The sequence below is a fragment of the Sporacetigenium sp. TC11 genome (genome assembly GCF_058146105.1).
This window is the reverse complement of sequence record NZ_JBYVNY010000003.1, coordinates 140,238-197,908: the sequence shown is the minus strand read 5'-3', so window position 1 is coordinate 197,908 and position 57,671 is coordinate 140,238. Positions and strand designations below refer to the sequence as shown.

Sequence of the window (57,671 nt, the reverse complement as noted above, 5' to 3'; positions counted from 1 at the left end):
TCAACCTTTATTTTCTCAGTTATATCATCACTGCTTATTTCAAAATACAAATTTTGAGAACAATCATCTAAAACTAAAACAGGTAAACTTATTATGAATTCTGTACCTAAGCCTACTTCGCTTACAACATCTATAGTTCCATTATGAAGTTCCACTAAATTCTTTACTATGGCAAGACCTATTCCACTACCTTCTGCATTTCTAGATAATGTTTTGTCTGCTTGTTCAAATTCATCAAATATTACATCTAATTTATCCTTAGGAATACCCATTCCTGTATCTCTTACTGATATTACAACTTCATTTTCTTTGTCATACATATTCACATATATACTTCCACCATTAGGTGTAAACTTAAAACAATTTGATAGTAAATTTAAAATTACTCTTTCTATTTCATTTTTATCTATCGCCATTATCTTTTCTTCAGTTTCAGTATCAAATATAAGATTTATATCTTTCTTTTTTGCATAATCTTCTATAGCCATAAATAAATCTTCTACAACACTGACAATATTACAATTATCCAAGTTTAGCTTATAAAAGCCACCTTCCATTTTGGTTAAATCTATTATATTATTAATAATTCTTTGAAGTCTGTAAGCATTTTCCTTAACTAAATCTATATGTTTTTTAATATTGTCGTTATAATCCTCTAACTTATTACTTTTATAAAATGCCTCTAATAGTTGATTAGAACTATATATAACATTTAGAGGTGTTTTTAGTTCATGAGACATATTTGCAAAAAATTCCGTTTTTACCTTATCTGTTTTTGCTCTTTGAATTAACTCTTTTTCTGCTTTTTCAGATATTATCTTGTGAGTTAAATCTCTAATCATAATCATAATAAACTTGCTATTGTCTATTTCAAAAGGAAGTGCATTTAGTTCCACTTGTACTTCTTTTTTATCTGATGTTATAATCTTATGCTCTAATAAAAATACAGATTTATTTTTTGTAAATACTTCAAGTAATCTCTGATAAAATATTTCTTCATCTTCAAAATTAATTTTTAAAAATTCGCTTATATCCTTGTTGTTTATATCTATATGTGAATCTAATTTTAACATCTGTAACATTGATTTATTTGCATAATTTACTTTAAAACTATTGTCTAATAAGCATATTCCATCAGGTAGTATATCTATAAAAGTTTTATAGGACTTTTCGCTTTCTTCTAATTTTATTTGAGCTAATTTACGATTTGTTATGTCCCTTATAACAGCTATCGTTCTTTTATTATTTTCAAAAATAAAACTTGAAAAGCTTATTTGAACGTATATCCTTTTATTATCTATAACAAACCAATGTTCATTTTCTATATCCTCTTTTGTAATTTTAAAATTTATATTATAAATCTCATCTTTAAATATATTCTTACAAGCCTTATTTGCATAAATAACCTTATTGTCGTCTAAAACTGCTATCCCATCTCCTATACTTTCTAAGAAATTTTCATAACGTTCATTTGCTTCTAATATTTCATTTTCAAATTCTTGTTTTTTAGTTTCATCTATAAGTATACATACAAGACCTTCTGATTTTGAATTTATAACCAGTGGCGCAAATATTGTTTTATATACTTTTTTATTATTAAAGTATGTTATATCCACTTTTATTTTCCCTTTTTCTAATACGTTATCGATATTTTCAATGAAATTTTGATAATTAGTCATATGATTTCTCATATTATCCCATGCGTACTTTCCTTTTGCATTTTCATCTGAACTAAATATTTCTTTAAATCTTCTATTTTTATATATAATATTTTTATTTTTATCTAAAGCTAAAACACCATTTACAGCAGCTTCTAGTGTCAACTGCAATCTAGCTTCTTTTAAAGTTAATGATTCCTTTAGGTGTTGTATTTTTATATTTTCATCTAGTAATTTCCCATTATTATCTTTTAGTTTATCGGTCTTAGATGTAAGCTCATTGTTTATTATACTTAATTTTTCATATGGCTTTTTTAGATTCAAACATACGATAAATCTATACATATAATAAATTGCTACTATTCTAAGTAAATCGCTAGTAATAATTATTGTAGAGGCTAGCTCTGCTCTAGGAATAAACAGTTCTATTCTAGATATAGCTATTATAAATATAGCATATTTCAAATTCTTATATTCATCACTGTCAAAATAATACTTGTGTTTTTTTAATCGAATATAAGCAACAAAATCTAGTGTTAACATAATTATATTTACTGTCATAAATAAGTTAATATCAAGTTTAGATTTATACTCTATGTTTAAAATTATATTATTTATAAATACAGCTACTAAACTAATTAACACAATAATTATAAGAATATCTTTAATCCAATTTCTTTTATTATTTTTTATATATATAAAACTAAAAATTAATCCTATAGATGGTAAAGCTCTTGAAATTATAAGCAATGGCATAGATACTTGTGCATGTAAATTATTTATAAGTTCCATAGATGATAATATATAAAGTCCTTCTATAAATCCTGCAACTGCAAATATAGTACCTAAAAATATAGAAAAGTTTTCTTTATTAAAGTTATGAGTATTAAAAACTATAACCCCTATGGCTAGTGCTAGAGTTATATAAGCGCATTGAGAAAAAAAATATATATAATAATCCAATGTTGTTCCTCCTGTTACATAAATTCGCATTATACTGTATATTATACTATATTTCATCAACATATTTTAAGTTTTTCAAATAAAAAAGAGTTCTAATAAAGAACTCTTTTATTTTCAACTCTTTTAGTTATTTTATTTTTATCAAAATCTTCTAATATGATCATAGAATATTTTCTACTTGATCCTGATATATCCCTAAACTCTGCTAAAGTCATTTCTCCATTTTCTTTTATGTAATTTATGACCATGTCTTTAGCTTTGTCGTAGTACTGTTTTGATATGACAGTATCCTCATCTAATTTAATTACACTATCTCCTATTAAAACATCTAATACATCTTTGTATTTGATATCACCTTTAGTTATATCAAGTACCGATGGAGGGGTAAATCCCGATTGTATAAGTTTTGATTCTAATTCTTTTTTTATTTTTTGTTGAAGATCTGTAAAAACCATTTCAAAATTATATATTGAGACTATATTTTCTTTTAATTTTATTATATTATCACTTTCAAACATTCCTAAAAGAATATCAAAATCTTTAGATTTAAATTTATTTTCTATTTTAGATCTTACTTCTTCTTTTAAAATACCTTTTCTTAAAGGATATTTATCGTGATAGTCTTGAAGTAAATTAACTGTATTTTTCTTTAAATTTTCATAATGGGTCTTGTGCATGTACATATTGCTTATAAGTATAAGTGTTTGAGTATTACATAACTTTTGTAGTGATGTTTTAATATCTTGTTCATTTTCACCAGTATATGTCATTATATCTTTTAGGTTTGGATAGTTTCTAGAATTTTTTTGTACATACTCTTCTATTATTTCACTTAGTTCTCCTTTTTCCTTCATTTGAAGAGAACTTATTGTGTTTTCATCAAATCTTTTATGCTTTCTTGGATTAGGATCTAATATTAATCCTCCACCTATAGTTTCAAGTGGTGAATAATATCTAACTACAAACATATCCCCTTTTTTTGCAACTATACCTTCTTCTAGCCTTAGCTGTACATATCCAGTTTCTCCTGGATCTAGAGCTTCCTTATCTAAGGGAACTGCCCTACACAATATTTCCCTCGTTCCATGATAAACCCTTAATCTATCCCAATGTTCTAATTTTCTTTTTGAGTGTTTTACTAGAGTAAGCTTAACATCAAGCATCATAGATTCTTGCATAGAATTTTGAGCTGCTAATATATCTCCTCTATCAATTTCTTCTACCTTTACATTAGATATATTTATAGCTGTTCTTTGTCCAGCGAAAGCCGTTTTTACACTTTTCCCGTGAACTTGTATACTTCTTATTTTTGTTTTAATATTTTTAGGATATATAACTAAATCATCATCAATATCTATTTTTCCTTCTATTAAAGTCCCCGTTATAACTGTTCCAAATCCTTTAACTGAAAATATCCTATCTATATTAAGTCTAGCTGGTGCACTTTCATTTTTTCCTTCTATTGATTCACTTAATTTTTCTACTTCATTTATTAAAGTATCTATGCCATTTTTACTTACTGAATCAACTTCTATTATCTTTGCATTTTCTAAAAATGTAGACTTTACTCTTTCTTTTATATCTTCTTTTACAAGTTCTTTGAAATCATCATCTACTAAATCTGACTTTGTCAAAACAATTATTCCATTTTTTATATTTAAGAAGCTAAGTATATCCATATGTTCAACTGTTTGAGGCATAACCCCTTCATCTGCGGCTATAACTAATAAAACTATATCTATTCCAGATGCTCCAGCAAGCATATTTTTTATAAACTTTTCATGTCCTGGAACATCAACAATTCCAGCTCTTTTTCCACTTGGCAAATCAAAATATGTAAATCCTAGATTTATTGATATACCCCTTCTTTTTTCTTCTTCTAATGTATCTGTTTCTCTTCCTGTTAACGCTTTTACAAGGGTTGTTTTGCCATGATCTATATGTCCAGCCGTTCCTATTATTATATTTTTCATAAATTCCTCCTATTACAAAGCTTTTCTTAATTCCTTTGCTATATCTTCAAATTCATCTTCAAATATAGTTCTAACATCTAAAACATATTTGTTATCATATACTCTAGCTATTATATGGCTATCACTAAGCCTTAATTTTTTCTCTAAAGTAGATACATTTATATTTTTAGGAGTTATAGATATGACTTTAGTTTTTATAGTTTCAAGTGGCATTGAACCCCCTCCAACTTGAGATAAGCCATCTTCAATATTTATATTTATATCTAAATTAAAATCAACTATCATATTATATAATTTATTTGCTTTAGTTTCTAATTCTTCAATTTTGTAAGTTAACATTCTAAGTGATGGAATTTCTTTTATAGCTCTACTTTCATCTAAATACATTCTAAGTGTAGCCTCTAGTGCAGCTATTGTAATTTTATCTACCCTTAAGGCTCTTGTTAACTGATTTTTTTTCATTTTTTCTATATATTCTTTTTTCCCTACTATTATACCCGCTTGAGGCCCTCCAAGGATTTTGTCTCCACTAAATGTAACTACATCAGCACCTTGGTTTAGGGAATCTAAAACTGTAGGTTCATAACTTAGTCCGTATTTAGACAAGTCTATAAAAACTCCGCTTCCTAAATCTTCAATTACTGGTATATTATGTTTTTTACCTAAAGCTGATAATTCCTCAACAGAAACACTATCTGTAAACCCTAATATTCTATAGTTACTCGTATGAACTTTCATAAGGGCTTTAGTATCTTCAGTTATGGCATCTTCATAATCGTATAAATGGGTTTTATTAGTAGCTCCAACATCTACTAGTTTTGCACCACTTAATTCCATTATACTAGGTATTCTAAAGGAACCACCTACTTCAACTAGTTCTCCACGTGAAACTATAACTTCGCTATCTTTAGCCATAGTACTTAAAACTAATAATACTGCTGCTGCATTATTATTTACAACTAATACATCTTCAGCCTTTGTTAGCTTTTTTATTATATTTTTTAGGTGAGAATACCTAGATCCTCTTTCTCCATTTTCTAAATCATACTCTAAGTTAGAATATCTAGAAGCAGCAGTCCATATATCTTCTTTTATACTTTCGCTTAATAATGATCTTCCTAGGTTTGTATGTATAACTATTCCAGTTCCATTTATAACTTTCTTTAAAGATAATGCATAATTTAATTTTATTTTATCTAATATGTTATTTATTATAAAATCATAATCTATTTTAAAGTCTTCTATATCTTCTTTTAAATTTACTATTTGTTTTCTATTATTATCTATTTCATCTCTTGTACTATCAGTAACAAGTATTCTAGGATGATCTTCTAATGCAGCTTTTATTCTTTTGTCATTTAATACCTCATCTACTGATGGAAGTTGAGAAAATAAATTTCTTTTGTTCAATTATATCTCTCCTTTAGTTAAATAAATTAATAACAATTTGATTATATCATATTTTACTTTCATATAAAAAGAATCCTATAAATAGGATTCATAGTTATTTTACCTTTATATACTTATCTTCCTTATTTTTTACTTCACCAATTATTTTAGCTTCTATAGATCCATTTTTAATCATATCTTTTACTAATGCATCTGCATATTCACTTGGAACTGACACAAGAAGTCCTCCAGATGTTTGTGGGTCATATAATACGTCTTCAAGTGCTTCATCTATACCTTCAGAATTTACATCCTTTGATATATAATTTCTATTTTTATACATACCAGCTGGTATTATACCCATTTTTGCAAAATCTATAGCTCCATCTATTATAGGTATATCCTTAGAATTTAACTCTATAGACACATTAGATGCTTTAGCCATTTCAAGTACATGTCCTAAAAGACCAAATCCAGTTATGTCTGTAACAGAATTAACATCTATATTATTAAATGACATAGCTGCATATTTATTTAAGTGAACCATAATCTCTATAACTTTGTCAGAAGTGTTTTTATCTACCATATTTGCTTTCATAGCAGTATTTAATATTCCTACCCCTACTGGCTTAGTTATTACAATTTTATCTCCTACTTTAGCTGTTGCATTTGATAGTACTTTATTAGGATGTACTATACCCGATACCGATAACCCGTACTTTGGCTCTTTATCGTCTACAGTATGTCCTCCAACTAATAGTGCACCACTCTCTGCAACTTTGTCATAACCACCTTTTAGTATTTCTCCTAGTACATTCATATCATGGCAAGATGGAAAACAAACTATATTCATAGCAACTAGGGGTACTCCACCCATTGCATATACATCTGATAATGAATTTGCAGCTGATATTTGTCCAAATATATAAGGGTCATCTACCATTGGAGTAAAAAAATCAAGTGTTTGTATCAATGCAGTATCGTCGTTTAATTTATATACTGCTGCATCATCAGAAGTTTCAAGTCCAACAAGTAATTTGTCTGATGTTGTTTTAGGCAGTTTAGATAATACAGATGCCAGAACCTCTGGCCCTATTTTAGCAGCTCAACCACCTGCCATAGTCATATCTGTTAATTTTTTTATATTTTCCATATGATGCCTCCTTTTTATGTTATTACATAATAATAATACCATATTATTTTTAAGTTAAACCATATTTATTGAGTCGTTATACTATCTTTTATATCCTCAAATTTATTATCTCCAATACCCTTTACGTTTTTTATATCTTCTATACTTGAGAATTTTCCATTTTCATTTCTATAATCTATTATCTTTTTGGCTGTAACCTCACCTACACCGGGAAGAGAATCTAATTCAGCTTCACTTGCAGTGTTTATATTTACTTTGCTATTTGATGTGTTATTAGTAACTTCTAAAGAGCTATTATTGTTGTTATTCATATTTTGATTAGTATTTGTATCGCCTACATTAATTTCTTCTCCTATTTTAGGTATTATGTAGTGGTTTCCATCTTCTATTTTTAATGCTAGATTTACTCTATTTAAATCAGCATTAGATGTTAATCCTCCTAATTTATCTACAGCGTCTATAAGTCTGTCGTTATTGCTTATACTTATTACACCAGGAGATTTTACTTCTCCACTTATATATACCTTTATATCTTTATTTTCATTACTTTTCATATCAATATTATCATTGCTATTATTTTCTGCAATTCTATTTTCATCTTTTTCACTTTCCTTAGGACTGACTACATAAACATCTTTACCTAAGTCCAAACTAGAATTATATATTATTCCACATATTGTAAGTACTGATAATATAGTAAATATAATTATGCTTTTAAACTTTTTATCCATTAATTATCCCTCCTTTATTTTCATTATTGACTCAATTGTGATATACTAAAATATGAATTTCAAAAAATCGGAGGTTTTTAATATGAGGAAAAATATATCTTTATTAATAACATCAATTCTTATATTTACATCATTATTCATAAACCCTAATATAGCTTATGCTGCTGGGCCTGAAATAAAAGGAAAATATGCAGTTCTTATGGATTATGAAAGTGGTGAAATTTTATATGAGAAAAATGCCTATGAAAAAATGTATCCAGCATCTACAACAAAAGGTTGGACAGGTTACCTTGTTCTAAAAAATGTTGATGATCTAAATTCTAAGGTTACAATAGACTACGACCTTGGATACATAGACGGCTCTGCAATGTATATAAAAACAGGGGAAACTTATACTGTAAGACAATTACTAGAAGGTCTTTTGGTACATTCATCTAATGATGCAGCTGTAGTATTAGCAAATTATGTGAGCGGATCTGTAGAAGAGTTTGCCAAATTAATGAACGAAGAAGCAAAAAACATAGGAGCTAAAGGAACACACTTTAATAATCCACATGGTTTGCCAGATACAAATCACTATACTACTGCCTATGATATGGCATTAATGTCAAGAGCAGCTATGACTAATGACACGTTTAGGGATATAGTTGATAATAGAGTTGTTCACTTTGAACCAACTAATCTGAATCCTTATGCTAGAACTTTTGTAAGTACTAATAAATTCATAAGTGGTGGTCGTCAAATACAATACAAAGGTAAGTATGTAGATATAAAGTATGACATAGTAGAAGGTCTAAAAACTGGATTTACAAATGCAGCAGGAAAATGTTTATTAACTAGTGCATACAAAGACGACCTTAGACTTATAACTACTGTATTTAACTCTGTAGGCGATGATGTTTATGTAGATTCTAGAACATTAATAGATTATGGTTATGAAAATTACGAATCTAAAACAATAGTAGATGAAAATAAACTTATAGGTTCTAAAAAAATATGGTATTCAAAAGAAAAGAACTTAGAATATGTTACAGCTAATCCTTATAAAACCATTGTACAAAAAGGTGGAGAAGCTACAGGATACACTACTAAAGCTAAGTTAGATAAAATTAAACTACCAATTAAAAAAGGACAAAAAGTAGGTATACTAGAAGTTTATAAAGACGACAAACTAGTATCTAAAGTAGATTTAGTTGCAAAAAATGATGTAAATTATATATTTTCAAATATTTCTGGTGATATTAAAAGCATAATAAATTTTAAAACATTAATTACATTCTTAGGTGTTATATTTATAGCCCTTATAGTAGTTTTTGCAGGTATGTCTTTAATTAAAAAGAGAAATAGTAGAAGACGTAAAAGTATGTTTAGTAAAAAAAGAAGATAATATATAAAATTCGCTTTGCTCATGTCGCCAACGACCTTGAAAATATGGGACCTTGCTCAAAATAAAAAAACTGGCTTCTAGGCCAGTTTTTTATTATCCAAATATTCTCTTTGTTATACTACATCCAGTACAAGTAGCAGCACAACCACCTAATGCAGTTTCTCTTAACTCCATAGGTAATGATTTTCCAACTTTGTACATTGCTTCTACGTTTTCATCAAATGGTATTATGTTAGGTACACCTGCTAAAGATATTTCAGCAGATAATAATGCATTTGCAACACCTATAGCATTTCTTCCTTGGCATGGAGCTTCAACAAGACCTGCTATTGGATCACAAACTAATCCTAAAACATTTTGTAAGCAGTGAGATGCAGCATGAAGAGCCTCTTCAGGAGTTCCACCCATCATTTCAACTACACCAGCAGCAGCCATTCCCGCAGCAGCACCAGTTTCTGCCTGACATCCACCTTCAGCACCTGCAACAGTAGCATTTCTAGTTATTATTACACCTATAGCAGATGCTGCAAATAATGCATTCAACATTTCTTCATCTGATAATTCATATTCTTTTCCTATTGTAACTACCGCACCTGGTAATATCCCACAGGAACCAGCAGTTGGAGCAGCAACTATTAGACCCATAGAAGCATTAACTTCCATAGTTCCCATTGCAGCAGCTATTGCTTTACTCATTAAACTTCCTACAACTGTTTTCCCGCTCAATCTTCTATTAGTTATTTTTTTAGCTTCTCCACCTATAAGTCCACCCATAGATTTTATATCTTCTCTTATAGCTTTTTCCGTAGCATCTTTCATTATGTTTAAGCTAACTCTCATTTTTTCTCTTACATCTTCCTTAGAAAGACCAGAAAGCTCAGACTCTCTTTCTAAACAAACTTCATGTATAGCCATATTATTTTCTTTACATATTCTTAATAAATCTGCTCCACTTGTAAAGTTAAATTTCATAACGTCCACCTTCCTTATATAGGATATATTAGAATTTATCTAAAACCATAATTTTTTCTATCATATCTTTATTAGCTGACAATTCATCTAATATTTCTTTTCCTACTTTTTCATCAGTTTCTATTTTTACAAACATCCCTTTTCCATTAGATCCTGTATTAGCAGACATAGATACTATATCTGTTTTATGATGTTTGCCTAATATATGAGTTATAAATGCTTCACCAGCTGCTATATCTTTAACAGATATTACAAGTGTTGGTTTTGATCCATTAAACTCTAGTGGAAAACCTTCAACTTCTGTTAGTTTTATATTCCCTCCACCTATTGATGCACCTTTTATTTCCATATTTGAGCCATCTTCTAATTCTACTAATATTTTAACTGCATTAGGATGCTCGTCTACTCCTAAATCAACTTTTAAAAATTCAAACTTAACTCCTCTTTCTACTGCTATATCAAAGGAATTTCTTATTTGTGCATCATCAGGAGCAAATCCTAATATTCCTCCAACTAATGCTTTATCTGTACCGTGACCTCTATATGTTTCAGCAAAAGAGCCATGTAATAAGAATTTTACTTTTTTTACAGGTTTTGCTGCTATCTCAGCTGTAACTTTTCCTAATCTAGCTGCCCCTGCTGTATGTGAACTTGATGGACCTATCATATTTGGACCTACTATGTCGAATACACTATAATCTTTAGCCATATGTTTATACCTCTTCTCTATTTTATTTGACAAATTTTGCCAGAATGCGACAAAATGAAAGTGACCAAGTATAATCCCCGGCCACTAAGAAATTTATATTATTATTATACAACAGCTATAGCTTCTATTTCAACCTTAACGTCTCTTGGTAATCTAGCTACTTCTACACAAGCTCTAGCTGGCTTGTTTTCTCCAAAGTATTTAGCATATATTTCGTTTATCATTCCGAACTCGTTCATGTCTTTTATGAAAACTGTAGTTTTAACAACGTTATCAAAACTAGCACCAGCTTCTGCTAATATAGCTTTTAAGTTTTCTAATACTCTAGTAGTTTGTTCTTCAACTCCACCTTCAACTATTTCCATAGTTTCTGGATTAAATGGAACTTGTCCAGATATAAATAATAAGTTTCCAGCTTTTATAGCTTGAGAGTAAGGACCTATTGCTGCTGGAGCTTTTTCTGTGTGTATTATTTGCTTGTTCATTTTATTTCCTCCTTAATACAATTCGTACATATATTATTTTTTCATTTGATTACAACTATTATACTATATTTTTAAAAATTTTGTATACATATTTTATAGATAAATAGGAAATTATAGGCAAATAACCCTATAATTTCCTCAAATATTTTATATTATATTTCAAATATATTAAATCCAGCTTTCATTACAGCATCTCTAACTTCAGCTATATGATTTCTATCAATTGTTTCAAGAACTATTTCAACCTTTTGAGTTCCTAATTTTGTTCCAGATGACAATCTTGTTAAGTTTGCAGCTAATATATTTGCTTTAGTTGTTTCGATAACCTTTGTTAATTCTGCTAATCCACCTGGTCTATCTTCTACAACTGTTTCAAATGTATATCTTCTTCCTTCTTTAGCTAAAGCAGTATCTATAACTCTATAAGTCATGTTAACGTCCACATTACCACCAGATACTATACATACAATGTTTTCGCCTTTAGCTTCATATTTACCATTTATTAATGCAGCTACAGATACAGCTCCTGATCCTTCAGCAACTATTTTTTGTTTTTCTAATAAGAATAACATAGCATGAGATATTTCTTCCTCTTCTACTGTTATAACCTCATCAACTAATTCTTTTATTATTTCAAAAGTTAAATCTCCAGGAGTTTTAACAGCTATTCCATCAGCTATTGTTGTAGCATTGAAAGCTGTTGTAACTTCTCCATTTGCTAAAGATTCTTTCATTGATGGGATGTTAGCAGTTTGAACACCAACTATTTTTATACTTGGTTTAATAGCCTTAGCAGCAACAGCTATACCAGCTATTATACCGCCTCCACCTATTGGACATAATATAGTGTCAACGTTTTCTAAGTCTTCAAATATTTCTAAAGCTATTGTTCCTTGACCAGCTATAACATATTTATCATTAAAAGGATGTAAGAAAGTTGCTCCTGTTTCTTTTTGTACTTCAACTGCTTTTGCATAAGCATCATCATATACTAAACCGTTTAATATAACTTCTGCTCCATATCCTTTAGTAGCAGTTACTTTTGCAAGTGGTGCAGTAGCAGGCATTACTATTGTTGACTTTATTCCACTCATACGAGCTCCTAGTGCAACCCCTTGTGCATGGTTACCAGCACTTGAAGCTATAACACCGTTTGCCTTTTCTTCATCAGTTAAATTAGCTATTTTATTACAAGCCCCTCTTATTTTAAAAGAACCTGTTTTTTGTAAGTTTTCAAGTTTTAAGTATACATTATTTCCTGTTTCTTCACTTAATTTAGTACTTTCTAATAAATCAGTTTTCTTAACGATATGTTTTATAGTTTCTCTAGCTGTTTGTACATCTTGTAATGTAACTATAGACATTATTTTCACTCCCTAATATATAAATTAAATTTTAAATTTTGTTATTTTTTTATCCCAATATCATCTTACAACCTTTTTTGACAAATTGCAACAGAAAACGGTTTTTTATAATATTAAAATTTATCAAAAAATTTACAATTTCATTTTAATATATATTTTTCAACATAAAAAAAGATAAAGATGCATTTAGTACACCTTTATCTTTTAACATTAATTAATATTTTATACTTTATTTAACTACTATATTTACTAATTTTTTAGGAACTCCAACTACTTTAATTATTGTCTTACCTTCAACTAAGGATTTTATTTTTTCATCTTCCATAGCTATCTTTTCCATCTCTTCTTTAGATATATCTGAAGGAAGATTTAATTTCCCTCTTAACTTACCATTTATTTGAACTACTACTTCTACTTCATCTTTTACAAGTGCCTTTTCATCATATTTTGGCCACTGAATATCAAATACACTGCCTTCATTTCCTACCATCTTCCATAATTCTTCTCCTATATGTGGAGTAAATGGTGCAAGTATAGTTATTATAGTTTCTATACCATTTTTCATTATAGCTTCATTTCTATTTTCAAGTTCTTTATATTTATACATTTCATTTACTAATTCCATTAAGGCAGATATAGCAGTGTTGAATCCAAATTTTCTGTTTAAATCTTCTGTAACCTTCTTTAATGTAGCATTTATTACGTATCTTAATTCTTTATCTTCTTTAGATAATTTACCTAAATCTACATTAGTATTAGCTACATCCTTTAATTCATCAACCAATCTATATACTCTGTTTAAGAATCTAAAACATCCTTCAACACCTTGTTCTGACCAATCTAAATCTCTTTCAGGAGGTGCTGCAAATAAAACGAATAATCTAGCAGTATCTGCTCCATATTTTTCTATTATCTCAAGAGGGGCTACTATATTTCCTTTTGACTTACTCATTTTAATTCCATCTTTTAATACCATACCTTGAGTTAATAGGTTTTTAAATGGTTCGTCAAAATCAACCATACCTAAATCTTTGAATACTTTAACGAAGAATCTTGAATATAATAAATGAAGTATAGCATGTTCTACCCCACCTATATATTGATCAACAGCCATCCACTTTTGTACTAAATCTTTAGAAAAAGGTTCTTCAGTATTGTGTGGGTCTATAAATCTTAAGAAATACCAAGAAGAATCTATAAATGTATCCATAGTATCAGTTTCTCTTGTAGCTTCTTTACCACACTTAGGACAAGTAGCATTCATAAAGGCCTTAGATGTTGTAAGTGGCGATTTTCCAGTACCTGTAAATTCAACATCTGTTGGTAAAAGAACTGGTAAATCACTTCTATCTACTGGTACAGTTCCGCAATCATCACAATATACTACTGGTATTGGACATCCCCAGTATCTCTGTCTTGATATTAACCAGTCTCTTAATCTATAATTAACAGTTTTCTGACCTCTATTTTCTGATGCTATTTTTTCAACTATTTTTTCAAATGCTTTAGCATTATCCATTTCATTGAATTCTTCTGAATTTATCATCTTATTATTTTCATCTATAACTTCTATTATTTCTAAGTTATATTTTTGTGCAAATTCATTATCTCTTTCATCATGGGCTGGAACTGCCATAACAGCACCTGTGCCATAATCAGATAATACATAGTTAGCTATCCAAACTGGAACTTTATTTCCATTAACTGGATTTATAGCATATTTTCCTATGAATATCCCTTCTTTTTCTGTATCAGTAGAAGTTCTCTCTATTTCAGTCATTTTATTTGTTTTTTGAACAAATTCATCTACTTCTTTTTCATACTGTGTTCCAACAACAAACTCTTTAACGTATTCATGGTCTGGAGCCAATACCATATAAGTTACACCGTATACAGTATCTGGTCTAGTTGTGAATACCTTTATTTTTTTATTATATCCTTCTACATCAAAGTCAATTTCTGCACCTGTACTTTTTCCTATCCAGTTCTTTTGCATAGTTTTAACTTTTTCAGGCCATCCATCTAACCCATCTAAATCATTTAAAAGTCTTTCAGCATAATCTGTTATCTTTAAGTACCATTGTTCTAAATCCTTTTTATTAACTACAGAGTCACATCTTTCACATGATCCACCTACAACTTGTTCATTAGCCAAAACTGTTTGACAAGATGGACACCAGTTAACATATGATTTCTTTTTATATGCAAGTCCGTTTTCATAGAATCTTAAAAATATCTCTTGAGTCCATTTGTAATAATCAGGAAGTGAAGTTGCTACCTCTCTATCCCAATCATAACTAAGACCTAATAACCTTAATTGGTCTTTCATATCATCTATGTTTTCATTTGTCCATTTATTTGGATGTATTCCATGTTTTATAGCTGCATTTTCTGCTGGAAGACCAAATGAATCCCATCCCATTGGATGAAGTACATTATATCCTTCCATTTTTTTAAATCTAGCTACAACATCTCCTATAGAGTAGTTTCTAACGTGACCCATATGTATTTTACCTGATGGATAAGGAAACATTTCCAAAGTATAATATTTCGGCTTTTCGCTTTCTACTGTTCTGTATTGGTCTTTGTCTTCCCATTTTTGTTGCCATTTTTGTTCTATGTTTTTAAAATTGTAAACTGACATTTTTTACCCTCCCTATATATAAATTTAAACAACAAAAAACCCTCCATCCCTATGGTTAGGGACGAGGGTTCATTCTCGCGGTACCACCCTAATTGGCTATAATTATAGCCCTCTTAGTTAGTATTTAAGCCTACCAAGGCCAAATAGATATTTCTAGCAAGTTCAAAGATATATTTTGCTAGTTTTCACCACCACTAGCTCTCTGTAAAAATATATTTCTTTTACTACTCTAGACTATTTGATAAATTTGGAATTTTCTTAATATAATTTCATATAATACCACTTTTATTTTAAGTTGTCAACATCTATCTGTGGTGCATCTCTCCATAATCTTTCTAAGTTATAAAAAGCTCTTTCTTCGTTGTAGAATACATGAACCATTATATCTCCATAATCTAACAATATCCAGTCTTGAGCAGTCATGCCTTCTTTTCCTCTAGGCTCTATTCCTAATTTTGTTAATTCATCTTGTACATTGTCTGCTATAGCTTTTACTTGTCTTTGAGAAGATGCACTTGCTATAACGAAATAATCGCATAAAGTTGATATTGCACCTATATTTAATACAGTTATATCTTCACCTTTTTTGTCATCTATTGCATCATATGCTATTTTTAACATTTGTTCTACAGATATATTTTCATTGTTTATCATTCATTTACCTCCTGTTGTTTAATAAAGACACTGTTTGATATTATACCACAAAATGCCATATTATAGTATTATATTAAGTTTTATTTGTTTTTCAGTATATAGTTTCTTGCTTTTATAGTTCTAGGATGTATCAATTTCTCAATATCTATAACATATTTAATAGTATTGTTAAAAGATATAAGTAAAGCTTCATCTAGCTCCTTGTTGTAAGCTTTTTCTCTAAGTTTATCTAATCCTGGATATTTTCTTCCCTCTTCTGTTAAATCAGCTATATATATTATTTTTTCAAGTAAAGACATATTTTCTCTACCTGTTGTATGATATCTTATTGCATTTAAAATTTCTTCATCAACTATATCGAATTTATATTTTGCTATATAAGAACCTATAATACTATGAGATAAAGATATGTCATCTTCTTCCATATCATCTAAATCTATATTGTACTCACTTACATAATAATATACTTGTTCTTTAGTAAAATACTTAGCACAATCATGAAGTAGTGCTGCTATAATACATTTTTCTTCATCTATTTCATATATCTTGGACAATTTCATAGATTCCTTAACTACATTTAAAGAGTGAATTAATCTTTTTTCTGGCAACATTGTCTTTAATTTTTCTTTAATTTTATTTATTTCCATTTAAATCTCCCCTATTTGTACAATAGCTTTTCATGTATATATTTTTCCACATTTTCTGGTATTAAATACCTAACTGAATTATTTTCTTTTATTTGTTCTCTTATATAAGTAGATGATATATCAAGAGATGGAACATATATAGTAAGTATATTTGCATTATATTTTTCTCTTAATTTCTCTATTTTATCTTGAGCCTTTAGCAAGCTTATTCCAGGTCTAGTAGCTGCAATAAATGTAGCCAGTTTGAAGTTTTCTTCTACATCTCTCCAAGACTCTATATCACATATAGCATCTGCACCTGTTATAAAGTAAAGTTTTGAATCTGGATATATAATATTTAGTTGTCTTAATGTATCTACTGTATAAGTTTTTTCATCTTTATCTATTTCTATTGAAGACACTTCAAATTTTTCATTAGTCATTGTAGACAAAAGAACCATATTATATCTATGATATTTATCTATAATAGTTCTATTAGTTTTATGTGGTGGATTTCCAGATGGTATAAATAGTATTTTATCTAATTGATATTTTATTCTTATAAATTCAGCTGTAGCCAAATGAGCATAATGTATAGGATCAAATGTACCACCCATTATCCCAATTTTTTTGAAATTACTTCTTTTTTTGTTTTTAGCTAGGTTTGCCTTTATAGATTCCTTTACCAATAAATCTATATTCATAAACATTCTCCTTTGTTTATAGTATCTCTTCTATTTTAACATTTATTACCATACTATAACAGAATAAAATATAATTCTAAGTTTATTATTATACATAAAATAAATATTAGTCCTGTATTTGATTTACATATACTTTAAATGTTATTATATAGAATAGTTTATTTAGGTATAATCTTATTATATATACTTTTGACTAAGGAGGATATTATGTCCATAATAACAAAAATAGAAGTACAACAAAAAAATGAAGATAGAGTTAATATATATTTAGATGATAAATTTTTTATGGGTGTTTACAAAGAAATAGTATATACTCTAGGAATTAAAAAAGGCCAAGAAATAGATGAAGAAAAATTAAAGGAATTTTTAAACCAAGAAATGTATATAAAAGCTAAAAATAAAGCTTTGACCATACTTTCTAAATGTGATCAATCCGAAAAAAATTTAAAGATCAAGTTATTAAATAATTTCGATGAAGATGTTGTAGATAATGTTATTGATTTCTTAAAGAAATACAATTTTATAAACGATGAAACTTTAGCCTCTAAAATAACAAATACAAATGTGAAATTAAATAAATATGGAAAAAACAGAATAAAACAAAATCTATATACTAAAGGTATTGATAAAAATACTATAAATGATGCTGTATCTAAGGTTGATGAAAATATAGAATTTGAAAATGCCATGTATTTAGCTAAAAAAAGATATGAAAGAGTTAAAAATGAAGAAAGGACTAAAATATATAGAAAAATTGCACAACATCTAACTTCCAAAGGGTTTGAATACGATACAGTAAAGAGAGTACTTAGTAAGTTATTAAATTATGAAGAATATGAATATTAAAATTCACTTTGCTCATATCGCCAACTACCTTGGAAAGCAGGCCCGTTGCTCAAACAAAAGGTTGGAAATTTAAAAAAGCTGGTATATACCAGCTTTTATTATCTTGGAAAAATTATTTGTGGGTTGTCGTGATTTTTTCTATATATAGTAAATTTAGAACCTATGGCTTGAACAAATTCTGCTCTTAATTTTTCACATATATAATTTGCTGTTTCTTTAGCATCAAGACCTGCATTATCTAATATAGTAACTTTTACTATTTCTCTAGATGTTAATGCATTATCTAATTGTTCTAAAAATGCCTCGCTGATTCCCTCTTTACCTATTTGAGTTATAGGTTTAAGTCCATTAGCTATAGATTTTAAATATGATCTTTTCTTTCCTTTTAACATTTTGCCACCTCTTTTTAATCGTAGAATTCAAATTCTAAGTCGTATATTCTAACAGAATCTCCGTCGTCTATTCCCATTTCTCTTAATCTATCAAATATTCCTCTAGATTCCATAACTTTTTGGAAGTATTGAAGAGATTCCATATCGTCAAAGTTAACAGAATATAATATTCTCTTAAGAGCTTTACCTGTAACAACGTATACTCCATCTTCATCAACTTCTATACTTATTTGATCTTCATTAGTTTCTGGAGCTAATTCTTCTCTATACATTTCTTCTTCAGATACTAACTCTACGTCTTCAACTTCTTTTAGAAGCTGAGAAACATATGTTATAACATCATCTATCCCTTGACGAGTAGCAGCAGACATAGCAAATACCTTATGTCCTCTAGATTCTAGCTCTTCTTTGAATATCTCAAAGTTTTCCTGTGCATCTGGTAAATCCATTTTGTTTGCAACTGCTATTTGTGGTCTAGACGCTAACTTTTCGTTATATAAATTAAGTTCATTGTTTATCTTATCAAAATCTTCTATAGGGTCTCTTCCTTCTACTCCAGATACATCTACTATATGGATTAGTACCTTTGTTCTTTCAACGTGCCTTAAGAAGTCATGACCTAAGCCTATTCCCTCAGCAGCTCCTTCAATAAGTCCAGGTATATCAGCAAGAACAAAACTATCTCCATATTTAGTTTCAACAACTCCTAAGTTTGGAGTTAAAGTTGTAAAATGGTAATTTGCAATCTTTGGTTTAGCCTTAGTTACTACAGATAAGAAAGTTGATTTACCTACATTAGGGAATCCTAAAAGTCCAACATCAGCTATCATCTTAAGTTCAAGTATAACTGATTTTTCTTCTCCTTCAGTTCCAGGTAGTGCAAAGTTAGGTGCTTGTCTTACCGAAGTTGTAAAATGACAATTACCTTTTCCACCTCTACCACCTTTTACAACTACAGCTCTATCTCCAGCTTCTTTTAGGTCGGCTATAACTAAGTTAGTAGCCTCATCTCTTATTATAGTTCCCGGTGGAACTCTTAAAACTAGATCTTCTGCATACTTTCCGTGCATTTTCTTTCCTTTTCCGTTTTCTCCTGGCTGAGCTGAATATTTAGTTTTATATTTAAAGTCCATTAAAGTTCTTAACCCTTCATCAACTTCGAATATAACACTTCCACCATTTCCGCCATCTCCACCAGCCGGTCCTCCAGCTGGAACGTATATCTCTTTTCTAAAAGCTACAGCTCCATTACCACCGTTACCAGCTTTAACAAATATTTTCGCCTTATCTATAAACATATCCATCACCTACTTAAAATAAATCTATTTAAATTTATTTTTTCCAAAATAATCTTTCTAATTCAAAATCCCGAACAAATATAATTTCCTTGTACTTAAAAAGGAGTGTTTACACACTCCTTTTTTCATATTATTCAGCAACTGCTACTGGATATATGCTAACTTTCTTTCTTTTCTTATCTTTTCTTTCGAACTTAACTGTACCATCAACTAATGCGAATAAAGTGTCATCTCCACCTATACCAACATTTGTTCCTGGATGTATTTTAGTTCCTCTTTGTCTTACTATTATGCTTCCAGCAGTTACGACTTGACCATCGTATCTCTTAACACCTAATCTTTTAGCAACAGAATCTCTACCGTTCTTAGAAGATCCTACCCCTTTTTTAGATGCTAATAATTGCAAGTTCATCTTTAACATTCTGGAGTCACCTCCTACTTTTTTAAGATTTTTATATTTTTTGGGTATTCCCTTTTAATTCCATCAATAGCTAACTGAAAATGTTGAAGTAAAAGTTGTGAATCATTTATATATTCATCACCTACCATACATGATATATGGCCTTCTTGTCCTATTACATTTTCAAACTTAACCTTTTGCAATTTGTCTAAAGAGTTTATAACAGCTATTGCATTAGATGTAACAGCCGAACATACTATATCATAGCCTATTTCAGCAAAATCAGCATGTCCCTTTAAATCAAATCCCTTTAATAAAAAGTTATCCGTATAGTAATACTTAACTTTTATCATATTCGTATCCTATAACTAAGCGTTTATTTTTTCAATAACTAACTTAGTGTATGCTTGACGATGTCCTTGCTTCTTTCTGTAGTCTTTCTTAGGCTTGTACTTGAAAACTATTATTTTCTTTCCTCTGCCTTGTTCAACAACTTTTGCTTGAACAGAAACACCTTCAACTACAGGGCTTCCTAATACTAGGTTACCTTCTTTTGAGCAAGCTAATACTTCTTCTAAAGTAACAACATCACCTTCGTTAACTTCTAACTTTTCAACGAATATAACATCACCTTCAGAAACTTTGTATTGCTTTCCACCTGTTTTAACTATAGCGTACATTCACTGCACCTCCTCGGTCACAAACTCGCCAATACAAGGTATCCCTAAGGAATTTTGAACCTTTATTGAGCGGCATTACAAATATAAATGATATCAAAGTTTATAAGATTTGTCAATAAGTGTAGGATTTAATTTTATACATAATTTTATATTATATTTTTTACCTAGCTCTTCTAAATTGTATATATTTTGTTTTTGTATAGTATTATATATATATTCACTAAGTTCTACCTCAATAGATTTACTAGATGTGTGTTTGTTTAACCTTATAAGTTCTTGTTCTATATTGTCTACTATATATGAAATAGAATTATTGTAATAATCATCTATAGGCTCTTTATCTCTTTTTCTTACCATTTCAACGAGACCTAGTCTTGTCATTCCAAATACTTGTGTTTTTCTTTTTTCTTTTTGAAGTTCTGCGCTTAATCTCTCTATAACATCTGTTTTATATTCTTCTTTTTCCATATCTATAAAATCTATTATTATTATTCCGCCAATATCTCTAAGTCTTAATTGTCTGGCTATTTCACTACAAGCTTCTATATTTGTTTTATAAACAGTTTCATCTAATTCAATACTTCCTGTAAATTTCCCTGTGTTGACATCTACAACAGTTAAAGCTTCAGTTCTCTCTAATACTAAATATCCGCCGCTTTTTAGCCATATTTTTTTATTTAAAGCTTTTTTGATTTGGTTTTCTACATTGTATAAATCAAATACATCTTCACCATCTTCTAACTTAAGTTTACTTACCAAATCTTTATCTATAGATTTCAATAAAATTTTTATTTCTTCATACTTTTGATTATTATTTACAACTATTTTATCAAAGCTGTCATTAATGTTATCATTTATATATTTCATAGACTTATCAAGCTCTTTGTATAATAATTTAGGCCCCATGCCTAGCTTGTATTCTTTAAGTAAATTATTATACTTGTCTACTAGCATATCCAAGTCATTTTTAATTTCTTCATATGTAGCCCCTGTAGCCTCAGTTCTTATTATTATGCCGTAGTTTTTATCCCCTACTATTTTTCTTACTATTTTTTTAAGCCTAAATCTTTCTTCTTCATCAGTCATTTTATTAGATATTGTTATTCTATCATTACTAGGTATATAAACAATGTATCTACCAGAAAAGCTTATTTCTGTAGTTAATTTTGCTCCCTTTGTACCTACTTCTTCTTTATTTATTTGAACTAATATATCTTGTCCACTTTTTATATCTTTATTTTTATATAAAGGCAAATATCCATACTTTTCAAATCCTATGTCTACAAATGCAGCTTCTATTCCAGGCATTACCTTCTTTACTACTCCTCTGTATATATCTGAAACAGTTTTGTTTTCTCCTTTGTTTTCTATTAAAAGTTCAGTTAATACATTATCTTCTAATATAGCTGTTTTTTGAGAATATGTAAGAGTGTCTACAACTATGGATTTCATACTATCACTTCCTTCAATTAAAATAAAGGGGTAGAAACTACCCCTTAAATATTTACAATGGACAAACTAAGTCTCCATCTGTCATCATATACAAATCTCTTCTAATTATATCTACATCAATAGGTTCTATATCTATATTAAGAGTTTCTAATATCATAGGTATAAATATATTTGTATTTAAATTAGCTTTAGATCCTGTTGCTATAGTTGCTGTTAAAATAAGTTCACTTTCAGATAAGTCTACTAAATCTAAGTATCTTATCATAGGTCTTATATCAACATCTACAATCTTCCCTTTTTTGTTTTTCTTAGATACTATTATTTCATCAGAACTTCTAATATCTGCTATTTTAGATTTTATATATTCCTTAGATAAAGGTCTCTCTAACTCTATTTTAAATATATATTCGCCATATTCTATAGAAGATGAAAGTGATGTAATGTCCTTAGATATATACTCAGCTTTTATAAAGTTTATTCCTTTAGGTAAAGTATTGTTTATTCTTTCTAAAAACTCATTTTCATCTATTTTTTCTTCAAGTTCTAAATCTAAGTACTCTCCTTGACTTTCTGTTCCAAGCGCCAATGCATTTCCATAAGATATTTTAGGATGAGGGTTGAATCCTTGTGAATGTGAGATACTTATATCTGCTCTTCTAAAAGCTCTTTGAAGAAGTCTTTGTAAATCTAAGTGAGATGTATATATCATGTCATCTTGTTTTGTAAATTTACATCTTAATATACTCATTAGCACATCCCCCTCCCTATTTCATCTACATTTATACCACATGCATTACATCTTGCTCTACAATCTTCAGTTACTTCATCTCTTTTTGATTTGTCATTTTCTCTCATTAAAAACTTCTTACTAACTCCAACTTCTATATGATCCCAAGGGAATACTTCCTCATACTCTCTTTCTCTATTTGCATAAAAACTTATTTCTAAGTTATTACTTTCCATAGATTCTTTCCATATATCAAATTTGAAATGTTCTGCCCATCCGTCAAATTTAGCTCCATTTTTCCAAGCATCGTATATTACTTTTCCTATTCTTCTATCTCCCCTAGCTACAACTGCTTCCATTAGACTAGTAAGAGAATCGTGATAGTTGTATTTTATATTTCTATTTCTAAGATTTTTAACAAGATATCTTTGCTTTTCTATAACCTCTTCTGTAGTATCTTGTCCATGCCACTGGAATGGAGTAAATGGCTTTGGAACAAAAGTAGATGTACTTATTGTTACACCAAAGTTTCTATTAAATCTTCCACCATTAGCATCTCTATATGTATCTATAACTTTATAAGCTAAATCAGATATACCATCTAAATCTTCATATCTTTCTGTTGGAAGTCCTATCATAAAGTAAAGCTTTACACTATTCCATCCCATTTCAAATGCTTTTCTAGTTGCATTTTCTAAATCTTCTTCTGTTACACCTTTGTTTATAACGTCTCTAAGTCTTTGAGTTCCAGCTTCAGGTGCAAATGTAAGTCCTGCTTTTCTAACTTGTTGTACCTTTTCAGCTATTTCAAGTGAGAAGTTATCAAGTCTTAATGAAGGTAGAGATATACCTATATTTTTATCTGTATATTCATCTACTAAGTAGTCTGTAAGCTCTCCTAATTTACTATAGTCACTAGTACTTAATGAAGATAATGATATTTCATCATATCCTGTATTTTTGATTAGTTTTTCTACTAGCTCCTTTAATCTTGGTACACTTTTTTCCCTTATAGGTCTATATATCATACCCGCTTGGCAAAATCTACAACCCCTTGTACATCCTCTAAACAATTCTAAAACTATTCTATCGTGTACAGTCTCTATAAAAGGAACTATTAATTTATCTGGATAATCTAGAGTCTCTACATCTTTTATTATTCTCTTAGATACCTTTGCTGGAATATCTTCTTTTATAGGATTTACGCTCTCTATAGTTCCATCGACCTTATAATCTACACTATATAATGAAGGTATATATACACCTTGTATATTTTTAGCTAAATTATATAAAAACTCTTCTCTAGATGTTTTATTTTCTTTGTGCTTCTTTAGTTCATCTATAATTTCTAAGTTTACTTCTTCCCCTTCACCTAAAACTACTATGTCTACAAAATCAGCTAAAGGCTCAACGTTGTATGCACAAGGTCCACCAACTATTACAAATGGATGGTCTAAACTTCTATCCTTTGCATATGTGGGTATATTTGCCAAATCCAACATATTAAGTATGTTTGTATAAGATAACTCATACTGTAGAGTAAACCCAATTAAATCAAAGTTTGTTATAGCCTCTCTTGATTCTAATGCAAATAAAGGTATGTTGTTTTTTCTCATTAAATCTTCCATATCAACTGACGGTGCATATACTCTTTCACAGAATATATCTTCTCTTTTATTTGCAACATGGTATAATATCTGTGTTCCCAAGTGGCTCATACCAACTTCATAAATATCGGGGAAACAAAGTGCATATCTTATTAAATCTTCATTAGATGTATCTTTATGTACTGAGTTTACTTCATTGCCTAAATATCTTGCCGGCTTTTCTACTCTTTTAAGTATCCTACTTAAGTTCACCTTTTGTTTCATTTGATTTAAAAACCTCCGTAATTTTATCTTGTAGTAAATTTGAGTATTTTTTCATACCAGTATCAACATCTATATTGTCGTTTACTATGTATTTTATATTTTCTTCAAATGTATTCAAATTGAAAATATTTCCTTTTATCGCCAAACATATAACCAATATTATACACGATATTCCAACTTGTATCAAAATTTTATTCATAACATTTTTATTATGTCCATATTTATATTTTCCAATATTTCTATTATTACTATATCTATTCATATTAAACACCCCTTATATATTTTTACTCATTAAATTATATGAATTAACATATATTTTTAGGCAAAATAATGGCAATATATGTTAAAATCTTAATATAGAGTTTTAAATATCATACATATGGGTATAAAAGTAACATAATTTCTAGCAGGAGGTAAACTTAATGAAAGAATCATTTGAAATTAAAAATGGTATACACTGGACAGGTGTAATAGATCAAGATTTAAAGGTATTTGATATAATAATGGAAACAGAATTTGGTACAACTTATAACTCTTACTTTATAAACGATGAAAAAAAGGTTTTAATAGACACTGCCAAAGCTAACTTCAAAGAAGAGTTTTTACAAAAACTATCTAAATTAGTGGATATAAAAGAATTAGATTATGTTGTAATACAACATACTGAACCAGATCACGCTGGTAGCCTTAAGTATTTATTAGAAATAAACCCTGATATAGAAGTTTATTGTACTCAAGCTGCAAAAATATTCTTAAGCGAACAAATAAACAGACCATTTAGATGCCATGTTATAAAAGATGGTGAAAAATTAAACATAGGTAGTAGGGATTTAACATTTATGACTGCTCCATTCTTACACTGGTCGGATACTATGTTTACTTATAGTGAAAATGATGGTGTGTTATTTACTTGTGATGCATTTGGTTCTCACTTTGCTAGTGTTGATTCTGAAATAGTTACTACTGATGACTATAAAAGATCTAGAGAACACTACTATAATTGTATAGTTAAGCCATTTGCTCAACACGTATTAAATGCTGTAAATAAAGTTCAAAAAAATGAATTTAAATTTGATACTATATTGACTTCACATGGCCCAATATTATCTAAGGACCCAATGGCTAATGTAGTAAAATATGTAGAATGGTCTACTGATGTTGTAGAAAAATCAAATCAAAAGCAAGTAGCATTATTATATTTATCAGCATACAAAAACACTGTATATATGGCTGAGAAAATAAAAGAAGGATTAGAATCTGAAGGTGTTAAAGTTGAATATGTGGATATAGAAAATGCTGATTTAGAAACAATCCACGATGTAATAAACATGTCAAAGGGTCTGATACTAGGATCTCCTACAATAAATAGATCAATGGTTAAGCCAATGTGGGATGCATTATCTATAATAGATCCAATGGCCAACCAAGGGAAAATAGCAGGAGTATTTGGCTCATTTGGCTGGAGTGGAGAAGGTGTAACCATGGCACAATCTTTAGTTAAGATGATGGGCTTTAAGGTTCCATTTGAATCTGTAAGCAAGAAATTTTCTCCATCGGAAGAAACACTTCAAAAGTGCTATGACTTTGGTAAAGAATTTGGTAAATTGATATAAAATTCGCTACGCTCATATCGCCGACGACCTTGAAAAGCAGGTCCGTTGCTCAAGTTTAGCAGTTGAATATTAAAAGGGCTAACAATTGTTAGCCCTTTTTTATTATTCTCTACTATATTTTAATGGAATTAGTTCTGAAATTTTACACTTAACAGTGTTGTTTTTATAAGGTATTATAACATTAATGTCCGGGCAGTAATCACTTATTAGCTCTCTGCACATACCACAAGGCGTTACTACTCTAATTTCTCTATCAATCTCGTCTTCATAAGGATGTCTAACAGCTACAATAGTATCAAATTCCTTCGCTCCTTGAGATATTGCTTTTCCAAGTGCAATAGCTTCAGCGCATACAGTAATTCTTCCAATGTATGCTTCCACATGTACTGCTGTAATTATTTTCCCTGTTTTCGTTCTTATAGCACATCCTATATGATGTTTATCAGTTTCATATAAATTCTCAATAATTTTTTTAGCTTCGAAAATTAATTCTTTATCTTTCTCATTAATTTCATAGACATCCATTTATTCTACCCCCGCTTACATAAAATTATTTTATGATTGTTCTAGAGAAGATTCTTCTGGGGAAAATTTAATTTGCGATACTATTATTCCTACAAGTATAAGAACGCAACCTATATACCCCCTAGAACTCATAACCTCCCCAAGTAAAAGTGCACCACCTATAGCTCCAAATACCGATTCCATACTTAGAATTATAGCTGCATGAGATGGTTTAGCATCCTTTTGGGCTACTACTTGTAATGTATATGCTACCCCAACTGATAAAAAACCACCATACAGTATTGGAATTAAAGCCTTTGAAAGACCACTCATTGTAATAGTTTCAAATATCAGTGCTGTTACCAAACTTAATATTGAACATGTTGCAAATTGAATACAAGATAATTTCAAAGGATCTATCTTTTTTGAAAAATTATCTATTGTTAAAATGTGTATAGCCCAGAATACAGCTCCTATAACTTCAAGAAAATCCCCATAACTTATACTGAAATTTTCATTTATACTTAAAAGATAGAGTCCAATAACTGCAAATCCTACTCCAATCCATGAATTCTTCCCAATTTTATGTTTTAAGAGTATTCCAATAAGTGGTACAAAAACCATATATAAACTTGTAATAAAACTTGCGTTTCCTGCAGTAGTATAGATAAGGCCAACTTGTTGCAGCGTTGCTGCTATATAAAGAGCACCACCAACCAATACTCCATAAATAATTGTTTTCTTAGGTGGTACCTCGGTATTGTCATCATCACTACTGTCATTTTTCTTTTTCTTGTCAAAGAAAATAATTAATGGTATAAGAGAAATTGCCCCAAGGGCAAATCTTACTCCATTGAAAGTAAAGGCTCCTACATGTTGAGAGCCTACTCTTTGTGCAACGAATGCAAACCCCCATATAGCTGCTGTAAGTAGTAATAGCATATTAGCAACTAATCTTTTATTCTTCATCTAAATTCACCCCTTTTAAATAATAACTCTATTTAATATTACCACTTTTTAAAATCAAAATCTTTGTACAAAATATATTTATAATCAAATATTTTTGTACTTTTTACAATTTTTCTTATATAAAAGTTCTATAATTACCCCTATTCCAATTCCTATAGTATATGATAGTAAATCACTCCATAAAAATCCATATCCTAATACTAGTCCTCCTAGTGTTGTTTGCCTAATAGTATCTATCCAATTTGAGCGATATAATTGGCTTAATTCAATAAGATAGCAAAATGCTATCCCTATTAATCCGACCTTCTTTGTTTCTAAAGATTTAAAAATAAAGCCACAAGTAATAAAAATCATCAATGCCCAGAGAGTGTCACCTAAATATATATTCAAAACTTCTGGTATAATATTCTCTATCTTTCTTGAGTACAATCCTAAAATAATTACAATTATTATCATAAAACCATACAACAATCTATTTCGTTTATAACTCATACTTTAACCTCATTCTATTTAATATAAATTAAACTCAAGTCTCATAACATATACTATATTTTTCTTACCTGATAAATCCATAGTTACTTCTTTAATTCTTTTATATCCTAATCCAGTCCAAAATTTCATAGCTACATAATTGTCTTTTATTACACCTATTCTAAAAGATCTTGCCCCTAAGCTACTAGCCCATTTAATCAACGACTTATGTATTGTTTTACCTAACTTTCTTTCTCTCTCATTTGGTTCAATAAGCATCAGTCCAATTATCCATTCTTCATTTATAGGAAAATCTCTTACAATATCAATAATTCCAACTAAATCTCTATTATTATTAAATATACCAAAAACAAACTTATCTATATAATCTTTATTTGGTGGAATATCTTCAAATATTTCTTTTGCTACATCTATGATTGTATATGTTCCATAGTATGAACCATAGTAGTCTATACATTTTTCACATAGACCTTGAACTAATTTCATATACTCATCAGTTATTATTTTAAGCTTGTAATCTTTATCTATTATAATATCATTCATAAATATATCTCCTAACCTCTTAAAAACAACTTGTTTTACTAACTATGTTTTAATAAAATATTGAAATTAAGTATATAGTGAAAAGAGAAGAAATGCTTCTTCTACTTTTGATGCGTAGTATATAAAAATTGTGCAATTAGTTAAAATATTATTATTATACACCATAATGTATAACATACTTATTTTCAGTGATTGCCTTTCTTAACAACATCATTAAATCAATCAATTCCGCTGATGACTTTGATTTTTTATCTTTTGAAACAATCTCATAAAAATCCTCCAATGATTCTGGTGGAATAAGTGTAACACCCCACCTTGAAAGTGCAAAATATGGTCTACTGTAACAATGAAAATAAGTTCTAATTAAAGTTAAATCATTTCACCAGCTATTCAAAATATCATCATCTATGGAAATGTAATTATATTTCTCAGGTTCATAACAAGAATAATCTTTATCTTTATCAAATTTATCTATTATGCCAAATTCAGCAACGCAAGCCACATTATCACCAACTTTCATAGTAAAAAATAGTCTTTTGATGCATCATATATAAAAACTATGAATTATTTTTAATATATATTTTTAATGCTTTTATTAATAAAGTAAGGGCATATAATCCAGCAACTAAAATAGCTACAATTAACCCACCATACAATATAGTAAATAGACCTAATGTATCTTGTATATCCATATGGACACCCCCTTATTTTATATTTCTATTTTTAGATTTTTATACAGTTCATAAAGATTGTGTAACATACAAAATTATCTAATAATGCTTGTAATAGTGCTAAATAGAATAACTGTTCCAGTTATACTTAATATAAATATCTCCACCTTATTTTCATTCATTTTATATGAATTATAGGCATTTAAAAGCATTTGAAGACTCAAACCAATTAGGCAGAATCCTAATAGAGCAAAATCTTTAATTATCCCGATACCAGAAAGTACTGCTATTATAACTATTACATTAGCAATTAATATATTTGCTATCTTAATTATTTTATTATAGTACATACTTATCCCTCTTTAGTTCTTGATATTTAATGAACATAACCTGTTACAGTTCATAGTATTATACAACTATACACTATAAATGTATCATAAGCTAAAACTCAATTAGATTCATTTATATATTTAAATTTCAACATTAATTAAGAACGTAGCGATTTTATTATATAACTACCCAACTACATAGAAGGTATTAAAACAAACATTAAAAATAAAGTAAATGCTATTAAAGATATAACAGCAATTGATGATATAATTAAAACTAGTTTACTTTTTGTTAAAATACCTACTAGCAATCCTAAAATTGATATTATAAATGTCGCAAATAAAATCATTGTTAAGCTCAAGTGAATCCCCCTATTCTTATGTAAATTTACATTTTTCATCTTTACTCAATTGTACAGAACATTAGTATAACTTTCAAATAGTTACCAAAATTAAAGGAGCTAAATTTAGCCCCTATGGTTATACATATAATTTTTTAAATATATTTCTAAGAATTTCACTTTCTCTTAGTGCATTTATAGTTACATTAGTATGTTTTTTTGTATATTCATTTCCTATTATCATATTAAGGTCTTTGCCAAGCTCTTTCGCACCCAAAACTGCCTTAGCAAAACTTGTGTCAATTGAGAAGAAGCATACAGTTCCTTCATCTCTAACCGTCATTATACTGCTCATTTCTGTGTTATCAATATTTGCACAGTTTATACATATATCAACTTCATCATTTTCGTTAGCTTCTAGTACCTTATTTAACACTTCTTCTGGGTCTTGTTCATCTGCAACTACTACATTATCGCAAAATTCTGTTTCTAATAAAGAATCTCTATCTTCTTCACTTTTAACCAAACCTATAACTTTACCACTTTTTCCTACCTTATTTTTTGCTTCATAACAACATAGTATTCCAGACTTGCCAGCAGCTCCTAATACTAATACACTATCCCCTTTTCTAACTAATTTTTGAGTTTGAGCCTGTGCTCCAGCTACATCAATTGCTGCAAATACTGAGTTTTCTTCTATCATTAATTAACCTCCAGTCCAAGGATCTCCCTTGCCTCTTGAGGTGTAGCTATTTCCCTTCCAAGTTCCTTTGCAATTCTTACAACCTTGTCTACTAACTCACCATTTGACTTTGCCAAAACACCCTTTGATATATATACATTGTCTTCAAATCCAACCCTAACATGACCTCCTAATAATATTGAAAGTGCAGCCATTTGAAATTGAGATTTCCCTATTCCTGATACCGTAAATGTATTCCAACTTGGTATACTTTCTTTTAAAAACATTAAATCACGAGGACTTGCACCTATTCCTCCATTTACACCCATTACAAAATTAAAGTGCATAGGATCTTTTATAAGTCCTTTTCTATGTAATCTTAAAGCCATATCTACCATACCTTTATCAAAAACTTCAATTTCTGGCTTAACACCTAAATCTATCATTTTTTTTGCAAATTCTTTTATAGTATTTTCAGTGTTTACAAATATATCGTCACCACCAAAATTACAAGTACCACAATCTAGAGTTGCCATTTCAGGATTAAGATTTACAGGTTGAATTCTCTCATCATTGCTCATTCCAACAGCACCGCCTGTTGATGGTTGTACTATTACATCAGGGCAAGCTTCTTTTATTGCTTCTATACATTTTCTAAACCTATTTATATCTTGGGTTGGAGTACCATCGTCTTCTCTAACGTGCAAATGTATAATACTAGCACCTGAATCGTATGCACTTTTAGCTTCTCTTTGTATTTCTTCAATAGTATATGGAACAGATGGATTTTGCTCTTTTGTAACTTCAGCACCACATATAGCAGCAGTTATTATTAACTTATCCATTACAAATTCCCCCTTTGCTTATCTTTAGGCACTACACAAGTACCACTTGCTCTACATACTACTATTGGCTTATGAAGAAAATCAGCAGCAGAATCATTTATATCATTTCTTGGTACTATAACTTTTCTAGCTTCGAACACCATTTTTCTTGAAGTATTTCCCCAACCTATTAGTTCTCCAACAGCTTCTATATAATCTCCTGCATATACAGGCGCTAAAAATTCTATATTGTCATATGCTTTAAATAAACCTTCATCTCCATCATTTTTTATTAGTAATTCGGTAGCGATATCTCCAAATAATTGTAGCATCCTTGCTCCGTCAACTAATTTTCCCCCGTAATGAGCATCGTGTTCTCCCATTCTAAGTCTTATCATAGCTTTCATTTGTGGCCCCCCTAAAATTTAATTTATATGTCCTTAATAATACTATGATGTCTGTAAAGCTATTATTCTCCAAACTAAAAATTCGCTACGCTCATATCGCCAACGACCTTGGGGAAGTAGTTCGTTGCTCAAAAAAGCACCTATCTTAAGACAGGTGCTTTAACTTATTACTTTATAATATCACTAGTTTTTCTTACTTCTCTCCAGGATAATTCTCCTCTATCAAGGGCCTTTATAAATATTTCAGCTGATGCTAAATTAGTTGCTATAGGCACATAATGAACATCACAAAGCCTTATTAATGCTTGTATATCTGGTTCATGTGCTTGAGAAGTCAATGGATCCTTTAAAAATATTACTAAATCTATATCTTGAGTTACAATCATCGATCCTATTTGTTGGTCTCCACCTAAAGGTCCTGAAGCTAGTCTATTTATTTTAAGCTCCGTTGACTCCATTACTTTCTTTCCTGTAGTTCCAGTAGCATATAGCCCATATTTTTTTAGTATATTTTCATAAGCTATACAAAATCCAATCATAGTATTTTTCATATTATCATGAGCAATTAATGCTATATTCATATTAACATCTCCTCAAACCTAGAAGTTTATTTTCTTTCTTCTCATTCCTACATTTAAAGCAAGACCTAAATTTGCCAGTGATGTGAGCAGGGAACTTCCTCCGTAACTAACAAATGGCAAAGTAACTCCTGTAACAGGTATTAGGGCAACTGTCATACCTATATTTTGTATTATTTGATATGCAAACATACCCATAACTCCTATAACAATAAGAGTTCCATAAAAATCCTTTGCCTCTCTTGCTATATAAAGCATTCTATATAAGAAATATACATACAACAATATTAGTATAGCCATACCTATAAATCCTAATTCTTCTCCTACAACAGCAAATATAAAGTCACTGTCTTGTACTGGTAAAAAGTCATATTGCCCTTGGCTTCCACCATAAAGTCCTTTACCAGTAATACCTCCAGAACCTATAGCTATCATAGATTGTATAACCTGGTAATTTCCCTCATAACTAGGGTCATCTGGATGTAGAAATGCTTCTATCCTAACCTTTTGATGTGGTGCCATTAAAAGGTAAATTATGGGAAGTAATACTAAAAATCCTATAGCTGCTCTTTTTAAAAGTTTTGTATTAAGCCCTGCTGTATATAACATACCAAATATAATACAGCAAAAAACTATAGTAGTCCCTAAGTCTGGCTGTATAAGAAGTAAAAACAGTATAGGAGCTGCATATATGGCAAGAGGAATTAAATCCTTTATAGTATTTAACTTATCTTTTTTCGACTCAACAATTTTTGCATAACTCATTATAAATGTTAACTTAACAAGTTCTGAAGTTTGAAAATCAAGTGGTCCTAAGTTAAGCCATGATCTAGCTCCTGCGTTTGCCTTACCAAGACCAGGAACCCATACAAGTAATAACAAAATTATACTGAACCAATACAATGCCTTAGAGTGTTTGCCTATTATGTTATAGTCAATTAAGAGCATGGCTATTATTAAAAAGGTTCCAATGCCAAAGGCCAGTGTTTGTTTATATATCTGAGAAAAATTACCTGTTTTATTAGCATGGGTAGCGCTAGTTAATATAAGAAGACCCATAAAAAATATTGCCAATACAGTAAGTATTAGTCTCCAGTCTAATTGTTTTATAAGCTTAAACTTTGAACTGAATTCGCCCACATTATCACCATCTTTCTATTTTTAACGTCTATATAAAATTATACATGTTTATATATACTTAAACAATAAAATAAAAAAATTCGCTTCATCCAAATTCAGCAGTTAGAAATTATAATTTCCTAAAATACAAAAAATTGGGAAATTCTTATATAAGAATTCCCCAACTATAATTATCTAGCTCTTTCTTTTATGTTTCTAAGAGGTATATTAGCAACTAATGCAGATACTGCACTTCCAGTTTCTTCACTTCTAGATTTAGACATTTTTATTTCTAATCCGTCTTCTTCTATTTCTGCATAATTTGCTATAACATTTAATATATCACTTTTTATTAGTTCTAAAAGTTTAGGTGAACAATCAACCCTATCGTGAACTAAAACTAATTTCAATCTTTCTTTTGCTACATTCTTACTAGTTTTTGGTTCATTTGAAAAAAACTTAAATAGATCCAACATGGATAAAATCCCCCCTACTTAGCCATGCCAAAGATTTTTTTTATTTTAGTCATAAATGTATCTTCAATTTCCATATCTAATAAAGGAACCTCTTCACCTAATATTCTCTTAGTTATGTTTTTATAGGCTTGTCCTGCCATTGATTTGTTATCAAGTATTGCAGGTTCTCCTTTATTAGTAGATACAATTATACTCTCATCGTCTGGCACTAACCCAATTAAGTCTATAGCTAATATTTCTATTATATCCTGTTTATCCATCATATCTCCACGTTTAACCATTTCATTTCTTATTCTGTTTATAATTAAACGTATATCTTTTATTTCATGTGCTTCTAATAAACCTATTATTCTATCTGCATCTCTTACAGCTGATATTTCTGGATTTGTAACTACTATAGCTCTATCAGCACCTGCTATAGCATTTTTAAATCCTTGTTCTATACCTGCTGGACAATCCATTAATACATAATCAAATGATTCTCTTAATTGATCACATAATGTTTTCATTTGATCAGGAGTTATGGCATTTTTATCTCTAGTTTGAGCTGCAGGTAACAAATATAAATTATCAAATCTCTTATCTTTTATAAGAGCTTGCTTTAGTCTACAATTTCCTTCTACAACATCTACCATGTCATATACTATTCTATTTTCAAGCCCCATAACAACGTCTAGATTTCTAAGTCCTATATCTGCATCAACTACAACAGTTTTTTTGCCTTCTAAGCTTAAAGCAGTTCCTAAATTTGCAGTTGTAGTAGTTTTACCAACTCCGCCTTTTCCTGATGTTATAACTATAACTTCACTCATTATACTACCCCCAGTCATTTCCTACTATTTTATATTCTTAGATGAGTAATTTTCAATAACTATAATACCGTTGTTTATAAATGCTATTTCTGGGTTTATAGATTTATTTGAAATATACTCTTCATCTGGTGCTTCTGCTATACAATCAGCTATTTTTAGTATCTTAGGATCTAAATTATTAGCAACTATATATGAATGTATATTTCCCAATGCGCCAGCATGAATAAATCCTTCTACCTTACCCATAACAATTACATTTCCATAAGCTACAACCTTAGCTCCAGGGTTTATATCTCCCATAACCACTATATTTCCAGCGGCTATAATTTGACAACCTGGTTTCATATCAGTCATTACAACAACGTCTCCATCAAACTGAACATTGTCACCTGATCTTAATGTACTAACATACTTTGTATTATAATACCTTATTTCAGGTTCTTTAGGTTCTTCTTCTATGAATTCAACATCGAATCTAGTAGATATATGGTCCTTAAGTTCTATTAGCTCTATATCACTTATTTGCGGACAATTAATCGCACATATCTTAGCTCCATTGAAAAATCCAATCGAAGATTCTAACCTATCTATAATGCTTTGCTTTATTGTTTCGAGAGATGCTCTTTTTTTTACATTTACTATAAGTCCTCTTCTAGTCCCTTTAAATTCTATTAATTCTTCCATATTTAATTCTCCCAAAGCCACGTCAACCTCCAGAGTATCATATCATTTAATTATATTCTTCAAAAAATACTCAATTCCTTCTTTATTTTAACATTTGTGGCATAAAATTTATAGTTTGTTGTTGACTTTTAGCATTATTTTCCACATCATCACTGTTCTTTTCTATATCTTTATCTCCATTTTTTTTGTTTAAACCAAAATATTGTCCGAATATCTCTCTAGCTGTCGGTAAACTCGATGCCCCATGTGCACCTTGTGGTATAACGGTTACTACAGCTATTTCTGGATCATTATATGGAGCAAATGCTACAGACCAGCTAAAAGCCACATAATCAGCTTTAAATCTATCTATATCTTCATTAGATATATTAGGATTCAATTCCTTTATAGCTCTTCTTAAATAGCTTGAATTAGTTTTATCATCAGTAGCTGTCACTTTGTCTGCTTTTTTCATATCATATGCTAGCTTAGTAGCTTCTGCTTGTGATACTCCATAAGAGCCCATATGAGCCTTTAAATACTCTACTTCATTTGGTGTAGGTATTTTACCACTTTTCTGAGCAGAACCAGTTTTTGCAGCCACTTCTATAGGGAAAGATGCAAATGTTCCTTTACCTGTACCTATAGTTGCAACTTGTCTCATACCTTGAGCTATATCTTCTAAACCAGCTCTATTCTTTAGAGGTATTTGCTCTTTATTATTAGGATCTTCTTTTATACTTGAATAGTTTGATGAAACTATCTTATCTATTAAAGATAGTTCTACTAAATTACCTCCATTTGATAGTCCTGCTGTATATCTTGCCATTTGAAGAGGTGTATACGCATTTTCACCTTGACCTATAGCTAAGTTAAATGTATCTGCTATTGTCCATTTAGCTTGATTAAAGTAACTAAATTTAGCTATATCTGATATTTCTTCTATTCTATCTTCTTTTACATTTAACTTCGTAACTCTCTCTATTGTTTCTCCCCTTGAAGGATTTTCCTCAGTCCAACTAACTATTTCATCAATTCTCTTTTCATATTCATCTGGATCTGATTTTTTAGTTATATCCTTAAATGCATCTGCCATTTTTTTATTTAAGGCATATTTAAGATTTATTTTAGTACTTTTTAGTTTATCTTTAGGATTTGGAACTTTTCCAGCTATTTCTCCTATTTCTACACCCGTTTTTTCATCTAAACCAAATAATTTAGCATATTCTAAAACCTTGGCTGCACTCATTTTAACTGGAAGTGGCTTATTTTGAGTATAGTTATATCCTGTAGATATAGAGAAAAAATAATAGTTACATGATTGTTCTATTGCTTTGTATAAATTTACTGATCCATGATTACTTCTGTTCTTATGCCATATTTCATCTGCAACTACTTTCGACTTACCTAACTTTATGTGTCCAGCATCTGCAAGAGCATATTCAGCATCTAGTCCATTGTCAAGGGCTGCCATTGCAGTTACCATTTTAAATGTAGATCCTGGCTGTACCGCTCCAGATGTTGCTAAGTTATATAGTGGATTTGCACCTAATGGATCATTTGGATTTTCTGGTTTAAGTTTATCATAATCTTCTGTTGATATTGGCGTCGAAAATAAGTTAGGGTCATAATCTGGATAACTTGCCATTGCGAGTATATCACCAGTCTTAACATCTATAACAACTGTAGCTCCAGATTTAGTAACAGAATACGCTTCTCCATTAAAGCTTCTATTTCCATATTGACTTTCAAATGTACCACCAGTTTGTATTGCTTTTATATTTTTTTCTAGAGATTCTTCTGCTACCTCTTGTAAGTCCTTATCTATACTTAAATAAACAGTGTCTCCTGATTTTGGACTTTTAGAATCTAATTCTCTTGTTATCTTACCTACCGCATCGACTTGAACTCTTTTGTAGCCATCTACTCCATGTAAAACATCTTCAAAAGCTGACTCTATACCGCCCTTACCTATCATTTCATCTGGGTCATATTTCTTTTCATTTACATATTTTTCTATTTCCGTTTCACTAGATATTCTACCCATTTGACCTAAAGCATGAGCTAAGAAATTTTCATTAGGATAATATCTAATAGGTTGTCTTTGTGTAGTTACCCCTAAGAATTCTATTTCAAGTTCTTTTATTTGAGCTATTGTTTTTTCGCTTAAATCAATAGCTAATGTTACAGGCTTATATTGCTTGTATCCTTGTGATTTAAGTAAATCTCGTACTATAAGTATCTTTCTTGCACTATTGTCAGATAAGTTATTACTTATTTCATAGTATTTTCTTACTTCCTTAAAAGCTTGTTTTGCACTTACATTGGGATTGTCTATCTTATAACTCTTTAGCCAATCTTCCTTATTTTTTTCATCTGTGAACTTCCATTTGCTTACTAATATAGGAGGATATTTCCCAGCTTCATTTACCTTTTGTTGTAAATCTAATGGTTCTAAGTCTCTATCTGATTCATTTAATCTACCTTCACTTATAAGCTTGTCTACTATATAATAAAAACTTTCCTTTGCATTAAAATTATGAGGAATTCCATACTCCGGGTCATTTTTAAATTCACTTATATTTTTATCAGCTGTATAATAAAACTTTCCATCATCTATTGTTATAGGAAATTCATCTATATAATTTTCACCATTTCTTTGTAGCAAGTTTATAAGGTCTAAAGATATTTGATTTGGGTTTCCCTTCATTATGCCATCTTTAGAAACTTGAACTGTAAAAGAAGGTCTATTTCCAGCTAATAATCTTCCGTACTTATCTCTTATTTCTCCCCTAGGTGCTTTTATAGCCAACTGTTTATATGTTTTTTGCTCTGCTAATTGTGAGTAGTATCCTTGTTTAAAAGTGGTCATATAAGCTATTTTAATTAAAATAATAGAAAATATGGATATAAGTGCAATTTTGATTATGTCAAATCTATCCTTTTTATTTCTTTTTTCCATACAATCTCACCAACTATTCTTTTTTTAATTTTAAAATTAAATCTTTAAAAATAAGATAAAAAATTAAACTTGATAGCGCATTTAATATTGGTATTAATAACAACCCGTTAGATACTATATACATAACCCCGTAATTTGCATATACCTGTCCTAGCAATACAATATTAATTAAAGAATCTGTCATACTTGCCAGTACAACCAATATTACTATACTAGTTAAGCTTTCCTTGTATATTTTATCTCTTAGGTAGCTGAACACATACGCAATTATAAATAAGCTTAGGCCATTAGTTCCCAATATAGAACCTACAGTTAAGTCTTTTAGTAGTCCAAGTACAGCACCCAATATACCTGCTTCTAATTCATCTAAATATAGGGAAATTATACTTATATAAATAAGTATTATATTAATGCTATTTCCAAATATATCTATATAATTAAAAACACTGTTTTCTAATATTAAAATAAGTATTCCTATTAAAGCTAATATGAATTTTTTCATTTTTATTACCTCTTTAGCTTATAGTTCTTGGTTCTATAACTAAAACATCTTTTAAATTTTTTAGATTTACATAGGGTTTTACTATAACATATTTAAGTGCATTATCTTTATCATCAATAACTTTCTTTACTTCCCCTATTGGTATTCCTTGTGGATATATACCAAGGCCTGAAGTAGTAAGCACATCCCCTGGTACAACACTGTAGCTTATATCAAACATATATCCTTTTAAATCGCCACTATCCTTTGAATTATTAAATTTATCTATTGCAACATCTTGAGTTATTACTCCTTTGAATTTAGGGTCTTTTAAAAGTTGAAAACTAACTGAAGATCTACTATCAAGTAAAGATACTGCCTTAGAGTAATTACTAGATACTTCATATACAATGCCCACTAAACCTTTTCCACTAGCCACTATACTATCTTTTTTTACCCCCTGATTAGAACCAGCGGATATTACAAATGTTGTATACCAATTTCCATCATTCTTGCCTACTACTGAAGCGCTAATTTGTTTTGCACTATAGTCTTCATCTATAAAATTAAGAGCTTTTTTAAGGTCACTTAAAGACTCTGAACTTTCTAAATCACTTCTTAAATCAATTATTTCTTTTCTTAATTTTTCATTTTCTTTTTCTATTTCTTCTACCTTGTTTGCATTTTTTTTGAAGTTTATAAAATCTCCAAATTGGTCACCAATAAAATTAGATACACCACTAAATCCACTTTCTACAATGGAAAAAGAATTTAGTACAAAATTATAATTTGTACTATTTGAACTTGCTACTTTTCCTATTGATATTCCGATAATTCCAATTAAAGTGATAGCAACAGTAGATGTTGCTATCACTTTAAAATTAAGATATTTTTTAGCTTTATTTTTTTTAGTTCTCACTATATCACCAACTTCTATCTCATTCTATTGTTGCTTTTATTCATCATTAAAACTTTTTCAAATATTTCTTGGTCTTCAACTGATTTTCCAGTTCCAATTGCAACACAGTCAAGAGGGTTTTCTGCTATGTGAACAGGCATCATAGTTTCTTGTTTAACTAGTTTATCTAAACCTGTAAGAAGCGCTCCACCGCCAGTTAACATTATTCCATTTTCCATTATATCAGAAGCTAATTCTGGAGGAGTTTTTTCTAAAGTAGATTTTATAGCATCTATTATAGCTGTTACTGGTTCTTTTAAAGCTTCTCTTACTTCTGCAGATGATATCGTTACAGTCTTTGGAAGTCCTGTTATTAAATCTCTACCTCTTATATCCATAGTTTCTTCTTTATCATCTTTGAAAGCTGATCCTATTTCTATCTTAATATTTTCAGCAGTTCTTTCACCTATCATTAAGTTATATTCTTTTTTTACATAAGCTACTATAGCCTCATCCAATTCATCTCCGCCTAGTCTAACTGACTTAGCAGTAACTATACCACCTAGTGATATAATAGCTATCTCACTAGTACCTCCACCTATATCTACTACCATATTTCCTTCTGGTTCTTCAACTTTAAGTCCTGCGCCTATTGCAGCCGCCATAGGTTCTTCTATTAAATAAGCATCTCTAGCACCAGCAGTTCTTGCTGCTTCCTCTATGGCTCTTTTTTCTACTTCAGTTACCCCATAAGGAACACATATAGCTATTCTTGGGCTTACTACGCCTTTTTTAGAGTACGCTTTTTGTATAAAGTATTTAAGCATCGATTGAGTTACATCAAAATCAGCTATAACTCCATCTTTCATAGGTCTTATAGCTACTATATTCCCTGGTGTTCTACCTATCATTCTTTTTGCTTCTTCTCCAACTGCTAAAACTTCTTTGCTATCATCTCTTATAGCCACAACAGATGGCTCTCTTACTACTATACCTTTACCTTTTATATAAACTAAAGTATTTGCTGTTCCTAAGTCTATCCCCATATCCTTCGATATTTTATTAACTCCGAATATTGATAGAAACCCACCTTTTCTTTCCTTCTTTTCTTTCTTTTCTTTTTTGTTAGACATAATGTTTCTCCTTTCATTAATCATTGCTACATAATAAAGTTTTCTTTAAAACTAAAATAGGTTCCATCTCCGATAATTATATGATCGATAACATCTATACCTATTATTTTTCCACATTCAATAAGTCTATTTGTGACATTTTCATCTTCTTTAGATGGTTTTGGATTTCCAGAGGGATGATTGTGCATTAATATTATTTTATTTGCACTTCTTTTTATTGCTTCTTTAAATACTTCTCTTGGATGTACTATAGATGAATTTAGTGAACCTTCTGATATGTCTATATCTGTAATAATTTCACTTTTAGTATTTAACAAAACTATCTTAAACTTTTCCTTTTTTAAATATCTCATTTCTTCCATATAGTATTTATATAAATCCCATGGATTAGTTATCTTGTCTTTTTTGACATTAAATTTTGATATTCTTTGTCCAAGTTCTAAAGCTGCTTTTATCTGAGCTGCCTTTGACAGACCTATACCGTTTATTTCACGTAGTTCTTCAATAGTTACATCACTTAGCCATCTTATACCGTCACTTTTTTCTTTGCTTATTATATATTGTGCAAGTTCTATAGCACTTTTATTTCTAGTTCCTGTTCTTAGAATTATTGCTAATAATTCAGCATCAGATAAACTTTTTGTGCCTTGTCTTAACATCTTTTCTCTCGGCCTTTGATCTAGGGCCATTTGTTTTATAGGTAGAGTTAAAGAATCGTTCAATATGTATCCTCCTAAATATAAAATATCTTTGTGTAGACTGTGTGAAAACTACAAAATTTGCATATGGAAATATTTGTGCAGTATTTCGTCTAACTTAGATATAGGAAGACCTACTATATTGAAATAATCTCCTTTTATTTCTTCTACTAATAATGAGCCGTATCCTTGTATACCATAAGCTCCAGCTTTATCTAAAGGTTCTTTCGTATCTATATATCTTTTTATTTTTTCATCGTCTATTTTTTTGAATTTAACATCACTTACAACATAATCTACTATCTTTTTTCCTTCATTTAGATTAATTACACTTATACCTGTAATAACCTGATGGTATCTATCAGATAAGTTCTTTAACATATTAAAAGCATCTTTTTCATCTTTTGGTTTTCCCAAAACATTGTCGTTTAAAACAACAATTGTATCTGCTCCTATTACTGTTGAATTGTGATTTTTGTTTGCAATGTCTAGTGCCTTTGTAAAAGCAAGTCTCATAGCCATTATTTCTGGCTTCTCGTTATGGACCATCTCTTCTTCTACATTACTAGGTATTACTTTAAAATTTATATTTAGATTTTTAAGTAATTCCTTTCGTCTAGGAGAGCTCGATGCCAATACTATATCCATAGGTTCACCTCTTCATTCCAATACTTATTAGTTTAACATTATATTGTAAAAAATTCAACGTTCTTGTCGAACGATTTTCTTTGCAAAATAATAAAGGTATGGAATCTTTTCCATACCTTTATCTTTGCCATCTTATTGTATTTTAATAGCTTTTTTAGGACATTTTTCTACGCAAGCATGACATCCTGCACATTTATCTTGATCGATCTTATGTTTTTGTTTAAGTTCGCCTTCTATAGCATCGAACTTACAGTTTTTCTTACATATAGTACATCCTATACATTTATCTTCTTCTATATCAACTTTTCTAACTTTGCTTAAATCTCCTGATATAGCTTTTGTTGGACATTTAGCAACACAAACTTGACATTGAGTACATTTATCGTAGTTTATTTTAGCTAAATTATTTTCGAAATCTATAGCGTCAAAAGGACATGCCTTAACACATATTTGACATCCTATACATCCAACAGTACACTTAGATTTAACTTCTTTACCGAATTGTACATTGTTACAGTCTACAACTACTCCATTTTTATATGGCTTCCAATCTATTACAGACTTAGGGCATGCTTCTAAACATTGTCCACAAGCTACACACTTTTCTTCATCTATAACAGCTACACCATCTTCTACTTTTATAGCATCAAATTTACATACATTAACACAAGTTCCAAGACCTAAACAACCCGCTCCACAAGCTTTAGATCCGCCACCTAACATTGCTGCAGCTTTACAGTCTTGTATACCTTCATAGTTGAATTTTTCTTTTGCATTACTGCAAGTACCTTTACATATAACTTTTGCAACTTTCTTATCTGAACCTGAAGCTGCTACACCCATTATTTCTCCTATTTTATCAGCAGTATCTGATCCACCAACTGGACAAGCATTTACAGGTGCACTACCTTCTGCTATTGCATTTGCAAGACCTCCACAACCTGGAAATCCACATCCACCACAGTTAGCACCTGGAAGAGCTGCAAGTACTGCTTCAACCTTCGGATCTACTTCAACGGCAAATTTCTTTGCAGCGTAAGCAAGTACAACTCCAAATAAAAGACCCATTAATCCTAATACTAAAACTGAATTCAATATTGTCATAGTCTTCACCCCCTATTTTATAACTTTATAAGACCAGTGAACCCTAAAAACGCTATAGACATTAAACTAGCTGCTATAAGTGTTATAGGGAACCCTTGAAACGCTTTAGGTATATCTGCAAGTTCTAATCTTTCTCTTATACCTGCAAATAATACTATAGCTAGTGTAAATCCTATACCAGCTCCGGCTCCATTTATTAAAGTTTCTATTAAATTATAATCACTTGTTATATTAACTATTGCTATACCTAAAACAGCACAGTTTGTAGTTATAAGAGGAAGAAACACTCCAAGTGCTTGATATAGAGCAGGACTTGTTTTTTGTATAACCATTTCAACGAACTGAACTATAGAAGCTATAACCAATATAAAGGCTATTGTTTGTAAGAACTCTAACCCTGTTGCTACTAATATCATTTGTACAAAGTATGTGAAAAGTGATGCTATTGTTAAAACGAACGTAACAGCAACTCCCATACCTATAGCCGTATCAACTTTTTTAGAAACCCCTAGGAATGGACATATTCCTAAGAATTGAGAAGTTATAACGTTGTTTACAAGTACTATACTAAGAAATATAAGTATTAATTTCACGCTTTACACCTCCATTAAGCTTTATTTGAGTTTAATTTGTTAAATGCTGCAAGTAAAAATCCTAATGTTAAGAATGCACCAGGAGGTAATATAAATAATAAAGCTGGTTGGAAAGAAGCTCCAAATAAGCCCATTCCAAATAAAGTTCCATTTCCTAATATCTCTCTTACAGCACCTAATATAGTTAATGCTAATGCAAAACCAAGACCCATACCTATACCATCTACTGCAGCTAAACCTGCATTGTTTTTAGATGCAAAACTCTCTGCACGAGCTAGTATTAAACAGTTAACAACTATTAGAGGTATAAATAAACCAAGTGATTTATCAAGTGCTGGCAAGTAAGCTTTTAGTAACATACCAACTATAGTAGTGAATGTAGCTATAACTACAACGAATGCTGGTATTCTTATTTTATCAGGTACAATTTTTCTCATAAGTGATATAACTACGTTTGCACAAAGTAAAACTGCTGTTGTTGCTAACCCCATACCTAATCCGTTTGTTCCAGATGTTGTAACTGCAAGAGTTGGACACATACCTATAACTTGAACAAATGTAGGGTTTTCATTTATAAGACCATTTTTAAATACTTTTCCAATATTCATCACTTCACCCCCAACCTATTTCTTTACACTGCTAAAAGATTCTATAGCTGCATTTACTCCATCTGTAACAGCTTTAGAAGTTATTGTTGCACCAGATATTGCTACTATACTATTTTCTCCAGTAGCTTTTCCTTTAACAACTTCAAGTGCCTTATCTACACTTTTACCATTGTATTGATCTTTGAAGTTTGGCTCTGCTGCCTTTGTTCCAAGTCCTGGAGTTTCTTTATTAGTACCCATGTTTATTCCTGTTACTTTTCCATCAGCAGATATACCAACCATAAGTTCTATAGCTCCAGCGTATCCTGATGGAACAGTTTTAAATGCATATCCAACAACGTTTCCATTGTCTAATCCTTCGTATACCTCAACAACTAAACCTTTTGCAACACCATCTACTGGTTTAAATTCCTTTGCAGCAGGAAGTACTGTTTTACGAGCTTCATCATTTGCCTGTGCTATCATTTGTTCTATTATAGGTTTTGTGGCTTGATTAGTAGCACCAAGTGATCCAGCAGCTACTGCTGATATAATAAATAATACTATACCTAATTTAATCATATCTTTCATTATTTAGCCACCTCCCCAAATACTCTTCTCTTTGTATATTTATCTATTAGTGGAGTTAATACGTTTACAAGAAGTATTGAGTAAGATGCTCCTTCCGGATATCCTCCATACATTCTTATAACAGCTGTTAATATACCTGCTATTACAGCGTATATTATTTGACCTTTTACAGTCATTGGTGAAGATGAGTAGTCAGTTAACATAAAGAATGCACCTATCATAAGACCACCTGCTAAAGCTTGATATATAGCAAATGTAGCATCAAATCCTCCAAATACAAATGTTAATACTACAACTGTTAATATATAGCAAGTTGGTATAACGTAAGTTATTATTCCTTTATATATTAGGTATAAACCACCAAGTATAATTAATATAGCTGATGTTTCACCTAAAGATCCAGCTGTATTTCCTATAAATAAATCAAATAAGCTTATTCCATTTTGAGATAATGCAGTTAATCCTTCAGAACCTGCTTTTAAATATGAAAGAGGAGTTGCTGTTGTAACTGCATCTAAATTTCCATTACTAACCCAATTTACTCCTGTTTTAGTCCAAGTAGTCATTGCAACAGGGAATGATGCCATTAAGAAGGCACGAGCTCCAAGTGCTGGGTTCATAAAGTTATTACCTATACCACCAAATAATTGCTTAACTATTATTACAGCAAAAGCTGAACCTATTAAACACATCCACCAAGGTAAATATGCTGGAACGTTAAATGCAAGTAATAATCCTGTAACAGCTGCTGAGTAATCTTTTATTGTAACGTCTTGCTTCATAAATTTTTGATATAAAAGTTCTGATCCAACTGCACCTAATAAACACCAGAATATTACATTAACAGCACTAAATCTGAAGAAATATAGTGAAGCTAATGTAGCTGGAAGTAAAGCTATTAATACTTGTTTCATAATATAAGACGTATCTTCGTTGCTTCTCACGTGAGGAGAAGATGATACTATAAACTTATTATCCATCTTTTTGCCCCCTTAATTATTTACTCGCTTGTTGTTTTCTTTTGATAGCTACTATTTCTCTTTTAGCAACTCTTATAGATGGTAAAAGAGGTCTTCTAGCTGGACATATAAATGAACATGAACCACATTCTATACAATCTAATGCTCTATAGCTTTCTGCATTTTCATAATCATACTTTAATGAATGAGCACTTATATATAAAGGTTGTAAAAATGCAGGACAAATGTCTACACATTTACCACATCTTATACAGTTTTGTGGTTTTGGAACGTGTCCTTCTTTTTCATCTAAGCAAAGTATTCCTGAAGATCCTTTTGTAATTGGAACTTCTACTGTAGTTTGAGCGATACCCATCATAGGTCCACCTGATATAACCTTACCTACTTTTTTATCTGGATTAAATCCTCCACATTGGTCTATTACTTCACTATATGGAGTCCCTATTTTTACCATCATGTTCTTTGGGTCTTGTATACAATTCCCAGTTATAGTTGTTATTCTTTCTATAAGTGGCATACCAGTTTTCATAGCTATAGCAACTTGTGCTGATGTTCCTACGTTAGTTACAACAACTCCAGTTTCCATTGGTAGTCCACCTGATGGTACTTCTCTTTTAGTACATGCATATATAAGTTGCTTTTCAGCTCCTTGAGGATACTTAGTTTCAAGTCCTACAACTTCTATATTGCTGTATTGTTTTGCTGCTTTTGTCATAACTTCTATACAATCTGGTTTATTGTTTTCTATTCCTATATAACCTTTTTCTACATTTAAAGCTTTCATTATAGCTCTAAGTCCGTCTACTACATCTTCAGGAGATTCTAACATTAATCTGTGGTCAGCTGTTAAATAAGGTTCACATTCTGCCCCATTTAACACAACAGTATCTATTTTCTTGTCTGGTGGAGGTGATAGTTTAACGTGAGTTGGGAATGTTGCTCCACCCATACCAACTATACCTGCTTCTTTTATTATCTCAAGTATTTCTTCTTTAGATAATTTTTCTAAATCACCTTTTGGTTTAACACTTTCATGAATTTCATTTTTAAAATCGTTTTCAATCAATATACATATAGAGCTTCCACCAGGAGTCGCATGTTCCCCAATTGACTTAACCTTTCCTGATATTGGTGCATGTACATTTGCTGATACAAAGCCTTGCATTTCTCCAATTTTTTGACCAACTTTTACTTCATCTCCAACATTAACTATAGCTTTGGCAGGAGCACCTATATGTTGTTGAAGAGGTACATAAGCTATTTTGGGTTCTATTGCTCTTTCAATAGCTTTGTGTTCTGTATACTTTTTGTTGTGCGGAGGGTGTATTCCCCCTTTAAAACTTAGCAGCTTCATAGTTTACCTCCTTATCTATAAATAGATAAATTTTTAAAAAATTTAATAATCATAAATACATATATACATTATACTACATATTTCGCTAAACCTTAAGTATTGTTAAAAAATTATCCTTGTTTTTGCAAATTTTCATACAACTTTTTACCTACTAATGTGGTCTAAGGCCTTTAAAATAAAGTCTTTCCTTAGTTTATCATTTTGATATTTTTTATAACAACAATTTACTTCACTTTTATAGCCACAACCTCTAAAAGGCAACGGTTTCCTCGATTTTATTAGTTAAAAATCATTGACAAAAAAATGACCCCTAGAGGCCACTAAGTAACTTATTGAATAGAATTTATAAATGTAAAATATCCAAACATACTAGATATAAACAAACTTTGATTTATATAAGTTTTTTCTACATCATTTAACTTTAATGAAGAATCTATAGTTTCTTCAAGGTTATTGTTATATAATTCCAATGACTCTTTAAATTTTCCTAAATCTTTGTAATCTATCTCGTTTATTCCTTTATCTAGTGATTCTGTTATAGCCTTTCTATTGTCTAATATACCTTTATATTTTTCAAAATCAAATTCACCATCTTTACTTTGGCTCCAAAATTTAGATTCATCACCGAAATTCAATATTAGTTTATTTAAATCCTCAGATACAGATTTCATATATTCGTATTTTTTGGTATATTCAAAACTCATAACAGGTAACTCTGTAGTTGATAAAAATGCATCTGTAAAATCAGTTTTTACACTATCTAAATATTCTCTTGTTGAATTTTCATCTACAAATGAATATGTATATATTTTAGATACACCTTTATTTTCAACCATACAAAATGGTGTTTTATCTTTCAATAGCTTTTCCTGTATAGTTTTTATCTTTTCTTTATCAGTTAATGCACCAACTTGTACTGAATATATTTTCCAATCATTTATAGTTATTAGTGATGATTCATTGTTAGTTATTTCTTTTTCTTCTTTTACTTCAGTTTTTTCATCTTCTTTTGCTTCGTTTTTTTCATCTCCTGGACCTAAACCTAGTTCATCTGCAGTAAAAACTTCATCATCTTTCTTTGAAGTTATACTAAAAACATCTTTTATATTTACAATTCCACCTATTTCATCTTTATATTTATATGCTGTATAGCCACCTAAACTAGTTATAATTATAAAAACAGGTAGCATTTTAGCTAATGGATTAGATCTTCTTCTATTAAACCCTCTTCTTTTATTCATTAGTTTGTCCCCCCTAATATAATTCTTATATAAAATATATATTAAAGAGAATTCAGATTTATTACAAAAAAAAGATAAAAAGCTAATGACTTTTTATCTTTTTATATGTACTTATATAATTAAGGTCTTTTAGCTTTTACAAATTTATCGCTATACCATGCATTTAAATCAGATACAGTAACTTTCCCTGCTCCAGATGATGCATGTATAAATTTTCCACCGCCAACGTATATCCCAACGTGATTTATATCTCCATCTCTGTCAGTATCAAAGAATACTAAATCCCCTGATTGTAATTCACTTCTTGAAACAGATGTTCCATAACTACTTTGAGTAACTGATGTTCTAGGTATTGATTTACCCTCTGCATTTTTATAAACATAACTTGTAAATCCCGAGCAGTCAAAGCTGCTTGGACCTTCAGCTCCCCATCTGTATGGTTTGCCCATTTGAGCATAAGCTAAGTTTACAACTGCACTTCTATCAGTTCCTCTAGATGGAGCTTCAGTTACTGATTCTTGAGAGCCTTTACTTACATAACTAGAACTAACCCAACCTATTGTTCCATTTGAAAGTCTTACTTTGTACCATCCACTTTGACTTTCTAGTAATGTAACAGTTTGTCCTTTATATGCAGTAGTTATAATTGAATATCCTGTTCCAGCTCCACTTCTTATATTTAAAGAACTTGCTGTTATTGTTCCAGTTCCCGATGCTGGAGTTGATGTAGATGGCGCTGGTGTTGGTGTTGTAGAACCTATTTTTATGTAAGTTCCGCTTCCCCAACCTTCATTTCCATTTGAAAGTCTTACTTTATACCATCCGCCTTGACTTTCTAATATAGTAACAGTTTGTCCTTTATATGCAGTAGTTACAACCTGATATCCTGTTCCAGCTCCACTTCTTATATTTAAAGCACTTGCCGTTATTGTTCCAGTTCCTGATTCTGGTGTTGATGTAGCTGGTGCTTGTGAACCTACCCTTATATAATCTCCACTTCCCCAACCTGTTGTTCCATTTGAAAGTTCTACTTTGTACCAACCATCTTTACTTTCTAGTATAGTAACAGTTTGTCCTTTATATGCCTTAGTTACAACTGGATTTTCTGTTCCAGCTCCACTTCTTATATTCAACGCACTTGCAGTTATTGTTCCTACTTCTTGAGCATGAGAATCTGTTGCAGCCATTCCTAAAGCAGCTGCACTTAAAAATATTGACATAGTTATACCTTTTTTCATAATCCATTAATTCCCCCAATCTTATTATTTGTTCGATAAAGTTTGATATCTATTGAAATTTTAAGACAGTTTTCAGCATAAAAAAATATTATTTATCTATATATTACCCTATTTACCAACATATGTAAAGGAAGTTATCAGATAAGTTACAAATTAGTTACAAAAAAGGCAACCTCATAAAAGTTATAAGGTTGCCTATTACTATTTTTCACTTGGCAATATTTCTACCCAATAGTTATCTGGATCTGATATAAAGTATATTCCCATATCCTTATTCTCAAAGCAAATACATCCCATTTCTTTGTGCATTTTATATGCACCATCAAAGTCATCTACCCTTAGAGCTAAGTGGAATTCATTATCTCCTAAATTATAAGGTGTATCCCAATCTTTAATCCAAGTTAACTCTAATTTATGGCTTGTAGTTCCATCTCCAAGGTATACTATTATAAAACTTTTATCCTCTGGCTCTATCCTTCTAACTTCTTTTAATCCTACAGCTTTTTCATAAAATTCTAAGCTTTTCTGAAGATCTAATACGTTTATATTGTTGTGACAAAATGTAAATTTCATATTATTCCTCCTATGTGTTTTATTATTAATATAATACACTTATATTTTTATTTTTACAATTATTGGGTAATGATCTGACATATTCTCAAACAAGACATCATAACTTACTATTTCTACATCATCAGAAGTTAGTATATAATCTATCCTATTAAGGGTTGTTATATGAGTTAGTATATGATCCTGCTTTAACTCTTTTGCTACATCCTTGAAGTAGTTTTTGTCTACGTCTAAATAGCTTTGATTAAAATCTCCAACTAATATATATGGTTTCTCTAGTTTAGATACATATTTTATAATTTCATTCATTTGCTTTCTTCTTTCTTCTTTATCTAATCCTAGATGTACGTTTATAACGTTCAAATCTTTTCCGTTTACATTTACAACACTGTGAAGTATTCCCCTTTGCTCCCTACTACTACTTAAATATGTATGATTTTGATCTATTATTGGATATTTAGAATAATTTACAAGCCCATAATTCATACCTGTTTTTATAACATTTGCTCCAAAATGAAGATACATTCCAAGCTTTTGTTGCAAACTACTTACTTGAAATCCAACTTTAGCAGATTCATTAACTTCTTGAAGACATATTATATCAGCTTTACTTAAACTTAAAAACTTTATTATATTGTCTAGACTTGGAGCCATATCTTTGTCTAATCCACTATGTATATTATAACTTACTATTGTAACCTTATCTTTTATAGGAAAAATTTCTTTTTCATATGCATAATATCCAGCTAATATAATTACAACAAATAAATACACCATTATTTTATTTAAAATATTCCTTTTTATGTTTATGCCCCCCTTTATGATAAGTTTATAATAGTATATGCTTATACTGTTTTGATTTTACTTTATAAAAATAAAAAACGCTGATTTTAATCAACGATTTTTATTTTTATATATTTTAACACTGTTTTACGAAGGTATTTCCATCTACAGATTGAATAACTTCAAGCTCATTACCCGCTAGGTATGCTTCTGAATTAGGATCAGCGCTACCTATTGCATATATAGTATATATTTTATCTTCATTTATATTAATTGTAGATGACAATGCAGCTTCATTTGCACCAGTCGGATAAGCTTGTATATTATAACTACCAAAAGGAACATCTGCATATTCTGAACCCTCTCTAAAGGATATGTTTTCAAATAATTCATTTCCATTTGCCGTTATATAAACTTCTGGTGCATCTGGAGATAAATGATAAAATCTCACCTTTGCTTCACCTTCATTTACCATTTGAGTTGCATCATCGATTATAGGAAGTAATGTCAAATCATCTAAATTGCCTGTAGCTGCCACTGTTATAATTTGACCTCCAGGTACATCTATATTTATAGACAATACTGGATCATTTTCATCTCCAGCTGGATATACTTCAACATCATAGTTTCCAACTGGCACAGGTACATAATAACTAAAACTTTTATAATCTAAGTTCTTAGCTACTGGAAATTGATCTATATATACATCTACTGCAGGTGCATCTGGCGATGCATGAAATACTCTAACAAGTGAAAAATCTGTACTTACACATTGCAATATATTCCCATTTATATCACGAGAGTAACTATACATTCTATCTACCTCTTTTTTATATAGTATTAGGAACAAGTCCTACTATTCATATATGCAGATGTGTTCTCAAATGTTATACCTAAAATATAAATAATCATTTTCCCAATTATTCCAAGATCTATATTTATTATTTTTCAAATCATTTATTAAATCTTTATTTTCTTTCATTATAGTTGTCATAGTAAGATATTCTTTATTGTGTTTTTGTAAGCAATAATTCATAAAAGTATCTATTCCCTCAAAGCTTTCGTCTATACATACAAAGTTAGGTTCTTTTTTGTATCTTATAATACCTTTGTGGCCATTTATAATAATTAAGTTATTATTTTCATTTAAATCATTATATAAATCTTCACATATATCTATAAAAATAAAGTCGCAGTGAAATACATTGTTTCTTTTTTTGAAATAAGGCAATTCCTTAAATTCATTGAAAGATATGTCCCATTTTTTCACCTCGAAATTATCTAAGTTTATATCTTTGTTTATTAGATATTTGTATTTTTTTATAACCGTTACAAATCCTTGTTCTATCGTAAACCCCATATCTTTAAACATCTTCATACTTGCACCGTTTGATATATGGGTAGACGTTCCTATCTTTTTTATAATTCCGCCTTTAAGATCATCCTTTGCTATATCTAAAAGTTTATTAGTTATTGATTTTCCTAATTTATTTCCTCTATAGTCTTTGTGTACTCTAAGTCCTTCTATCCAACCTTTTAGATCAGGTAAAATAGTATATTTTCCCAATCCTACAACTTTATCATTATGTATAGCCCCCAGAAAAACTCCGTTTTCATCATCTACCCATTTATTAAATACTTCTGGTAGATAATCTGTTCCTTCCCATATATCCTTACACATTTCATATACATCATTATAATCTTCATAAGCTAATTTTCTAAATACAAACATATATACTCCTTCCAAAAAAATGATAAGCCTAAAGCTTATCATCTTTTCTTATTTTTTCTTTTATTATATAACTAATTATTCTTCTTTTTAATTCTTCTTCATTTTCATCTTCATATAAATCCATATCAAATGAATTTGCTATTGTTTCTAATTTTTCTCTTTCCTTTGACTTATATTCATTTATTAACTCAGATCTTATTTCTTCTGGATCTAATATCCTATCTATTCCTCTTTCTTCATATAAAGAATATCCTCTTATTATATGGTCTCTTTGTCTGTGTATATGGTGGGCTATTTTTTTAGTTATAATTTTATATGAATTTTTGGTAGTTACATTTATATTTAAATATCTAGCTAATTTAATAATTTCGGCCTTTGATCTCAAATGTTTTTCGTTTCTTATAATTCTCATAATATCGTGTATATTATCTTGATAAGCACATCTCTCTATTAATTTATCATATACATTATTTGTATTCAAACTTTTACTCAATTTCTTTAAGTTTTTATTTATAACTTTATCTACATTTTCCTCTACATATTTAAGTGTACCCTTTTTAGCTACATAATTTTGTAGTTCCTTTTGTGCTAAATCCATCAATACATTCTTTAAATCCTGTTTATAATTACTTTTATTGTTATGCTTATAATTATTTTTTCTTTCCATATTTTCACCCCCTGATACTTAATTATTCATATTATTATATTCCATTTAAAATAGATGTGTGTTTCTATATTTATAATAATTTTTTTGGAATTATGTATAACATTATAAACTTTGAATCATAATATATATATAAATTAAATAAACTCAATCTCCCCCAATTTTGAAGGTTCCTATTATCCCCCAATAGGAACTTTTTTTTGAGTTTTTGTACCCATTTTGATATCTATGTGAATATAATACATTAGCATTCTAATATTGTATTATTTATGGGGGTATTTTTATGGACATAAACTTAATAGGAGTTCCAATTTTTTATGGATGTGATAGGTACGGAGCAAACCTTGGAGTTGATAGTCTAAGAAAAAAAGATATTATAAGTACAATAAGAAAATATTACAATGTTTATGATTTAGGAGATATGTATATACAACAAGTTGAAGATAAAGATAAGTTTTCATTTCACCCTGATATGAAGTACTTAGACCCAATATCAGATGCCAATACTAATTTAGCTCATACTGTTTATACATCTTTGAAATGTGGTTGCTTTCCACTAATTGTGGGAGGAGATCATTCATTAGGGGTAGGAAGTATATCCGGTGCAAGTAAGTTTTATGAAAATCTAGCTGTTTTGTGGATTGATGCCCATGGAGATATAAATACACATTTAACAACTTACTCCAAAAATGTTCATGGTATGCCTTTGGCTGCATCTATGGGATTGGGACATGAAAAATTAACTAATATATATTTTGATGGTGCTAAAGTTGCCCCAGAAAATGTTTTTCTTATAGGGGTTAGAGATTTGGACCAAGGAGAAAAAGAATTAATAGAAAAATTGGATATGCATGTATATACACCAGAGTATATAAGGCGAATTGGTATAAGCAATGTTGTAAGTGAAATTTTAGAAAAATTAATGTGGCAAAATATAGATGCTATACACCTAAGCTTTGATTTGGACTTTATAGATGCTGCTTATGTACCTGGTACTGGAACTAGGGTCAAAAACGGATTTAGTGTAGAAGAAGCAAAAGAATTCTTAAGTAAGTTTGTACAAAGTGGAATGGTTAAATCAATGGATTTAGTTGAGTTAAATCCCTTGTTAGATATAGACGATATTACTTCAAATATAGGTATAGAACTTATAGACACTGTATTCTCAAATCTCAAATAAATAATAAAGCGGATGAAATATTATAATATTTCATCCTTTTATTATTTATTTCATCTCATTTACAAATTCTTCATGTAATCTTTTCTTTAAGCTTACACCTAATTTATTTAAAACTTCATCTAGTGCTTTTAATGTTTTGTATAGTTTTTCTTCATAACAGTTTTCACCCATATGGCCAATTCTAAATATTTTATCCTTTAAATATCCAAAAGCTCCTCCAATCATTATGTTGTGATCGTTTAGCATTAAATCGTTTATGTCATCAAATGATATTTTGTCTGGAATTTTTACAGATGTTACTGTATTTGAAAAACTATTAATTGCATATAAATGTAGTCCAGAATTTATAAGGCTTTTTCTAACTGCATTTGCAATTTTTTTGTGTCTATATATAGGGTTTTCTTCATCCAGATATCTTTCAATTGCCTTATTAAATCCATATATATTGTTTATTGGTTGGGTATACGGAAACCATTTATCTTCATACCAATTTTTCCATATAGCTAAATTTGCATAAAAACTACCTATAGGAAGCTTTCTATTTAATATCTTATTCCAAGCAGTATTGCTTATACTCAAAAATGTAAGACCGGCAGGAGCTGATAGGCACTTTTGAGATCCTCCTAATACAATGTCTATTTGCCAATCATCAATATGTAGTTCTTCCCCCCCTATTGCTGATACAGAATCTACAACGGTTATTATATTATGTTTTTTAAGTAACTTACATACTTTTTCTATAGGATTTGTAATACCTGATGGAGTTTCGCAGTGAACTAATGTGGCTACTTTAAAGTCATTGTTATCCTTTAGAAATTCTTCTAATTCTAAAACGTCTATTCCTTTTTCATAATCTCCTTTAAAATATACTACATCTGCCCCATAAATCTTTGCAAAATCTCCAAATCCATTTCCAAATATACCATTATCTATACATAATACCTTATCCCCATGCTCTATTAACGATGCACAAGCTGCTTCAAGGCCTAATATTCCTTCTCCACATAATATTAATACATCGTTTTGTGTTTTTAATATCTTTTTTAGATTATCAGCAGTGTTTTTATAATATTCATAGAAATTTTTATCCAAATCAGGGTTCATATTTGGCTTGGCCATTTCATATCTAACTTCTTCATCTATATGTGTAGGCCCTGGTGTCATTATCATAACTTTATTCATAAAATCCTCCTATATATCGAATTTGTATCTTTTTAAAACCTTAGCTATTGGAAGTCCAATAATAAGTCCTATAGCTATTTGTACTATATTTCCAGGTATAGAAGTCATTGGAGCAATCCAGTTTCCATATAATATTGCTTCTGTTAAATAATACCCTATTATCATCCATACTCCACTTATTAATACAGCAATAATATTATATAAATTGTTGTTTCCATTTCTATTATTACCCCATGAGATATGACCTATAATATATCCCATAACCCCTCTTATTATAAATGTAAATGGTGCCCATAAAACCCAACCAGATACAATATCAAATATACCCATTCCAAATGCTCCTGCAATAGCTCCTTTTCTTTTTCCAAAAACTATAGCTGATATAAAAAGCATTGTATTTCCTAAGTGAACAAGTCCTCCATTTATAGATATAGGAAGTCTTATATTTATAAATTTTGTAGCTATAAACACTAATGATATAAGAAGTGATGATATAACCAAATCCTTTGTTTTAAATTTGCTCTCAACTATTGTGCTCATAAATATCCTCCAAGTATATTTTTATTTAAAATTATTTTACTTAAAGTTGTACTATGTCACAATATGAATTGTACCCATACAATTAAAAAAACTGGAGAATAATCTCCAGTTTTTTAAAATTACATATTTTCTATATTAGTTACTTCAAATCCAACTTCTTCTATAACCGATTTTATATTTTCATCAGTTACACTATCTTCAACTTCAATTATTGCTTGTTTTCCTTCTAAACTTACATCTACTGATTTAACTCCACTCATGTCTTCAAGTAAAGCAGTTGTAACATGATTAACACAGTGGCCACAGCTCATGCCTTCTATTGATATTCTCTTTTTCATTGTAAAACACTCCTCTCATATACCCTGTATAGGTATATTATATAACCTTTGCTCATGAATTTCAAATATAATT

At 29.9% G+C, this 57,671-nt stretch carries 64 protein-coding genes, 1 pseudogene and 1 other annotated feature (2 of these 66 cut by a window edge); of the genes and pseudogenes, 4 read left to right on the top strand and 61 right to left on the bottom strand.

The annotated features are described in order from the left end of the window. From ACUSRV_RS06895 to ACUSRV_RS06875, 5 genes are all read right to left on the bottom strand, one after another. Positions 1 to 2,621, bottom strand: partial view of an ATP-binding protein gene (locus ACUSRV_RS06895; protein ID WP_490141194.1) — the 5' portion only. Its footprint begins 25 nt before the window's first position; 2,621 of the gene's 2,646 nt are visible here — the first part of the coding sequence; the start codon lies at positions 2,619 to 2,621; its stop codon lies off the left edge, out of view. 92 nt (positions 2,622 to 2,713) lie between these two features. Further along, positions 2,714 to 4,594, bottom strand: coding sequence for a selenocysteine-specific translation elongation factor (gene selB / locus ACUSRV_RS06890; RefSeq protein ID WP_490141193.1), 1,881 nt, complete (start codon positions 4,592 to 4,594; stop codon positions 2,714 to 2,716). Positions 4,595 to 4,606: 12 nt separating this feature from the next. After that, a complete protein-coding gene (selA, locus tag ACUSRV_RS06885; protein WP_490141192.1) occupies positions 4,607 to 6,004 on the bottom strand; it encodes an L-seryl-tRNA(Sec) selenium transferase in 1,398 nt (465 codons plus the stop codon). Positions 6,005 to 6,098: 94 nt separating this feature from the next. Then, on the bottom strand, positions 6,099 to 7,136 hold the full coding sequence (selD, locus tag ACUSRV_RS06880; RefSeq protein WP_490141191.1) for a selenide, water dikinase SelD: 1,038 nt from the start codon (positions 7,134 to 7,136) through the stop codon (positions 6,099 to 6,101). Positions 7,137 to 7,201: 65 nt separating this feature from the next. Beyond that, entirely contained in the window at positions 7,202 to 7,867 is a 666-nt protein-coding gene (locus ACUSRV_RS06875) for a helix-hairpin-helix domain-containing protein (RefSeq protein ID WP_490141190.1), read from the bottom strand. 82 nt (positions 7,868 to 7,949) lie between these two features. On the opposite strand from ACUSRV_RS06875, the gene ACUSRV_RS06870 reads away from it, so the two are divergent. Next, positions 7,950 to 9,254 carry a D-alanyl-D-alanine carboxypeptidase family protein gene (locus tag ACUSRV_RS06870; protein ID WP_490141189.1) on the top strand — a complete coding sequence of 435 codons (1,305 nt, stop codon included), beginning with the start codon at positions 7,950 to 7,952 and terminating at the stop codon, positions 9,252 to 9,254. 93 nt (positions 9,255 to 9,347) lie between these two features. On the opposite strand, the gene sdaAA is transcribed toward ACUSRV_RS06870, so the two are convergent. The 8 genes from sdaAA to nadD form a co-directional block, all read right to left on the bottom strand. Next, positions 9,348 to 10,226: an L-serine ammonia-lyase, iron-sulfur-dependent, subunit alpha gene (gene sdaAA, locus ACUSRV_RS06865; RefSeq protein WP_490141188.1), complete on the bottom strand. Its 879-nt coding sequence runs from the start codon at positions 10,224 to 10,226 to the stop codon at positions 9,348 to 9,350. Positions 10,227 to 10,254: 28 nt separating this feature from the next. After that, positions 10,255 to 10,935 carry an L-serine ammonia-lyase, iron-sulfur-dependent subunit beta gene (gene sdaAB / locus ACUSRV_RS06860; RefSeq protein ID WP_490141187.1) on the bottom strand — a complete coding sequence of 227 codons (681 nt, stop codon included), beginning with the start codon at positions 10,933 to 10,935 and terminating at the stop codon, positions 10,255 to 10,257. 104 nt (positions 10,936 to 11,039) lie between these two features. Beyond that, complete coding sequence (locus ACUSRV_RS06855) at positions 11,040 to 11,420, bottom strand: RidA family protein (RefSeq protein ID WP_490141186.1); 381 nt, start codon at positions 11,418 to 11,420, stop codon at positions 11,040 to 11,042. A gap of 152 nt (positions 11,421 to 11,572) precedes the next feature. Then, entirely contained in the window at positions 11,573 to 12,784 is a 1,212-nt protein-coding gene (ilvA, locus tag ACUSRV_RS06850) for a threonine ammonia-lyase (protein ID WP_490141185.1), read from the bottom strand. Positions 12,785 to 13,013: 229 nt separating this feature from the next. Further along, positions 13,014 to 15,428 carry a leucine--tRNA ligase gene (leuS, locus tag ACUSRV_RS06845; protein ID WP_490141184.1) on the bottom strand — a complete coding sequence of 805 codons (2,415 nt, stop codon included), beginning with the start codon at positions 15,426 to 15,428 and terminating at the stop codon, positions 13,014 to 13,016. 54 nt (positions 15,429 to 15,482) lie between these two features. Continuing rightward, positions 15,483 to 15,669 (bottom strand) — a binding site (T-box leader). Between the two features lie 44 nt (positions 15,670 to 15,713). Then, positions 15,714 to 16,064, bottom strand: coding sequence for a ribosome silencing factor (gene rsfS, locus ACUSRV_RS06840; protein WP_490141373.1), 351 nt, complete (start codon positions 16,062 to 16,064; stop codon positions 15,714 to 15,716). Between the two features lie 98 nt (positions 16,065 to 16,162). Continuing rightward, positions 16,163 to 16,729, bottom strand: a complete 567-nt coding sequence (gene yqeK / locus ACUSRV_RS06835; protein ID WP_490141183.1) for a bis(5'-nucleosyl)-tetraphosphatase (symmetrical) YqeK — start codon at positions 16,727 to 16,729, stop codon at positions 16,163 to 16,165. Between the two features lie 11 nt (positions 16,730 to 16,740). Continuing rightward, complete coding sequence (gene nadD, locus ACUSRV_RS06830) at positions 16,741 to 17,412, bottom strand: nicotinate-nucleotide adenylyltransferase (RefSeq protein WP_490141182.1); 672 nt, start codon at positions 17,410 to 17,412, stop codon at positions 16,741 to 16,743. A gap of 207 nt (positions 17,413 to 17,619) precedes the next feature. On the opposite strand from nadD, the gene recX reads away from it, so the two are divergent. Then, entirely contained in the window at positions 17,620 to 18,258 is a 639-nt protein-coding gene (gene recX / locus ACUSRV_RS06825) for a recombination regulator RecX (protein WP_490141181.1), read from the top strand. A gap of 104 nt (positions 18,259 to 18,362) precedes the next feature. Here recX and ACUSRV_RS06820 read toward each other — a convergent pair. The 9 genes and pseudogenes from ACUSRV_RS06820 to ACUSRV_RS06780 form a co-directional block, all read right to left on the bottom strand. After that, positions 18,363 to 18,650: pseudogene (locus ACUSRV_RS06820) on the bottom strand (YhbY family RNA-binding protein); the annotation flags it as partial. Positions 18,651 to 18,664: 14 nt separating this feature from the next. Further along, positions 18,665 to 19,948 carry a GTPase ObgE gene (gene obgE / locus ACUSRV_RS06815; RefSeq protein WP_490141180.1) on the bottom strand — a complete coding sequence of 428 codons (1,284 nt, stop codon included), beginning with the start codon at positions 19,946 to 19,948 and terminating at the stop codon, positions 18,665 to 18,667. 130 nt (positions 19,949 to 20,078) lie between these two features. Then, complete coding sequence (rpmA, locus tag ACUSRV_RS06810) at positions 20,079 to 20,369, bottom strand: 50S ribosomal protein L27 (protein ID WP_490141179.1); 291 nt, start codon at positions 20,367 to 20,369, stop codon at positions 20,079 to 20,081. Positions 20,370 to 20,383: 14 nt separating this feature from the next. Next, on the bottom strand, positions 20,384 to 20,701 hold the full coding sequence (locus ACUSRV_RS06805) for a ribosomal-processing cysteine protease Prp (RefSeq protein ID WP_490141178.1): 318 nt from the start codon (positions 20,699 to 20,701) through the stop codon (positions 20,384 to 20,386). 15 nt (positions 20,702 to 20,716) lie between these two features. Further along, positions 20,717 to 21,028 (bottom strand): 50S ribosomal protein L21, encoded by a 312-nt coding sequence (gene rplU, locus ACUSRV_RS06800; RefSeq protein ID WP_490141177.1) that lies wholly within the window; start codon positions 21,026 to 21,028, stop codon positions 20,717 to 20,719. A 93-nt stretch (positions 21,029 to 21,121) separates the two neighbouring features. Next, the gene (locus ACUSRV_RS06795; RefSeq protein WP_490141176.1) at positions 21,122 to 22,480 is read right to left on the bottom strand and encodes an Rne/Rng family ribonuclease; all 1,359 of its coding nucleotides are present in this window, start codon (positions 22,478 to 22,480) and stop codon (positions 21,122 to 21,124) included. Between the two features lie 52 nt (positions 22,481 to 22,532). Next, positions 22,533 to 23,228 carry a TIGR03936 family radical SAM-associated protein gene (locus ACUSRV_RS06790; RefSeq protein WP_490141175.1) on the bottom strand — a complete coding sequence of 232 codons (696 nt, stop codon included), beginning with the start codon at positions 23,226 to 23,228 and terminating at the stop codon, positions 22,533 to 22,535. Continuing rightward, positions 23,228 to 25,078: a TIGR03960 family B12-binding radical SAM protein gene (locus tag ACUSRV_RS06785; protein ID WP_490141174.1), complete on the bottom strand. Its 1,851-nt coding sequence runs from the start codon at positions 25,076 to 25,078 to the stop codon at positions 23,228 to 23,230. Before ACUSRV_RS06785 ends, ACUSRV_RS06790 begins: the two co-directional genes overlap by 1 nt. Next, the gene (locus tag ACUSRV_RS06780) at positions 25,053 to 25,340 is read right to left on the bottom strand and encodes a hypothetical protein (protein WP_490141173.1); all 288 of its coding nucleotides are present in this window, start codon (positions 25,338 to 25,340) and stop codon (positions 25,053 to 25,055) included. The genes ACUSRV_RS06785 and ACUSRV_RS06780 overlap by 26 nt, the downstream gene beginning before the upstream one ends. A 160-nt stretch (positions 25,341 to 25,500) precedes the next feature. Between ACUSRV_RS06780 and ACUSRV_RS06775 the strand changes: the two genes are divergently transcribed. Then, the gene (locus ACUSRV_RS06775) at positions 25,501 to 26,691 is read left to right on the top strand and encodes an FprA family A-type flavoprotein (RefSeq protein WP_490141172.1); all 1,191 of its coding nucleotides are present in this window, start codon (positions 25,501 to 25,503) and stop codon (positions 26,689 to 26,691) included. A gap of 102 nt (positions 26,692 to 26,793) precedes the next feature. On the opposite strand, the gene ACUSRV_RS06770 is transcribed toward ACUSRV_RS06775, so the two are convergent. The 35 genes from ACUSRV_RS06770 to ACUSRV_RS06600 form a co-directional block, all read right to left on the bottom strand. Further along, positions 26,794 to 27,216 carry a cytidine deaminase gene (locus ACUSRV_RS06770; protein WP_490141171.1) on the bottom strand — a complete coding sequence of 141 codons (423 nt, stop codon included), beginning with the start codon at positions 27,214 to 27,216 and terminating at the stop codon, positions 26,794 to 26,796. A gap of 30 nt (positions 27,217 to 27,246) precedes the next feature. After that, positions 27,247 to 28,164 (bottom strand): DMT family transporter, encoded by a 918-nt coding sequence (locus ACUSRV_RS06765; RefSeq protein ID WP_490141170.1) that lies wholly within the window; start codon positions 28,162 to 28,164, stop codon positions 27,247 to 27,249. An 84-nt stretch (positions 28,165 to 28,248) separates the two neighbouring features. Further along, a complete protein-coding gene (locus tag ACUSRV_RS06760; RefSeq protein WP_490141169.1) occupies positions 28,249 to 28,656 on the bottom strand; it encodes a ribosomal maturation YjgA family protein in 408 nt (135 codons plus the stop codon). Between the two features lie 18 nt (positions 28,657 to 28,674). Continuing rightward, positions 28,675 to 29,199, bottom strand: a complete 525-nt coding sequence (locus ACUSRV_RS06755) for a GNAT family N-acetyltransferase (protein WP_490141168.1) — start codon at positions 29,197 to 29,199, stop codon at positions 28,675 to 28,677. A gap of 379 nt (positions 29,200 to 29,578) precedes the next feature. Then, complete coding sequence (locus ACUSRV_RS06750) at positions 29,579 to 29,719, bottom strand: hypothetical protein (RefSeq protein ID WP_490141167.1); 141 nt, start codon at positions 29,717 to 29,719, stop codon at positions 29,579 to 29,581. A 37-nt stretch (positions 29,720 to 29,756) separates the two neighbouring features. After that, positions 29,757 to 29,891, bottom strand: coding sequence for a hypothetical protein (locus tag ACUSRV_RS06745; protein ID WP_490141166.1), 135 nt, complete (start codon positions 29,889 to 29,891; stop codon positions 29,757 to 29,759). A 74-nt stretch (positions 29,892 to 29,965) separates the two neighbouring features. Next, positions 29,966 to 30,220, bottom strand: a complete 255-nt coding sequence (locus ACUSRV_RS06740) for a hypothetical protein (RefSeq protein WP_490141165.1) — start codon at positions 30,218 to 30,220, stop codon at positions 29,966 to 29,968. Between the two features lie 173 nt (positions 30,221 to 30,393). Next, on the bottom strand, positions 30,394 to 30,561 hold the full coding sequence (locus tag ACUSRV_RS06735; RefSeq protein WP_490141164.1) for a hypothetical protein: 168 nt from the start codon (positions 30,559 to 30,561) through the stop codon (positions 30,394 to 30,396). Between the two features lie 118 nt (positions 30,562 to 30,679). Continuing rightward, on the bottom strand, positions 30,680 to 31,243 hold the full coding sequence (locus ACUSRV_RS06730) for an MDR/zinc-dependent alcohol dehydrogenase-like family protein (protein WP_490141163.1): 564 nt from the start codon (positions 31,241 to 31,243) through the stop codon (positions 30,680 to 30,682). After that, entirely contained in the window at positions 31,243 to 32,067 is an 825-nt protein-coding gene (gene kce / locus ACUSRV_RS06725; protein WP_490141162.1) for a 3-keto-5-aminohexanoate cleavage enzyme, read from the bottom strand. The genes ACUSRV_RS06730 and kce overlap by 1 nt, the downstream gene beginning before the upstream one ends. Next, positions 32,067 to 32,453: a 3-aminobutyryl-CoA ammonia lyase gene (kal, locus tag ACUSRV_RS06720; protein ID WP_490141161.1), complete on the bottom strand. Its 387-nt coding sequence runs from the start codon at positions 32,451 to 32,453 to the stop codon at positions 32,067 to 32,069. The genes kce and kal overlap by 1 nt, the downstream gene beginning before the upstream one ends. Before the next feature lie 167 nt (positions 32,454 to 32,620). After that, entirely contained in the window at positions 32,621 to 33,034 is a 414-nt protein-coding gene (locus tag ACUSRV_RS06715; protein WP_490141160.1) for a methylglyoxal synthase, read from the bottom strand. An 18-nt stretch (positions 33,035 to 33,052) separates the two neighbouring features. Then, positions 33,053 to 34,171 carry a rod shape-determining protein RodA gene (gene rodA, locus ACUSRV_RS06710; RefSeq protein ID WP_490141159.1) on the bottom strand — a complete coding sequence of 373 codons (1,119 nt, stop codon included), beginning with the start codon at positions 34,169 to 34,171 and terminating at the stop codon, positions 33,053 to 33,055. A 170-nt stretch (positions 34,172 to 34,341) separates the two neighbouring features. Further along, the gene (minE, locus tag ACUSRV_RS06705; protein ID WP_490141158.1) at positions 34,342 to 34,626 is read right to left on the bottom strand and encodes a cell division topological specificity factor MinE; all 285 of its coding nucleotides are present in this window, start codon (positions 34,624 to 34,626) and stop codon (positions 34,342 to 34,344) included. A gap of 14 nt (positions 34,627 to 34,640) precedes the next feature. Next, a complete protein-coding gene (gene minD, locus ACUSRV_RS06700; protein WP_490141157.1) occupies positions 34,641 to 35,438 on the bottom strand; it encodes a septum site-determining protein MinD in 798 nt (265 codons plus the stop codon). A gap of 24 nt (positions 35,439 to 35,462) precedes the next feature. Further along, on the bottom strand, positions 35,463 to 36,122 hold the full coding sequence (locus tag ACUSRV_RS06695) for a septum site-determining protein MinC (RefSeq protein WP_490141156.1): 660 nt from the start codon (positions 36,120 to 36,122) through the stop codon (positions 35,463 to 35,465). A gap of 82 nt (positions 36,123 to 36,204) precedes the next feature. Continuing rightward, the gene (locus ACUSRV_RS06690) at positions 36,205 to 39,063 is read right to left on the bottom strand and encodes a penicillin-binding transpeptidase domain-containing protein (protein ID WP_490141155.1); all 2,859 of its coding nucleotides are present in this window, start codon (positions 39,061 to 39,063) and stop codon (positions 36,205 to 36,207) included. A 13-nt stretch (positions 39,064 to 39,076) separates the two neighbouring features. After that, complete coding sequence (mreD, locus tag ACUSRV_RS06685) at positions 39,077 to 39,565, bottom strand: rod shape-determining protein MreD (protein ID WP_490141154.1); 489 nt, start codon at positions 39,563 to 39,565, stop codon at positions 39,077 to 39,079. Positions 39,566 to 39,578: 13 nt separating this feature from the next. Continuing rightward, the gene (gene mreC / locus ACUSRV_RS06680; protein ID WP_490141153.1) at positions 39,579 to 40,463 is read right to left on the bottom strand and encodes a rod shape-determining protein MreC; all 885 of its coding nucleotides are present in this window, start codon (positions 40,461 to 40,463) and stop codon (positions 39,579 to 39,581) included. A 14-nt stretch (positions 40,464 to 40,477) separates the two neighbouring features. Then, positions 40,478 to 41,575: a rod shape-determining protein gene (locus tag ACUSRV_RS06675; protein WP_490141152.1), complete on the bottom strand. Its 1,098-nt coding sequence runs from the start codon at positions 41,573 to 41,575 to the stop codon at positions 40,478 to 40,480. 26 nt (positions 41,576 to 41,601) lie between these two features. Beyond that, positions 41,602 to 42,264, bottom strand: coding sequence for a RadC family protein (radC, locus tag ACUSRV_RS06670; RefSeq protein ID WP_490141372.1), 663 nt, complete (start codon positions 42,262 to 42,264; stop codon positions 41,602 to 41,604). Positions 42,265 to 42,345: 81 nt separating this feature from the next. Then, positions 42,346 to 42,921, bottom strand: coding sequence for a Maf family protein (locus ACUSRV_RS06665; RefSeq protein WP_490141151.1), 576 nt, complete (start codon positions 42,919 to 42,921; stop codon positions 42,346 to 42,348). A gap of 132 nt (positions 42,922 to 43,053) precedes the next feature. Then, a complete protein-coding gene (locus tag ACUSRV_RS06660; protein ID WP_490141150.1) occupies positions 43,054 to 44,025 on the bottom strand; it encodes an RnfABCDGE type electron transport complex subunit B in 972 nt (323 codons plus the stop codon). A gap of 17 nt (positions 44,026 to 44,042) precedes the next feature. Continuing rightward, the gene (rsxA, locus tag ACUSRV_RS06655; RefSeq protein WP_490141149.1) at positions 44,043 to 44,618 is read right to left on the bottom strand and encodes an electron transport complex subunit RsxA; all 576 of its coding nucleotides are present in this window, start codon (positions 44,616 to 44,618) and stop codon (positions 44,043 to 44,045) included. A 14-nt stretch (positions 44,619 to 44,632) separates the two neighbouring features. After that, a complete protein-coding gene (locus ACUSRV_RS06650) occupies positions 44,633 to 45,226 on the bottom strand; it encodes an RnfABCDGE type electron transport complex subunit E (protein WP_490141148.1) in 594 nt (197 codons plus the stop codon). A 15-nt stretch (positions 45,227 to 45,241) separates the two neighbouring features. Beyond that, positions 45,242 to 45,796 (bottom strand): RnfABCDGE type electron transport complex subunit G, encoded by a 555-nt coding sequence (locus ACUSRV_RS06645; RefSeq protein ID WP_490141147.1) that lies wholly within the window; start codon positions 45,794 to 45,796, stop codon positions 45,242 to 45,244. Beyond that, positions 45,796 to 46,776 carry an RnfABCDGE type electron transport complex subunit D gene (locus ACUSRV_RS06640; protein ID WP_490141146.1) on the bottom strand — a complete coding sequence of 327 codons (981 nt, stop codon included), beginning with the start codon at positions 46,774 to 46,776 and terminating at the stop codon, positions 45,796 to 45,798. The genes ACUSRV_RS06645 and ACUSRV_RS06640 overlap by 1 nt, the downstream gene beginning before the upstream one ends. A 16-nt stretch (positions 46,777 to 46,792) precedes the next feature. After that, positions 46,793 to 48,130 (bottom strand): electron transport complex subunit RsxC, encoded by a 1,338-nt coding sequence (rsxC, locus tag ACUSRV_RS06635; RefSeq protein ID WP_490141145.1) that lies wholly within the window; start codon positions 48,128 to 48,130, stop codon positions 46,793 to 46,795. Between the two features lie 329 nt (positions 48,131 to 48,459). Next, entirely contained in the window at positions 48,460 to 49,371 is a 912-nt protein-coding gene (locus ACUSRV_RS06630; protein ID WP_490141144.1) for a hypothetical protein, read from the bottom strand. A 119-nt stretch (positions 49,372 to 49,490) separates the two neighbouring features. After that, positions 49,491 to 50,609 (bottom strand): C40 family peptidase, encoded by a 1,119-nt coding sequence (locus ACUSRV_RS06625; protein WP_490141143.1) that lies wholly within the window; start codon positions 50,607 to 50,609, stop codon positions 49,491 to 49,493. Between the two features lie 201 nt (positions 50,610 to 50,810). Further along, positions 50,811 to 51,182 (bottom strand): VOC family protein, encoded by a 372-nt coding sequence (locus tag ACUSRV_RS06620; protein ID WP_490141142.1) that lies wholly within the window; start codon positions 51,180 to 51,182, stop codon positions 50,811 to 50,813. A gap of 39 nt (positions 51,183 to 51,221) precedes the next feature. Further along, on the bottom strand, positions 51,222 to 51,956 hold the full coding sequence (locus tag ACUSRV_RS06615; protein ID WP_490141141.1) for an endonuclease/exonuclease/phosphatase family protein: 735 nt from the start codon (positions 51,954 to 51,956) through the stop codon (positions 51,222 to 51,224). 142 nt (positions 51,957 to 52,098) lie between these two features. Continuing rightward, positions 52,099 to 52,776, bottom strand: coding sequence for a DUF4397 domain-containing protein (locus ACUSRV_RS06610; protein WP_490141140.1), 678 nt, complete (start codon positions 52,774 to 52,776; stop codon positions 52,099 to 52,101). Between the two features lie 66 nt (positions 52,777 to 52,842). Beyond that, positions 52,843 to 53,694 carry a GNAT family N-acetyltransferase gene (locus ACUSRV_RS06605; protein ID WP_490141139.1) on the bottom strand — a complete coding sequence of 284 codons (852 nt, stop codon included), beginning with the start codon at positions 53,692 to 53,694 and terminating at the stop codon, positions 52,843 to 52,845. A gap of 28 nt (positions 53,695 to 53,722) precedes the next feature. Then, positions 53,723 to 54,361 (bottom strand): hypothetical protein, encoded by a 639-nt coding sequence (locus ACUSRV_RS06600; protein WP_490141138.1) that lies wholly within the window; start codon positions 54,359 to 54,361, stop codon positions 53,723 to 53,725. Positions 54,362 to 54,641: 280 nt separating this feature from the next. On the opposite strand from ACUSRV_RS06600, the gene rocF reads away from it, so the two are divergent. After that, positions 54,642 to 55,538, top strand: coding sequence for an arginase (gene rocF, locus ACUSRV_RS06595; protein ID WP_490141137.1), 897 nt, complete (start codon positions 54,642 to 54,644; stop codon positions 55,536 to 55,538). A 45-nt stretch (positions 55,539 to 55,583) separates the two neighbouring features. On the opposite strand, the gene ACUSRV_RS06590 is transcribed toward rocF, so the two are convergent. From ACUSRV_RS06590 to ACUSRV_RS06575, 4 genes are all read right to left on the bottom strand, one after another. Next, positions 55,584 to 56,720, bottom strand: coding sequence for a pyridoxal-phosphate-dependent aminotransferase family protein (locus tag ACUSRV_RS06590; protein WP_490141136.1), 1,137 nt, complete (start codon positions 56,718 to 56,720; stop codon positions 55,584 to 55,586). A gap of 9 nt (positions 56,721 to 56,729) precedes the next feature. After that, a complete protein-coding gene (locus ACUSRV_RS06585; RefSeq protein ID WP_490141135.1) occupies positions 56,730 to 57,260 on the bottom strand; it encodes an ECF transporter S component in 531 nt (176 codons plus the stop codon). A gap of 119 nt (positions 57,261 to 57,379) precedes the next feature. Further along, the gene (locus ACUSRV_RS06580; RefSeq protein ID WP_490141134.1) at positions 57,380 to 57,598 is read right to left on the bottom strand and encodes a heavy-metal-associated domain-containing protein; all 219 of its coding nucleotides are present in this window, start codon (positions 57,596 to 57,598) and stop codon (positions 57,380 to 57,382) included. A 72-nt stretch (positions 57,599 to 57,670) separates the two neighbouring features. Next, position 57,671: a 1-nt sliver of an alpha/beta-type small acid-soluble spore protein gene (locus tag ACUSRV_RS06575; protein WP_490141133.1), read on the bottom strand. 224 nt of this gene lie beyond the right edge of the window; only 1 of the gene's 225 nt is visible here; the start codon falls outside the window, past its right edge; its stop codon straddles the right edge of the window (only 1 of its three bases is visible, at position 57,671).

Bases quoted from the DNA above. Each gene is read 5' to 3' on its own strand.
- yqeK (WP_490141183.1), bottom strand. From the start codon at position 16,729: ATGGAAATAAATAAAATTAAAGAAAAATTAAAGACAATGTTGCCAGAA.
- ACUSRV_RS06780 (WP_490141173.1), bottom strand. From the start codon at position 25,340: ATGAATAGATATAGTAATAATAGAAATATTGGAAAATATAAATATGGA.
- ACUSRV_RS06665 (WP_490141151.1), bottom strand. From the start codon at position 42,921: ATGGATATAGTATTGGCATCGAGCTCTCCTAGACGAAAGGAATTACTT.
- ACUSRV_RS06615 (WP_490141141.1), bottom strand. From the start codon at position 51,956: ATGGTGTATTTATTTGTTGTAATTATATTAGCTGGATATTATGCATAT.
- ACUSRV_RS06610 (WP_490141140.1), bottom strand. From the start codon at position 52,776: ATGTATAGTTACTCTCGTGATATAAATGGGAATATATTGCAATGTGTA.
- ACUSRV_RS06755 (WP_490141168.1), bottom strand. From the start codon at position 29,199: ATGAATGATATTATAATAGATAAAGATTACAAGCTTAAAATAATAACT.
- nadD (WP_490141182.1), bottom strand. From the start codon at position 17,412: ATGAATATAGATTTATTGGTAAAGGAATCTATAAAGGCAAACCTAGCT.
- ACUSRV_RS06740 (WP_490141165.1), bottom strand. From the start codon at position 30,220: ATGTACTATAATAAAATAATTAAGATAGCAAATATATTAATTGCTAAT.
- ACUSRV_RS06590 (WP_490141136.1), bottom strand. From the start codon at position 56,720: ATGAATAAAGTTATGATAATGACACCAGGGCCTACACATATAGATGAA.
- ACUSRV_RS06620 (WP_490141142.1), bottom strand. From the start codon at position 51,182: ATGAAATTTACATTTTGTCACAACAATATAAACGTATTAGATCTTCAG.
- ACUSRV_RS06630 (WP_490141144.1), bottom strand. From the start codon at position 49,371: ATGAATAAAAGAAGAGGGTTTAATAGAAGAAGATCTAATCCATTAGCT.
- mreD (WP_490141154.1), bottom strand. From the start codon at position 39,565: ATGAAAAAATTCATATTAGCTTTAATAGGAATACTTATTTTAATATTA.
- rsxC (WP_490141145.1), bottom strand. From the start codon at position 48,130: ATGAAGCTGCTAAGTTTTAAAGGGGGAATACACCCTCCGCACAACAAA.
- ACUSRV_RS06585 (WP_490141135.1), bottom strand. From the start codon at position 57,260: ATGAGCACAATAGTTGAGAGCAAATTTAAAACAAAGGATTTGGTTATA.
- minD (WP_490141157.1), bottom strand. From the start codon at position 35,438: ATGAGTGAAGTTATAGTTATAACATCAGGAAAAGGCGGAGTTGGTAAA.
- recX (WP_490141181.1), top strand. From the start codon at position 17,620: ATGTCCATAATAACAAAAATAGAAGTACAACAAAAAAATGAAGATAGA.
- ACUSRV_RS06750 (WP_490141167.1), bottom strand. From the start codon at position 29,719: ATGAAAGTTGGTGATAATGTGGCTTGCGTTGCTGAATTTGGCATAATA.
- ACUSRV_RS06855 (WP_490141186.1), bottom strand. From the start codon at position 11,420: ATGAACAAGCAAATAATACACACAGAAAAAGCTCCAGCAGCAATAGGT.
- ACUSRV_RS06765 (WP_490141170.1), bottom strand. From the start codon at position 28,164: ATGAAGAATAAAAGATTAGTTGCTAATATGCTATTACTACTTACAGCA.
- ACUSRV_RS06695 (WP_490141156.1), bottom strand. From the start codon at position 36,122: ATGGAAGAATTAATAGAATTTAAAGGGACTAGAAGAGGACTTATAGTA.
- ACUSRV_RS06760 (WP_490141169.1), bottom strand. From the start codon at position 28,656: ATGAGTTATAAACGAAATAGATTGTTGTATGGTTTTATGATAATAATT.
- ACUSRV_RS06870 (WP_490141189.1), top strand. From the start codon at position 7,950: ATGAGGAAAAATATATCTTTATTAATAACATCAATTCTTATATTTACA.
- ACUSRV_RS06745 (WP_490141166.1), bottom strand. From the start codon at position 29,891: ATGGATATACAAGATACATTAGGTCTATTTACTATATTGTATGGTGGG.
- ACUSRV_RS06625 (WP_490141143.1), bottom strand. From the start codon at position 50,609: ATGAAAAAAGGTATAACTATGTCAATATTTTTAAGTGCAGCTGCTTTA.
- ACUSRV_RS06790 (WP_490141175.1), bottom strand. From the start codon at position 23,228: ATGAGTATATTAAGATGTAAATTTACAAAACAAGATGACATGATATAT.
- ACUSRV_RS06875 (WP_490141190.1), bottom strand. From the start codon at position 7,867: ATGGATAAAAAGTTTAAAAGCATAATTATATTTACTATATTATCAGTA.
- ACUSRV_RS06640 (WP_490141146.1), bottom strand. From the start codon at position 46,776: ATGGATAATAAGTTTATAGTATCATCTTCTCCTCACGTGAGAAGCAAC.
- ACUSRV_RS06770 (WP_490141171.1), bottom strand. From the start codon at position 27,216: ATGGATGTCTATGAAATTAATGAGAAAGATAAAGAATTAATTTTCGAA.
- ACUSRV_RS06715 (WP_490141160.1), bottom strand. From the start codon at position 33,034: ATGAATATAGCATTAATTGCTCATGATAATATGAAAAATACTATGATT.
- rocF (WP_490141137.1), top strand. From the start codon at position 54,642: ATGGACATAAACTTAATAGGAGTTCCAATTTTTTATGGATGTGATAGG.
- ACUSRV_RS06660 (WP_490141150.1), bottom strand. From the start codon at position 44,025: ATGACAATATTGAATTCAGTTTTAGTATTAGGATTAATGGGTCTTTTA.
- ilvA (WP_490141185.1), bottom strand. From the start codon at position 12,784: ATGTCTATAGTTACATTACAAGATGTACAAACAGCTAGAGAAACTATA.
- rplU (WP_490141177.1), bottom strand. From the start codon at position 21,028: ATGTACGCTATAGTTAAAACAGGTGGAAAGCAATACAAAGTTTCTGAA.
- rpmA (WP_490141179.1), bottom strand. From the start codon at position 20,369: ATGTTAAAGATGAACTTGCAATTATTAGCATCTAAAAAAGGGGTAGGA.
- sdaAB (WP_490141187.1), bottom strand. From the start codon at position 10,935: ATGGCTAAAGATTATAGTGTATTCGACATAGTAGGTCCAAATATGATA.
- kal (WP_490141161.1), bottom strand. From the start codon at position 32,453: ATGAAAGCTATGATAAGACTTAGAATGGGAGAACACGATGCTCATTAC.
- obgE (WP_490141180.1), bottom strand. From the start codon at position 19,948: ATGTTTATAGATAAGGCGAAAATATTTGTTAAAGCTGGTAACGGTGGT.
- ACUSRV_RS06690 (WP_490141155.1), bottom strand. From the start codon at position 39,063: ATGGAAAAAAGAAATAAAAAGGATAGATTTGACATAATCAAAATTGCA.
- sdaAA (WP_490141188.1), bottom strand. From the start codon at position 10,226: ATGAAATTTAACTTTACAAGTGGAGCAGATTTATTAAGAATATGTAAA.
- ACUSRV_RS06730 (WP_490141163.1), bottom strand. From the start codon at position 31,243: ATGATAGAAGAAAACTCAGTATTTGCAGCAATTGATGTAGCTGGAGCA.
- ACUSRV_RS06785 (WP_490141174.1), bottom strand. From the start codon at position 25,078: ATGAAACAAAAGGTGAACTTAAGTAGGATACTTAAAAGAGTAGAAAAG.
- leuS (WP_490141184.1), bottom strand. From the start codon at position 15,428: ATGTCAGTTTACAATTTTAAAAACATAGAACAAAAATGGCAACAAAAA.
- minE (WP_490141158.1), bottom strand. From the start codon at position 34,626: ATGTTGGATCTATTTAAGTTTTTTTCAAATGAACCAAAAACTAGTAAG.
- ACUSRV_RS06805 (WP_490141178.1), bottom strand. From the start codon at position 20,701: ATGATAAAAGTTAAGTATTACTATACGGATAACTTTTTATTAAAGGGA.
- ACUSRV_RS06580 (WP_490141134.1), bottom strand. From the start codon at position 57,598: ATGAAAAAGAGAATATCAATAGAAGGCATGAGCTGTGGCCACTGTGTT.
- selB (WP_490141193.1), bottom strand. From the start codon at position 4,594: ATGAAAAATATAATAATAGGAACGGCTGGACATATAGATCATGGCAAA.
- ACUSRV_RS06650 (WP_490141148.1), bottom strand. From the start codon at position 45,226: ATGAATATTGGAAAAGTATTTAAAAATGGTCTTATAAATGAAAACCCT.
- ACUSRV_RS06795 (WP_490141176.1), bottom strand. From the start codon at position 22,480: ATGAAATCCATAGTTGTAGACACTCTTACATATTCTCAAAAAACAGCT.
- radC (WP_490141372.1), bottom strand. From the start codon at position 42,264: ATGGCCCTAGATCAAAGGCCGAGAGAAAAGATGTTAAGACAAGGCACA.
- kce (WP_490141162.1), bottom strand. From the start codon at position 32,067: ATGGATAAGTTAATAATAACTGCTGCTATATGTGGTGCTGAAGTTACA.
- ACUSRV_RS06605 (WP_490141139.1), bottom strand. From the start codon at position 53,694: ATGTTTGTATTTAGAAAATTAGCTTATGAAGATTATAATGATGTATAT.
- ACUSRV_RS06600 (WP_490141138.1), bottom strand. From the start codon at position 54,361: ATGGAAAGAAAAAATAATTATAAGCATAACAATAAAAGTAATTATAAA.
- ACUSRV_RS06645 (WP_490141147.1), bottom strand. From the start codon at position 45,796: ATGAAAGATATGATTAAATTAGGTATAGTATTATTTATTATATCAGCA.
- ACUSRV_RS06675 (WP_490141152.1), bottom strand. From the start codon at position 41,575: ATGTCTAACAAAAAAGAAAAGAAAGAAAAGAAGGAAAGAAAAGGTGGG.
- ACUSRV_RS06775 (WP_490141172.1), top strand. From the start codon at position 25,501: ATGAAAGAATCATTTGAAATTAAAAATGGTATACACTGGACAGGTGTA.